46 protein-coding genes, 2 pseudogenes and 1 riboswitch are annotated in these 49,338 nt (G+C 40.1%); of the genes and pseudogenes, 32 read left to right on the top strand and 16 right to left on the bottom strand.

The window, feature by feature from the left end; translation table 11 throughout:
* Positions 1-133 precede the first annotated feature (133 nt).
* The 4 genes from WDC_RS02595 to WDC_RS02580 all read left to right on the top strand — a co-directional run bounded on the left by WDC_RS02595 (position 134) and on the right by WDC_RS02580 (position 6,640).
* Positions 134-1,663: an ABC transporter substrate-binding protein/permease gene (locus tag WDC_RS02595; RefSeq protein WP_044010257.1), complete on the top strand. Its 1,530-nt coding sequence runs from the start codon at positions 134-136 to the stop codon at positions 1,661-1,663.
* 480 nt (positions 1,664-2,143) lie between these two features.
* Positions 2,144-3,625: an ABC transporter substrate-binding protein/permease gene (locus WDC_RS02590; RefSeq protein ID WP_044010256.1), complete on the top strand. Its 1,482-nt coding sequence runs from the start codon at positions 2,144-2,146 to the stop codon at positions 3,623-3,625.
* 537 nt (positions 3,626-4,162) lie between these two features.
* On the top strand, positions 4,163-4,741 hold the full coding sequence (locus WDC_RS02585; protein ID WP_156126984.1) for a sugar O-acetyltransferase: 579 nt from the start codon (positions 4,163-4,165) through the stop codon (positions 4,739-4,741).
* 321 nt (positions 4,742-5,062) lie between these two features.
* Positions 5,063-6,640 (top strand): BCCT family transporter, encoded by a 1,578-nt coding sequence (locus tag WDC_RS02580; protein ID WP_044010255.1) that lies wholly within the window; start codon positions 5,063-5,065, stop codon positions 6,638-6,640.
* Positions 6,641-6,709: 69 nt separating this feature from the next.
* On the opposite strand, the gene WDC_RS02575 is transcribed toward WDC_RS02580, so the two are convergent.
* Positions 6,710-7,348, bottom strand: coding sequence for an NAD(P)H-hydrate epimerase (locus WDC_RS02575; protein WP_044010254.1), 639 nt, complete (start codon positions 7,346-7,348; stop codon positions 6,710-6,712).
* Between the two features lie 2 nt (positions 7,349-7,350).
* Positions 7,351-8,277, bottom strand: coding sequence for a linear amide C-N hydrolase (locus WDC_RS02570; RefSeq protein ID WP_044010253.1), 927 nt, complete (start codon positions 8,275-8,277; stop codon positions 7,351-7,353).
* Between the two features lie 201 nt (positions 8,278-8,478).
* Between WDC_RS02570 and WDC_RS02565 the strand changes: the two genes are divergently transcribed.
* A complete protein-coding gene (locus WDC_RS02565; protein ID WP_044010252.1) occupies positions 8,479-8,871 on the top strand; it encodes a DUF6508 domain-containing protein in 393 nt (130 codons plus the stop codon).
* A gap of 91 nt (positions 8,872-8,962) precedes the next feature.
* Here the strand turns inward: WDC_RS02565 and WDC_RS02560 are convergent, their stop codons facing one another.
* Positions 8,963-9,313 (bottom strand): winged helix-turn-helix transcriptional regulator, encoded by a 351-nt coding sequence (locus WDC_RS02560; protein WP_044010251.1) that lies wholly within the window; start codon positions 9,311-9,313, stop codon positions 8,963-8,965.
* Between the two features lie 108 nt (positions 9,314-9,421).
* Here WDC_RS02560 and WDC_RS02555 point away from each other — a divergent pair, with 108 nt between their 5' ends.
* The 5 genes from WDC_RS02555 to WDC_RS09710 all read left to right on the top strand — a co-directional run bounded on the left by WDC_RS02555 (position 9,422) and on the right by WDC_RS09710 (position 12,391).
* Positions 9,422-10,756: an FAD-dependent oxidoreductase gene (locus tag WDC_RS02555; protein ID WP_044010250.1), complete on the top strand. Its 1,335-nt coding sequence runs from the start codon at positions 9,422-9,424 to the stop codon at positions 10,754-10,756.
* 59 nt (positions 10,757-10,815) lie between these two features.
* On the top strand, positions 10,816-11,130 hold the full coding sequence (locus WDC_RS02550) for a DUF7671 family protein (RefSeq protein ID WP_044010249.1): 315 nt from the start codon (positions 10,816-10,818) through the stop codon (positions 11,128-11,130).
* Between the two features lie 66 nt (positions 11,131-11,196).
* Positions 11,197-11,523: a hypothetical protein gene (locus WDC_RS02545; protein ID WP_044010248.1), complete on the top strand. Its 327-nt coding sequence runs from the start codon at positions 11,197-11,199 to the stop codon at positions 11,521-11,523.
* Between the two features lies 1 nt (position 11,524).
* Positions 11,525-12,214 (top strand): NAD(P)H-dependent oxidoreductase, encoded by a 690-nt coding sequence (locus WDC_RS02540; RefSeq protein ID WP_044010247.1) that lies wholly within the window; start codon positions 11,525-11,527, stop codon positions 12,212-12,214.
* Positions 12,215-12,391, top strand: a complete 177-nt coding sequence (locus tag WDC_RS09710; RefSeq protein ID WP_191978632.1) for a hypothetical protein — start codon at positions 12,215-12,217, stop codon at positions 12,389-12,391.
* 33 nt (positions 12,392-12,424) lie between these two features.
* Here WDC_RS09710 and WDC_RS02535 read toward each other — a convergent pair whose 3' ends face one another.
* On the bottom strand, positions 12,425-12,784 hold the full coding sequence (locus WDC_RS02535; RefSeq protein ID WP_044010246.1) for a DUF488 domain-containing protein: 360 nt from the start codon (positions 12,782-12,784) through the stop codon (positions 12,425-12,427).
* An 88-nt stretch (positions 12,785-12,872) separates the two neighbouring features.
* On the opposite strand from WDC_RS02535, the gene WDC_RS02530 reads away from it, so the two are divergent.
* From WDC_RS02530 to WDC_RS02505, 6 genes are all read left to right on the top strand, one after another.
* Complete coding sequence (locus WDC_RS02530; protein WP_044010245.1) at positions 12,873-13,118, top strand: hypothetical protein; 246 nt, start codon at positions 12,873-12,875, stop codon at positions 13,116-13,118.
* Between the two features lie 39 nt (positions 13,119-13,157).
* The gene (locus tag WDC_RS02525; protein ID WP_044010244.1) at positions 13,158-14,351 is read left to right on the top strand and encodes an ATP-binding protein; all 1,194 of its coding nucleotides are present in this window, start codon (positions 13,158-13,160) and stop codon (positions 14,349-14,351) included.
* 11 nt (positions 14,352-14,362) lie between these two features.
* Positions 14,363-15,730 (top strand): vWA domain-containing protein, encoded by a 1,368-nt coding sequence (locus WDC_RS02520; protein WP_052497769.1) that lies wholly within the window; start codon positions 14,363-14,365, stop codon positions 15,728-15,730.
* Entirely contained in the window at positions 15,727-16,023 is a 297-nt protein-coding gene (locus tag WDC_RS02515) for a hypothetical protein (protein ID WP_044010243.1), read from the top strand. Before WDC_RS02520 ends, WDC_RS02515 begins: the two co-directional genes overlap by 4 nt.
* Positions 16,024-16,119: 96 nt before the next feature.
* Positions 16,120-17,430, top strand: coding sequence for an NCS2 family permease (locus tag WDC_RS02510; protein WP_044010242.1), 1,311 nt, complete (start codon positions 16,120-16,122; stop codon positions 17,428-17,430).
* A gap of 246 nt (positions 17,431-17,676) precedes the next feature.
* Positions 17,677-19,581, top strand: a complete 1,905-nt coding sequence (locus WDC_RS02505) for a M13 family metallopeptidase (RefSeq protein ID WP_044010241.1) — start codon at positions 17,677-17,679, stop codon at positions 19,579-19,581.
* 190 nt (positions 19,582-19,771) lie between these two features.
* Here the strand turns inward: WDC_RS02505 and WDC_RS02500 are convergent, their stop codons facing one another.
* Positions 19,772-20,485, bottom strand: a complete 714-nt coding sequence (locus tag WDC_RS02500; RefSeq protein ID WP_044010240.1) for a demethylmenaquinone methyltransferase — start codon at positions 20,483-20,485, stop codon at positions 19,772-19,774.
* A gap of 149 nt (positions 20,486-20,634) precedes the next feature.
* On the opposite strand from WDC_RS02500, the gene WDC_RS02495 reads away from it, so the two are divergent.
* Together WDC_RS02495 and WDC_RS02490 are read left to right on the top strand one after the other, a co-directional pair.
* A complete protein-coding gene (locus tag WDC_RS02495; protein WP_044010239.1) occupies positions 20,635-21,816 on the top strand; it encodes an MFS transporter in 1,182 nt (393 codons plus the stop codon).
* A gap of 186 nt (positions 21,817-22,002) precedes the next feature.
* On the top strand, positions 22,003-23,388 hold the full coding sequence (locus WDC_RS02490; protein WP_044010238.1) for a Na+/H+ antiporter NhaC family protein: 1,386 nt from the start codon (positions 22,003-22,005) through the stop codon (positions 23,386-23,388).
* A gap of 38 nt (positions 23,389-23,426) precedes the next feature.
* Here the strand turns inward: WDC_RS02490 and WDC_RS02485 are convergent, their stop codons facing one another.
* Positions 23,427-24,740, bottom strand: a complete 1,314-nt coding sequence (locus tag WDC_RS02485) for a nucleobase:cation symporter-2 family protein (protein ID WP_044010259.1) — start codon at positions 24,738-24,740, stop codon at positions 23,427-23,429.
* A 126-nt stretch (positions 24,741-24,866) separates the two neighbouring features.
* Positions 24,867-24,965: riboswitch (purine riboswitch) on the bottom strand.
* Positions 24,966-25,068: 103 nt separating this feature from the next.
* Between WDC_RS02485 and WDC_RS02480 the strand changes: the two genes are divergently transcribed.
* The gene (locus WDC_RS02480) at positions 25,069-25,578 is read left to right on the top strand and encodes an O-acetyl-ADP-ribose deacetylase (protein WP_044010237.1); all 510 of its coding nucleotides are present in this window, start codon (positions 25,069-25,071) and stop codon (positions 25,576-25,578) included.
* Between the two features lie 268 nt (positions 25,579-25,846).
* On the opposite strand, the gene WDC_RS02475 is transcribed toward WDC_RS02480, so the two are convergent.
* Positions 25,847-26,698 carry a PfkB family carbohydrate kinase gene (locus WDC_RS02475; protein WP_044010236.1) on the bottom strand — a complete coding sequence of 284 codons (852 nt, stop codon included), beginning with the start codon at positions 26,696-26,698 and terminating at the stop codon, positions 25,847-25,849.
* A gap of 26 nt (positions 26,699-26,724) precedes the next feature.
* A complete protein-coding gene (locus WDC_RS02470) occupies positions 26,725-27,216 on the bottom strand; it encodes an ECF transporter S component (protein WP_044010235.1) in 492 nt (163 codons plus the stop codon).
* 228 nt (positions 27,217-27,444) lie between these two features.
* Here WDC_RS02470 and WDC_RS02465 point away from each other — a divergent pair, with 228 nt between their 5' ends.
* Together WDC_RS02465 and WDC_RS02460 are read left to right on the top strand one after the other, a co-directional pair.
* Positions 27,445-27,645, top strand: a complete 201-nt coding sequence (locus WDC_RS02465; protein WP_044010234.1) for a CsbD family protein — start codon at positions 27,445-27,447, stop codon at positions 27,643-27,645.
* Between the two features lie 151 nt (positions 27,646-27,796).
* A pseudogene (locus WDC_RS02460) lies at positions 27,797-28,992 on the top strand (MFS transporter).
* Between the two features lie 10 nt (positions 28,993-29,002).
* Here WDC_RS02460 and pnuC read toward each other — a convergent pair.
* Both pnuC and WDC_RS02450 read right to left on the bottom strand, forming a co-directional pair.
* Positions 29,003-29,779 carry a nicotinamide riboside transporter PnuC gene (gene pnuC / locus WDC_RS02455; protein WP_044010233.1) on the bottom strand — a complete coding sequence of 259 codons (777 nt, stop codon included), beginning with the start codon at positions 29,777-29,779 and terminating at the stop codon, positions 29,003-29,005.
* Positions 29,780-30,125: 346 nt separating this feature from the next.
* Positions 30,126-30,944, bottom strand: a complete 819-nt coding sequence (locus tag WDC_RS02450; RefSeq protein ID WP_044010232.1) for an alpha/beta fold hydrolase — start codon at positions 30,942-30,944, stop codon at positions 30,126-30,128.
* A 108-nt stretch (positions 30,945-31,052) separates the two neighbouring features.
* On the opposite strand from WDC_RS02450, the gene WDC_RS02445 reads away from it, so the two are divergent.
* Entirely contained in the window at positions 31,053-32,447 is a 1,395-nt protein-coding gene (locus WDC_RS02445; RefSeq protein ID WP_044010231.1) for a flavocytochrome c, read from the top strand.
* On the opposite strand, the gene WDC_RS02440 is transcribed toward WDC_RS02445, so the two are convergent.
* The 4 genes from WDC_RS02440 to WDC_RS02425 form a co-directional block, all read right to left on the bottom strand.
* Complete coding sequence (locus tag WDC_RS02440; protein WP_044010230.1) at positions 32,448-33,671, bottom strand: MFS transporter; 1,224 nt, start codon at positions 33,669-33,671, stop codon at positions 32,448-32,450.
* 120 nt (positions 33,672-33,791) lie between these two features.
* Positions 33,792-34,475: a GTP pyrophosphokinase gene (locus tag WDC_RS02435; RefSeq protein WP_052497767.1), complete on the bottom strand. Its 684-nt coding sequence runs from the start codon at positions 34,473-34,475 to the stop codon at positions 33,792-33,794.
* Between the two features lie 98 nt (positions 34,476-34,573).
* The gene (greA, locus tag WDC_RS02430) at positions 34,574-35,041 is read right to left on the bottom strand and encodes a transcription elongation factor GreA (protein ID WP_044010229.1); all 468 of its coding nucleotides are present in this window, start codon (positions 35,039-35,041) and stop codon (positions 34,574-34,576) included.
* 75 nt (positions 35,042-35,116) lie between these two features.
* A complete protein-coding gene (locus tag WDC_RS02425; protein WP_044010228.1) occupies positions 35,117-36,397 on the bottom strand; it encodes a glycoside hydrolase family 28 protein in 1,281 nt (426 codons plus the stop codon).
* Between the two features lie 151 nt (positions 36,398-36,548).
* Here WDC_RS02425 and WDC_RS02420 point away from each other — a divergent pair, with 151 nt between their 5' ends.
* The 8 genes from WDC_RS02420 to WDC_RS02385 all read left to right on the top strand — a co-directional run bounded on the left by WDC_RS02420 (position 36,549) and on the right by WDC_RS02385 (position 46,388).
* Entirely contained in the window at positions 36,549-37,553 is a 1,005-nt protein-coding gene (locus WDC_RS02420; protein ID WP_044010227.1) for a LacI family DNA-binding transcriptional regulator, read from the top strand.
* A gap of 20 nt (positions 37,554-37,573) precedes the next feature.
* Entirely contained in the window at positions 37,574-38,431 is an 858-nt protein-coding gene (locus WDC_RS02415) for a sugar phosphate isomerase/epimerase family protein (protein WP_044010226.1), read from the top strand.
* A 288-nt stretch (positions 38,432-38,719) separates the two neighbouring features.
* Entirely contained in the window at positions 38,720-40,213 is a 1,494-nt protein-coding gene (locus WDC_RS02410; protein WP_225349609.1) for an MFS transporter, read from the top strand.
* 33 nt (positions 40,214-40,246) lie between these two features.
* Positions 40,247-41,371, top strand: coding sequence for a glycoside hydrolase family 88/105 protein (locus WDC_RS02405; RefSeq protein ID WP_044010224.1), 1,125 nt, complete (start codon positions 40,247-40,249; stop codon positions 41,369-41,371).
* Between the two features lie 57 nt (positions 41,372-41,428).
* Positions 41,429-42,988, top strand: coding sequence for a tagaturonate epimerase family protein (locus WDC_RS02400; protein WP_044010223.1), 1,560 nt, complete (start codon positions 41,429-41,431; stop codon positions 42,986-42,988).
* A gap of 166 nt (positions 42,989-43,154) precedes the next feature.
* Entirely contained in the window at positions 43,155-44,600 is a 1,446-nt protein-coding gene (uxaC, locus tag WDC_RS02395; RefSeq protein ID WP_044010222.1) for a glucuronate isomerase, read from the top strand.
* A 136-nt stretch (positions 44,601-44,736) separates the two neighbouring features.
* Positions 44,737-45,570, top strand: coding sequence for an aldo/keto reductase (locus WDC_RS02390; RefSeq protein WP_044010221.1), 834 nt, complete (start codon positions 44,737-44,739; stop codon positions 45,568-45,570).
* A gap of 62 nt (positions 45,571-45,632) precedes the next feature.
* The gene (locus WDC_RS02385) at positions 45,633-46,388 is read left to right on the top strand and encodes an IclR family transcriptional regulator (RefSeq protein ID WP_052497766.1); all 756 of its coding nucleotides are present in this window, start codon (positions 45,633-45,635) and stop codon (positions 46,386-46,388) included.
* Between the two features lie 115 nt (positions 46,389-46,503).
* Here WDC_RS02385 and WDC_RS02380 read toward each other — a convergent pair whose 3' ends face one another.
* Together WDC_RS02380 and WDC_RS02375 are read right to left on the bottom strand one after the other, a co-directional pair.
* The gene (locus WDC_RS02380) at positions 46,504-47,244 is read right to left on the bottom strand and encodes a sugar phosphate isomerase/epimerase family protein (RefSeq protein ID WP_044010219.1); all 741 of its coding nucleotides are present in this window, start codon (positions 47,242-47,244) and stop codon (positions 46,504-46,506) included.
* A 296-nt stretch (positions 47,245-47,540) separates the two neighbouring features.
* On the bottom strand, positions 47,541-47,816 hold the full coding sequence (locus WDC_RS02375) for a hypothetical protein (RefSeq protein ID WP_044010218.1): 276 nt from the start codon (positions 47,814-47,816) through the stop codon (positions 47,541-47,543).
* A 313-nt stretch (positions 47,817-48,129) separates the two neighbouring features.
* Between WDC_RS02375 and kduI the strand changes: the two genes are divergently transcribed.
* Both kduI and WDC_RS02365 read left to right on the top strand, forming a co-directional pair.
* Entirely contained in the window at positions 48,130-48,975 is an 846-nt protein-coding gene (gene kduI, locus WDC_RS02370) for a 5-dehydro-4-deoxy-D-glucuronate isomerase (RefSeq protein WP_044010217.1), read from the top strand.
* A 22-nt stretch (positions 48,976-48,997) separates the two neighbouring features.
* Positions 48,998-49,338, top strand: a pseudogene (locus tag WDC_RS02365) (SDR family NAD(P)-dependent oxidoreductase); the annotation flags it as partial.

Here is a 49,338-nt window from a genome sequence, read left to right as displayed (position 1 = left end):
AGCGACGAATAATGTTTTCGTCGCTTTTTTGCTGTTCCAAATAAAAAGTCATTCATTTACTCAGACTATGTAGCATAAATAAACATAATTGAGTATACTAGATCACGGTGAATTTAAAGTGGAGGCAGTAAAAATGATCAAGAAAATATGTAAGGGGCTAGTAATTGCGCTGGCCAGTATGATGTTAGTTTTACCAACATTTGTTAGCTCTGTGAATGCAGCAAACACTGACGAATCAAGCTCAGCTAACTCGTCCAGTTCGACGACTAGCAGCGTAACGGGACAGGATGATTCATTAACCAAGATTAAGCAAAAGGGACAAATTGTCTTGGGCACAAGTCCTGATTACCCACCATATGAATTTATGTCAAAGGGTAAAGTTGTCGGGATGGACATCGAAATTGCGCGCAAAATTGCTAAGGATATGGGCGTAAAGTTGGTCGTCAAGAAAATGTCATTTGATTCGTTGCTAGTGGCCCTCCAATCAGGCAAGGTCGACATGGTTATATCTGGGGTCAACCCGACGGCTAAGCGGGCTAAAAGCGTTGATTTTTCAAAAGCCTACTACAAAGCAGGTCAGTATATTTTAGTTAATAAGGCTGATAAGGGTGTCTACAAGGACCGGACTTCGTTTAGTGGTAAAACGTTGGGGGCCCAGACTGGTTCACTACCATTTAACCTAGCTAAACAACAAGTTAAAAATGCGAAAGTTAAGGGCATTGAAACTGTATCTGATTTGGTAATTGCATTGAAAACGCACAAAGTTGATGGGGTCGTATTAGATCAACCAACTGCGGAGGCGTATGCCAAAAATGATTCTAGCATCGTGGCTAAAAATGGTCATTTTAAGTTGGGTTCATCAGAAACTAGTGATGTGGTCGCGCTAGCCAAGGGATCAACTGCTTTGAAGACACAGGTTAACAAGTCAATCGACACGATTAAATCGCAAAATTTGGTAGAAAAACAGTACCTAAAAAAGGCCGGTTCATATATGACGGTCAATACAGCTAATACATCGATGTGGCATTATTGGAAATACTTCGCCTTAGGGGTTGAATATACAATCGGGATCAGTGCAGTTTCGGTGGTTGCTGGTTTTGTCCTAGGTATTTTATTAGCTTTCATGCGTTTGGCAAAGCTAAAGCCATTACGCTGGTTAGCCACTGCCTACGTGGAATTCGTCCGTGGTACGCCACTGATGGTCCAAATATTGTTCGTTTACTTTGGTTTAGGCGTCATCGTCAATATTCCAGCACTGATTTCTGGTATCATTGCAGTATCGCTGAATAGTGGTGCATACGTCTGTGAGGTGATTCGTGGTGGAATTATTTCAGTCAGCACGGGTCAAAAAGAAGCCGCTCGTAGTTTGGGAATGAACGCCCACGACACGATGTACAGTGTGGTACTACCACAAGCAATTCGCAATATTTGGCCAGCATTAGGGAACGAGTTTGTATCCCTAATCAAGGAAACTTCAATTGTGTCGATTATTGGAGTTTCGGATATGATTTATCAATTAAAAATTGTCCAAGCAGATACCTATCGCGGTGTGATTCCTATCATCATTACGATGGTACTATACTTCATTTTGACATTTGTAATTTCAAAGATCTTGCGCCATTACGAGATTAAAATGAATAAGAAGGTTGATACAATCGTATAGAGTGTGAGCGAGGCCGTTAAGATACCGTAGGCTAAGTCAACAGCGACCATTAATAAACTCGGTTTTTGGGTTTATTAATGGTCGCTGTTGACTTAGCCCTAGGTATTTGGCCGAGCGAACACGTTTCACCAATAAAAAAGGAAAAGAACGACCATCAATAAACTCGGTTTTTGAGTTTATTGATGGTCGCTATTGTCTTAGCCCTAGGTATCTGGCCGAGCGAACACGTTTCATCAATAAAAAAGGAAAAGAACGACCATCAATAAACTCGGTTTTCGAGTTTATTAATGGTCGCTGTTGTCTTAGTCCTAGGTATCTGGCCGAGCGAACACGTTTCATCAATAAAAAAAGGAGAAGGAAAAAATTAATCAACACATTTCCCACTAACATTATTTTTATCCAACCCACTAAATTATATTGTATAAAAAACCGTACGCGAGTATGCTATAAACATTGGAATTATTTAAGGGGGATTGGAAAATGAAACGAGTTTACCAGTTTTTGATTGCACTGGTTTTGCTGGTCAGTGTGGTTGGCGGATTAGGGAGTCTGACGGCACACGCTGCCACAACAGACGACTCACTGGCTAAAATTCAAGCTAAGAAAACGTTGGTGGTCGGCATGAGTCCTAATTATCCACCATACGAGTTTCAGGTTAACCGGCATGGCCACGAAGAAATTGTGGGAATGGATGTTGAGATTGGAAAGCAAATTGCTAAAGATTTGGGCGTCAAATTAGTGATCAAAAAAATGAGCTTTGATTCTTTATTAGTTGGGTTGGAAACAGGTAAAGTTGACATGGTGCTATCGGGCATGAGCCCCACAGCAGCACGTAAAAAGAGTGTTGATTTTTCGTCAATTTACTATACTGCCGGTCAAGATATTTTAATTAATAAAAGTGATCAAGGTGTGTATAAAAACAAAAATTCATTTAGCGGCAAAACGATTGGCGCAGAAACTGGTACGTTGCAGTATACCCAGGCGAAAAAGCAAATTAGCAACGTCAAAGTTAAAGGAATGGATAATGCCACGGACCTGATTATGGCGCTGAAAACGCACAAAGTTGATGGAGTGGCAAAGGACCAAGCTTCAGCGGAAGCATATGCCCAAAATGATTCTCAGTTAGTGGCTATTAACGGTCATTTCAAAACATCTTCAGTTGAAATGGGTAATGCAATTGCATTTCGTAAGGGCTCAACAACGCTTAAAAATGCCGTTAATCAATCATTAGCAAAAATCAAAAAACATAACTGGATTGAAAATAAATATCTGAAAACAGCTGGCTCTTATATGAAGGTCAATACAGTTAATAACTCAATGTGGCACTATTGGAAGTACTTTGCTCTGGGAGTTAAATATACGGTCGGCATTAGTTTTGTTTCTGTCATTATTGGTTTTCTGCTCGGTATTTTGCTGGCCTTCATGCGGTTATCGAAAGTTAAAGTATTGAAATGGTTGGCAACAGCTTATGTTGAGTTTGTTCGCGGGACGCCATTAATGGTCCAAATATTGTTTGTTTACTTTGGGTTAGGCGTGCTGGTTAATATTCCGGCGTTAATGTCAGGTATTATTGCCGTTTCGTTAAATAGTGGCGCCTATGTATGTGAAGTGATTCGTGGTGGGATTATTTCAGTTAGTACCGGACAAAAAGAGGCTGCGCGGAGTCTCGGTATGAGTGCACACGATACGATGTACAGTGTGGTATTACCACAAGCAATCCGCAACATCTGGCCAGCTTTAGGGAACGAATTTGTCTCCCTAATTAAGGAAACATCAATCGTATCAATTATTGGGGTTTCGGATATGATCTATCAACTAAAAATTGTCCAAGCAGATACCTATCGTGGTGTCATTCCAATCGCCATCACGATGGTATTATATTTCATTTTGACGTTCGCCATTTCCCGGGTATTGCGGCATTATGAGATTAAGATGAATCATAAAGTAGACACACTAGTGTGAGCGAGGCCGTTAAGATACCGTAGGCTAAGACAACAGCGACCATTGATGAACTCGAATTTTGAGTTTATTGATGGTCGCTGTTGTCTTAGCCCTAGGTATTTGGCCGAGCGAACACGTCTCAACAAAAAAATGGAAGAGTAACCATTGATGAACTCGAATTTTGAGTTTATTGATGGTCGCTGTTGTCTTAGCCTTAGGTATTTGGCCGAGCGAACACGGTTTAATAAGATAAAAGAGAATGAGTATTGAATCCTGGGTATACAATTTAATTATAAAATCGCCGGTGTCTAATCAAATTGCTTATCACAGAAATTTATTTTTAAAAACAAAATGAACGTTATTTTTTAATCGTTTCAGTTTCATAAAAGTGTCAAAAAAGCCCACAAACGGGCGTGTATACCAAAAAAATTAAATAAATTTCAATGTCTCGCTATTCGGTATGGTTATACGGCTAATTTCGATTTTGTAATTTAGAGAAAACGATTACATGGGCCGATGATTTTTAACAAATGGGCGGATAAGTGGTACCCTATTAATATCATGTTAACTGAACGAGAGAAAATGACAGCTGGACAACCGTATCAGCAGTTTGATGCTGAATTAGTTGCACGACGAACTAAAATTCGTCATGAATTAATTAAAATCAACCAGCTTGACAATAACGATCAGCGTAATCAGCAGGTGCAACAATTATTTGCTGATACTGGTTCTCACTTTTTTGTTGAAGGTGGGTTGGAGTTTGATTACGGTTTTAATGTCCATATTGGCGATCATTTTTACGCTAACTACAATTTAACCTTATTAGATACTTGTCCAATCACGATTGGTGAGCACTGTTATATTGGCCCGGACGTTGGCTTTTACACACCAATTCATCCTTTGTCTGCGCAAAAGCGAGATGCTGATATTGAGATGGGTGCACCGATTACAGTTGGTGATAGTGTCTGGATGGGTGGTCATGTCACGATTTTACCAGGTGTGACGCTTGGCAGTCGGATGGTGGTTGGTGCTGGTTCAGTTGTCACCAAATCATTTGGCGATGATGTTGTGATTGCCGGCAACCCGGCGCGCATTATCCACCATTTGGATAAAAATGGGGATGTGATTCGTCCGTAAAAAAATTCAATCAAACAAATGAGCGAATTCATTAGTATTTGTATAAGATCGCACGCTGTGCAGATATTTCTAGTGGAGATTACTAGATTTACTGTTGGCGTTTTTTTGTATCGTTTTTTAAGAAACGGTAAATAAATTGCCAGTGTTAAAAAATTGTGGAGATAAATTTTTCCACAAAATGAGGTGGCACTATTTATCACCCTGATGATTTTCATCTGGATGATTCGGTAGCTCACCGAAGATGGAAGATTTACGCATGTAAATCATTCCTAAATAATTAGGAGGAATATTATTTTACATCATCAGAATATTGATAAAAAGATGTTTGTACCAACTGCAGTTTTATTCGGCTTAGTTTCAATCGCATTACTAATTGGTGGTTCTAGTTTGAAGTCTGGCTTAAGCAGTTTGATGGATACAATTACTACCAAAATGGGTTGGGCATATCTATGGATTTACATCATTAACTTTGTCTTCTTTATGTATTTGGCATTCAGCCGCTTTGGTAAGATTAAGTTAGGTAAAGCCAAGGACAAGCCTGAATACAGTGGCTTCCAATGGGGCAGCATGGTCTTTGCGACCGCAATTGATGCCAGCATTTTAATGTTAAGCATGGTCGACCCACTCAGATATGTTCAGCATCCTATTTTTGGCGCTAAACCATATTCAAAGGCAGCATACAGTAATGCCCATATGTTAGGCCAGTTTAATTGGGGCCCGATGGCATGGATGATGTTTGCAGCCGCTGCGGTTGCAATTGCCTATGTGATGTACGTTAAAAATGTGCGCGTGATGCGGATTAGTGCTGCAATTACCGTTTTACATGGACCAGAACATTATAAGGCTGTGTTACGTCAAGTAATCGACTTTCTGGTGGTCTTCGGTATCATGGGTGGTATTGGATCTTCAGTTGGAATGGAAATTCCAGTTATTTCCCGAATTATTAATCAAATAACTGGTGTCCCAGACAGCATTTTATTGAAATTAGGAATGTTTATAATTTTATTCGCCATTTTCACAGTTACAATGTTACGTGGTATCAAGGGTGGAATTGATAAATTAAGTTCAGCACATATCTGGACTGCGATTGGTTTCCTACTCATCGTTTTATTAGTGGGACCAACAATTTATATTTTGAACTCTGAAAGTAATAGTTTAGGGCTAATGGTTTCTAAGTTTATCTCAATGAGTACCACGACTGCTTCCAACGGGCATGCTGGTGTGGCACAACAAGAAACTATTTTCTACTGGGGTTGGTGGTTGTCGTACATGCCAGTAATGGGATTGTTCATCGCCCGAATTTCTCGTGGTAGGACAATTCGTCAGGTTATTTTGGGAATGCTAGGCTATGGTGCGTTAGGCTGCATGAGCTTCTATGCAATTTTAGGTGGCTATTCACTATACTTGCAAAAGGCTGGGATTGTTAACTTAATTCACATCCTAAATACACAAGGCCAAGCATCCGTGATTGCAACTGTCATTTCGACGTTGCCATTTAAGATGATTATGTTAGTGATTTACTGTGTTTCATGTTTTATTTTCTTAGCAACGACGATTTCGTCTTCTGCATTTATTGTTTCGTCATTTACAAGTTTGAAATTAGCACCTGGTCAACAACCAAGTAAAGCAAACCGTTTGTTTTGGGTGTTTGTCTTCATGCTATTCTCATTCGGAATTGTCTTCGTGGGAGGCTTCAAGACGGTCCAAGCAATTAGTGCAATTGCCGGATTCCCGCTGATCTTTGTATGTATTCTCTTGATTATCTCAACGTGGCAAATGCTTCGTGGTGATGAGCTAGAGTTAGCAGCAAGTCATCGTCGAGTGGTTCACCAATTACGGCGACCAGCACGGCGTAGTAGTCGAGTAACATCGGCAACTAGAATTCATGAAACAAATTAATTAAAAACTAAAACAGAGTGCCTTGAATTTCAGGGCACTCTGTTTTTTTGCAATTATTTCAATATATTATTAATTATCGTCCACTGCATAAGTACCCATATCAGCAGCAACCTCTACTTGACCGGCGTATGTTGGACCAGCTGCAACAGTTAAACCAACTTTATTAAAAGCAAAGGTAACTGTGGCCGTGGCTTTGACGGCCACGTTCATCACTTCACCGGTATCCGTGTTGATTCCTGAAGGTACGTCAACAGCGACGATTTTTGCGTTAACTGCATTGATGGCATTAATTATTTGTTCTTGTGGTCCAGCGATAGGGCGATCGATGCCAATGCCAAAAATTGCGTCAACAATCAATGTTGCATCTGCAAGCGCCTCTGTGGCTGTCTGAAGATCGATATGATAATACTGGCAAATTTTTCTTTGTGCTGCATGTTCAGTAGATTCATGCTCAGAATTACCAACAGAAACGACCCTAACGGTGGCGCCAGCAATTTTTAATAGTCGCGCAACGCACAAACCATCGCCACCATTGTTGCCATAGCCAGCGACCACGATAACGTTTGTTAAATCAAAATTACCGGATAAGATAAAATCACGCACAGCCAGCGAGGCCCGTTCCATCAGGACCATTGATGGAATTTTGATTGTATTGATGGTATAACTATCAAAATGTTTCATTTGTTCAGCAGTAACTAAGTGCTTCATGACTATTCCTCCATTTCAAATGTATGTGCGGTCGAATAGTTTGCAGTGGCGTTGGTCAGGGTGGTGATGGTTAATTTACCAGTTGCGAGGTCTTTAAACCAATATGTCCGCGTGTTGACATCAATTATCCCTTCATAGTGGGTGTAATCGTGGCGGTCGTTTTCTTTTTTTATAGAAACGCTATCTAACAAATTGAACAGGTCGATTGTGGCTGCAGGAACATCGGCTGGTACATTTTGCCACCGAGCAAGGGCTGCCTTAATGAATCGATCAGTGGGAATTTTTCGTTGCGGCAAGGTCCCAGAGTGCTTTTTAATTGCTGCAACGGTTCTTGAATTAAATTCCATTCCAGGTAATCCTAAAAATCGATTTAGATTAGCAATATGCTTTGCCAATGGTGGTGTATTAGTCAAGACGTTAACAGGATTATTTTGTAACGCCAAATTAAATCCAGTGGGTTCAATAACGGCTGTTGTTCCAGTTTTATCTGTTATCAGCCAGTGAAATGGATAAATACCGTCGTGGTCATACCATTGTGTTTTAATCAATGCGATTTGTTCTAATTTGCTGGCAACTTCAGCGACCGATCCATTTTCGCTCAGTAGCCAGGTGGTGAAATCCTGAGGCGATAAATTGATCTTGCCAACTACCAATTGTTCATGATATGTTGCCTCAACGGGAAAATACAATTCCGCACAGCATAATCCAGCGGTGTTAATACCGTCGCCAATCAAATAATGACTATTGATGTGCCGCATGCCGCCTAAAATAGCGAAATGAGAGTTAAATTGGGTTGTTGCCGTAATTGGTTGCCAAGGATAGTGCTGTGGCAAAAAAGTAAGCCGCCACGGTGTCTTGGTGGGAAAATCCATTGTGCGACCGAATAATTCGTGGTGATTAAGGGTTTTGATCGTCAAACTAGTACACATGCAAGCACCTCGTTTCTAGTAATTGGTTCTTATGCGATCATAATAGCACGAATTCAGGGACAAAAATCGTTTGTGGTAACAATAACGTGTAAATTAGTGTTGCTTAATTTTTTTCTACTAAATTAAACCAATTTTTTGGACGACTTTGAATGACTTTTGACTGAAAATAACTTATGATAGTAGGTAAATGGGGGTGATCAAATGAACTTACAGGATTACGTACAATATTTTAAAGATATGCGGAACCAAGAAATTGCCTGGACAGCAACTGATCGCGAGGATGGGATCTTGCAAATGGGGTACCCAAAGTATGATCCCCTGATGTTGAAGTTTAGTCAGGAGTTCTTGGACAGTTCATATTGTGATCCTCGCTATCGAAAGACACTCAAACAAGCACATATTAAGTTGAAAACCAATCATATGACGGTGGGACAGGTAATGTTGACCCAGGATGTCAAGTTGATCGAAGCGATGCTAACACAGATTATTCGCTCAGAGCCATTTGATGAGGGAAGCTGGGCTAAGGCGCTGCAAGAGGGGTATTTTTACCGCTTGACGAATGCTTTGATTAGTTTAGAAGGGACCACCGTTTAAGTTAGGTTGCCATTATTTTGTTTAGCTATTAATTATAAAAACCGCAAAAGGCCCTACTGGTTATTCTTAGTAGTGGTTTTATTTTGCCATTTTAGGCCAATTTTCGCTGACAAATTAAGTGCTGCTTGCCCCAGGTTTTCATCGCCAGAACAATTGGCATTAATGATTCACCGGTAGTAGTTAATTGATAGGTTGATTCAACCATATTAGCAATTGTAACTTTTGAATTACTGATGAGGCCGTTGGTGATTAGCAGATTCAATTGTTGTTTTAGCACTTTTTTGCTGCATCCGCTTAGTGCTGTTTGTAATTCACCGAAGCGGTGCGGTTTTTGGTTAAGTATCATCAAAATGGAAGGCACCCATTTTTTTCCGATCAAACTGGTGGTGGCCTCGACCGGACAGCCAAAGGACGTATCATTTGCGAGATAAATTTCTTTCATGTTAACCTCCAGGTGGTAACTAAAAAGTACCTAATTTATTTTTAAGCTTAATCCAATTACAATGAAGCTGACATAGTCAATTATAGGCAAGAAGGAGCAAATTATAAAATGAAACATTTTGAAAATATTATCATTGGTTTCGGTAAAGCCGGTAAAACACTGGCTGGTAGCCTGGCACAACATGGTCACGAAGTGCTATTAATTGAAAAAGACGAGCAAATGTATGGTGGTACGTGTATTAATGTGGCCTGCCTGCCAACTAAGAATATGATTATTAATGCGCAGCGAGGCGTAAAATATGACCAGGCAATTGGGATCAAAAATCAATTGACGACTAAATTACGAAATAAAAATTATCATAAAGTTGCTGATTTGGACGCTGCCACAGTGTTGAATGCTGATGCTGAATTTTTGGATGATCAAACTATTCAAGTGACAGATGATTCAGGGAAAGAACAATTAACCGCAGATCGAATTTTTATTAACACAGGTGCGACACCCATTATTCCAGCCATTGAAGGCATTCATGCTAGTAAACATGTTTTTGCTTCACGTGAAATGTTAGACCAGCATCAGTTAAATCAAAAGTTGGTTATTTTAGGTAGTGGTCCAATTGGGCTGGAATTTGCTTCAATGTATGCCCAATTTGGTAGCCAAGTACACGTTTTAAGCAGTGGTGCCGGGATCCTGCCACAAAATGAACCCGAGGTGGCACAGATGGCATTAGCAGATATGCAGGCGGATGGAATTGATTTTACGTTTGGGGCAAAACTAGTTAAGGTCGCAGATGTGGATCAAGGAGTGGCACTGACATACTTAAAAGACGGCACCAAACAAACAATTATAGCTGATGCTTTATTGGTTGCCACTGGTCGTCGCGCTAATATTGACGATTTGCATTTGGATAGGACCACAATTCAACTTGGCGATCGCGGTGAAATTTTAGTCGATGATCAATTGAAAACGAACGTGGCCAATATTTGGGCGCTGGGGGATGTTAATGGTGGTCCGCAATTCACCTATGTTTCCCTCGATGATTTCCGAATTGTGAACAACCAATTGTTGGGTGACCAAACGCGCACTTTAGCTAACCGGCCGATTTATCCGCGCACGACGTTTTTGCATCCAGCCTTGTCGTCAATCGGATTAACTGAAAAACAAGCCCAAACACAGGGATTGAATTATCAAGTTGTGACCATGGCGACAGCTGGAGTGCCTAAGGCCAACGTGATTGGTAATCCACGTGGAATGTACAAGGCTGTGATTGACCACGACACCAAGGAGATTTTGGGGATGACAATTTATGCTGAAGAGGCGTATGAAACCATCAACTTAATTGCATTAGCGATGCAACAACATGTACCGGCAACCGTCTTACGAGACCAGATTTATTCTCATCCAACAATGACGGAAGCACTAAATGACGTGTTTGCGAGCCTTTAAAACGATATAATAGATTTGAATCGATTCGGATTCAAATCTATTTTTTTAGGGATTAAATAATGAAAAACAAATATGAAGTGCATCGTTTTGTCGGTCTACCGTTTGTAGCTGATAATTCTGGCAATTATCTGTTTAAACTAGATGACCAGGGAAATGCTAAACCACATTCGTGGCGCCCAGGTAAACATACCAAGGGTAAATTTACCCACGTTGGTCAATTATTTTTGAGCGAAAATAATCTGCTAGTGGCCATCATTAAAGTCGAACCATTGGCGTTTAAAGACCGTCATTTGGAGGTGCCACTCCAACGATTCACCAGCGAATATATCACCGACGAACTATTGCGGCAGGGACAGGTGATTATTAGTGAGTAATGAATTCGGCAAATCGGCTGATCAGTGGTATATTACTAGCAATATCAAGAAAAAAGGGGTGAGCAAATGATTGATGTGTTTACCATGCTTAAAATGATGAATGTGGATCATCGCCACGTGGCCAATTCTCAAATTGTGATCACGGATGAGGAAGGTAAGCCGGATGCATTGTTAACTGATTTGTTGCGTGATGTTGTCAGCAGTATCAATATTTTTATTGATATTCGCGATGTCTATTCAGTTGATGACCTCATTGACGCATTTTCGGCGCACACACCATTGCCCGACGATGTACTGGATGAATATAGCAAGATCCTCAAGCAAACCATTCTAGGGCTTAACTTCGCCACTAGAAAAAATCAGATTGAATTGATTTTTGGAGGGACAAATTAAGATGAAGACATTGGTTATTGTTGCCCATCCCAAGTTGGCGGAGTCAACAACTCAACAATTGTTAAAGCAAAGTATTGCTACATATGAAAATGTTACTTGGCATCCATTAACTGAATTGATTGATGTGGTACAGGAACGTCAGTTGTTGCGTCAGGCGGATCGAATTATTTTTCAGTTTCCACTATACTGGTATAGCGCACCGGCATTACTGAAACAGTGGCAAGATAAAGTGCTGACAACAAAATTTGCGACAGGCTCATCCTTTTCGTTGGCACACAAGGAATTGGGTTTAGTGGTATCGACTGGTTCGGCGAGCAAAACATTTCAACCGGGCGCAGCTGAACAGTTCACAATGGCTGAGATTTTACGACCATACGAGGCCCTGGCTAATAAGACACACATGAAATACCTCTCGCCACTCGTAATTTACCAGTTTCCATATCTAACCAAAATCGAACAACAGAGGCTCTACGCGACTTACCAGCAGTACGCTGCTAATAGTAAATTTGACCATTTTGCTGGGCAGGAGGAATGGATCAACAGTCAACTTAAGCGAAAAATTAATACCACAAAAAAAGCTGCCACTCAACAATCGTTACAGCAAATCCAGGCTGTATTACAGTCGAATGAAGATACACTGGCAGACTTAGCGATGACAGTTGAAATGATGAAACAAGATGAGGATGACTAAATGGACACACAAAAATGGGTGCAACAACAAGTGATGACACTGATTGAAAATAGCTTAGATTTTAAGGAACAGGCGTTTTATCAAGCACTGCAAGATACTTTAACTGAACAATTCAAACGAATCGACCAACTACAAGGTGAGATCGATGGCCGCAGCTGGAACACGGCCAACTGGTAGAGAATAGTAAGCTTTAGTTTCACGTGAAACAATCTATGATTGTGATTGTATGTATTCTTGCAGTACAACTGCCTGATTATGTTTTTCGTCTTTAGCACCAAATAATAAGATCACATTTTCAGTTTTTAAGTGTTCTTGAACTAATTGCAAAAAAGAAGGCAAGGTTACGTTCTGATTTAATTCGGTAAGATAGCGCTGTTTGAATTCAGGATATTTAGGGACTTCGTGGTTGAACCACTTTCGTAATTCAGTTGACGGGCCAATCTCTTTACACCATTGGTCTAATTGTGCGTTGATTTTGGAAATTCCGCGCGGCCACAAGCGGTCCACTAAGATACGGTAACCGTCTGTGTCGATAGGCTTAGTATAAATTCGTTCAATTTTAATCTGCATCAAGAATCACCTCAAATACATAATACCGCATTTTAGCGCGAACTAGTTGTTTTTTGAGACACCAATTACCATCAGCGGAGGTTTAATAATGATAACGGAAACGATCAAAATTTTTTATCCCAGTCCTAATACAGTAGCCTCGGTTACAAAATATGTAGCAGAATATTTAAAAAAATATTTGCCAGCAGGGCAACAGGTTGTAACTGAATCACTGCGTGAAAATGGCACAAATATTGAAGCAGTCTTTAGCATTTACGCACCAATGGAAGAAATTGACCTTATTATTAATGATTTAATGGACGGTGGCGATTTTAAAACAGAGATGATTAAGTAGTATTTTGGTTTCACGTGAAACAGATGAGGAGGTAGTTGGATGGCACTTACATATCAATCATTATTAACTGCAGTTCCGATTGTTATTCGGGCCGGCAATGTGCCCAATATTGTTGGCGAAGCAGGAATTGGCAAATCAGCTTTGGTTGGCCAAGTTGCTGCTAATATGGGTGCTAAACTGTTTACTACGGTTGTCAGCTTATCAGAGAAGGGTGACCTAGCCATTCCCGTGCCGCCATTGACAAAGGAATCATTTGTTCAAACCAAAAATTATGGTTCATTGGCAGATGTTCAGTTTGGTTATTCTCATACGCTGGTCAATATTATTGAGTATGCAGAACAACACGAGCACCAGCCCATTATCTGGTTTTTGGACGAATTTAATCGTGGTACGCAAGCCGTTCAAAGTGAATTAATGAATCTGGTGTTGCAACGAGAGATTAATTCATTGGTATTACCAAAGCAGGTGCATATCGTGATTGCGGAAAATCCAGATAGCACAATGGCAGGGTTTGAGGATACTAGTTATGGGGTTACCGCTGGTGATGATGCAATTAAAGATCGGACTGTTCGGTTAGTAATGCGTGTGAACGTTGCTGATTGGCTGAACTGGGCGCAACAAAAAATTAATGGGCAAGTCCAGATCCACCCACTAGTGACACAATACATTGCGAGCGAACCAGAAATGCTGCATCCACAGGAACGAGAAAATGATTTATATCCAACGCCACGGGCCTGGCAACGAGTATCTGCTAACCTATTTGAATTGGCCAAATTGCCGACTGAAACCAGTCGAGAAGTACAACTGAATTTGCTTCAGGGAGATTTAGGTGAAAATGTTGGCACTGCGTTTGATCAGTTTATCAAAGAGAAACAAGACGTTTTGACAGTTAAGACTGTTTTTGATATTGAAACAAATAACGATGATCAAAAAATTAGCAATGAATTCAGCCAATTGAATGAAGTTGCTAAAATGCAGTTATTGCGTAATTGTGTTGAACAGGCCGAGGAGTATTCATTTGCCGATGCGGCGATTGCAACCAGATTTTTGCAGCTGTTGCAGCTGACTAGTTTAGATGGGCAATATGCAATTGTTCAATCAATTGGTGGCATTGAAAATCAGGCTAAAATCCTAGAACCTATGTATGCAGCGATTCAGAGCGGTTCTGATGGTGGCTCTGTGTTGGCTTTATACCGATATTTAGGCAAAGTGGCAACCACAAACGTTGATTGAGGTAAAAGCAAATGAACGAAGCTAAATTTCAGACAACACGCGAACAAATTTTAACTGATGTAGCGCAAAATAAAATGTCACTAATAGACGTTCAGAACCAAGTTGATCAAATTTTAAGTGGTGCAGTGATTGAACTGCTGCAAACTAAACGATTATTTGGCGAGGTACTGATTCAAATTGCACGGCAGTATGATAATCGTCTGGATGGTGCCATGGGGTTTAAATGGCAACTAACCAAATTGAATTTAGTGATTAATCCACTCAAGCTGGTGGAGGTCGTCACATACTGGCATGAGCTGTTAGCATTGCTACAACATGAAGTGTTGCACGTCGTGTGGCAGCATCCGCTGCGTTATCAAACTAGTAAACATCAGACAAATATTACCTTAGCAACTGACGTGGCAGTCAATCAATATTTGGAAGAGGTGCCACGTGGTACTGTTACACTAGCCGATTTAGCTAAATTGTTGGATCAACGATTGCCAGCACTGGCCGATTCAAGTTCATACTTACAAATAATTCAAAAAAATAAAATTAAGGGTCAAACAGGACAACAAGCTCAAAGCAATCAGATTGATACAAGGCAACAATTTAATAGCGAAAAACGATCAAACGGTGAGCAAAAAGCCGGCAAGCTAGATACTCATGCTGGCTGGGATAGTGAGACTAAGGTAGAATCATTATCTCAGCAAACGGCTGAACTGAAACAAATTTTAGCTCAGGCTTGGTCACAAACACCGACCAGGGATCGTGGATTATTACCCGGGAAATTAAAACAACAGCTGGAACATATTGATCAACCGGCATCGTTTAATTGGAAACAGTTAATTAAACAAGCGGTCGGCAGTTTACCACAGGGCAAAAAGTCTTCTTATAGTCGTTTTAATCGCCGTCAACCACTCCGAATGGATTTGCCTGGTCAGGTGACAAATTTGGTAACTAAAATCGATATTTTTGTCGATAATTCTGGTTCGATGGGTGATAACGAAATTGCTTATTTACTGACGCAGATTAAAGAAATTGTGATGACGACGGAGACACTGACAACCGTTTATAGCTTTGATGCCGTAGTTCATGCGGCTGACGCGTACGAATTGCGCAATCAAAGTCAGATTCAGTTCAAGCGAATCGGTGGGGGCGGAACGAGTTTTCAAAGTATTTTTGCATATTTGCAAGCACAGCACGCAACTAATAATGATACTTTAGCAATCATTTTGACGGATGGTTGGGGTGAGACTAAAATTAATAGTTATCATTTTTCAAATGTGCTGTGGGTGCTAACGTCACCAGTTAGCCAGTTTTCAGTTGAGAATAGTTGTGGCAAAATCGCAACTGTGGCAAATAACGTCAATTATCAAAGAATGGTGGGAACAAAATGACAAACGAGCAACTATTAGTACCGGCAGACTTACAATCCGTTTTGAGTCATGATGAGTCATACCGGCGCGCCGTTAATTTACTGACTGAAAATTGGGATCCGGAACAAAATCATTTATTTAGTGATTTAGTGAAGAGCAGTGACGTGATATTTGCCCAGAAGCTGCAGACCGCAAATTTGATTAAGGGTAAATTTAGTCTTAGCGACTATCAACAGGTCCAATACTTTATCAGTAACCACGAGCAGTGGCTGACACAATCAGCTAAAAACGAATTATTGAAATCATTTGAATGAATTGTAAAAAGACTATTTACTTCTAAACACGAATATTATATGATAAATACTGTTGTTTTATTCGTATGTTCATTTAGAGGAATGGGGAATAATTAAGTGTCATCAATTACAAAGTATTTTCAATTAGACGAGTTACACACGACGTTTCGCCGCGAACTATTAGCTGGATTTACAACCTTCATTTCCATGGCCTACATTTTATTTGTTAATCCGAGTGTTTTAGGTGCTTCCGGAATGGATAAAGGTGCGGTTTTCACTGCGACTGCACTGGCAAGTGCACTAGGCTGTATTTTAATGGGTGTACTCGCTAAATATCCAATTGCGACGGCACCAGCTCTGGGAATTAATGCATTCTTTGCTTATTCCGTTGTTATTGGGATGAAAGTGCCATGGCAAACAGCTTTAGCGGGTGTCTTTGTCGCGTCATTAATTTTTATTTTGATCACAATTTTCAAACTGCGAGAATTAATTATCGATGCAATTCCGAGTGACCTAAAATACGCTATTTCCAGTGGAATTGGTCTATTTATCGCCTTTTTAGGTTTGAGTGACGGCGGATTAATCACGGCTAATAAATCAACGATTGTTGGTTTGGGTTCGTTTAGCGTTGGTACCACTTGGTTGACAATTTTTGGTCTCATCATTACGGCTATTTTTATGGTTAGAAAAGTTCCTGGTGGTATTTTTATTGGGATGGTGCTTACGTCTGTTTTAGGTCTGGTAACAGGCCTCATTCCGATGCCTAAACACCTAATTGCTGGCGCTCCAAGTTTGGCACCGACATTTGGTGTTGGTGTAATGCATATCGGTGATATCAATACCATTCAATTATGGGTGGTGGTATTAACGTTTTTGCTGGTCACTTTCTTTGATACAGCTGGAACATTAGTGGGATTGGCGCAACAAGCCGGATTTATGAAAGACAACAAAATGCCGCGAGTCGGTAAAGCGCTAATGTCGGATTCATCAGCGATGTTGGTTGGCTCTGTGCTGGGAACTTCACCAGTTGGTGCGTATGTTGAATCTTCTGCTGGAATTGCGGTTGGTGGGCGGTCCGGTCTAACCGCAGTTGTCACTGGCGTATTGTTCGTGTTTGGTATGTTTTTCTCGCCACTACTGTCTGTTGTTACTAATCAAGTAACTGCGCCCGCTTTAATTATTGTTGGTGTACTGATGTCCCAGTCATTGAAGTATATTTCCTGGGATAAGATGGAAGTTGCCATCCCTTCGTTCTTAATTGTGCTGGGGATGCCACTGACTTACAGTATTTCTGACGGAATCGCATTAGGGGTAATCGTATATCCAATTACAATGATTACTGCAAAACGAGGTAAAGAAGTTCATCCAATTATGTACTTACTGTTCTTTGTTTTCTTAGGATTTATGTGGATTCTGAATATTGAATAGGATTTTAACAATAATGAACTAACTCCAATAGTGGGTTGGTTCATTTCTTTAGTTAAAACGTGTTCACAGTCGCAGATATCTTCATACAACAAAAAAATTTGACTAGCGTAATTCAAACTCGAATGGCGCTAGTCAAATTTTTAGGTTACATGACGATAGCTATTCAAACTCTTTTTCGATAGATCAATATCCAACCGTAATGAAAACGGTTATAATTAATAGATGTAAAAATACTAGGAGGCTATTATGGCAATTAATGAGAAACTAATCAAAGATGATTTATACGAAGCCGTAAATGGTGATTGGATTAAACAAGCGACCATTCCGGATGACAAACCTGCAACTGGTGGGTTTAATGATTTAGTCGATGATATTGATAAACTTTTGATGGGTGATTTTGACCAAATGCTCAGCAACAAAGTAGCACCACAAACTGATATGATCAAGGAATTTGTTAAGTTGTATCAATTGGCCAATGATTTTGACCGTCGTAAGCAAGAAAAAATTGAACCATTGAAGCCATACCTAACCAAGATTAATCAACTGCACTCCTTTGCAGATTTTCAGGCAATTGCGGTGGACTGGCTGAAAGACGGAATGCCAGCGCCAATCATGTTTGATATTGATGCTGACATGAAAAATGCGCAAGTTAACGCACTATTTGCACAAGCACCTAAATTAATCTTGCCAGATAAGACGTATTACGAAGAATTAAATGAAAATGCACATATCCTAATTAAAACTTTTAGCGACATGATGGCAGAATTACTGAGCAAAGTTGGCTACTCACTTGAAGAAGGGGACCAGTTAATCGAACAAGCACTTTCGTTTGACCGTTCACTAGCACCATTTGTTAAGAGTGCAGAAGAATCAGCTGACTACAGTAAAATGTACAACCCTAAAACAGCTGCGGAGTTTAATACCTATAGTTCCACTCTGGATTTAGGTGCAATTGTAACTGGTCTAATCGGCACACAACCTGAAAAGATTATTGTTGCTGAGCCTAAATATTTTAGTTCATTGGATCAAATTATCAATGACAGTAAGTTTGATGAATTTAAGAGTTGGCTAATTGTTCAAACTGTTTATGGAATGAGTCGTTACTTAGATGAAAACTTTCGGGTTACCAGTGGGCAATATAGCCGTGCTTTATCAGGGAGCAAAGCACCGATGAAGCAAAAGAAATTTGCTTATTACCTGGCTTCCGGAACTTTCGACCAAGTCGTCGGTGATTATTATGGCCGTAAATACTTTGGTGAGACAGCCAAAAATGATGTGCACCAGATGGTTGAAAAAATGATTGGCGTTTACCAACATCGCCTAGCTAACAACACATGGTTAAGCAAGAAAACACGTGACAAGGCAATCTTGAAATTAAGCAAACTAGGAATTCAAGTGGGCTATCCAGATAAGATCGACCCGCTCTACCAAAAATTGCATGTTAACCCAGACGAATCGTTATTGACTAATGTGCTGGCTATTACACGGGTGGTTCGTGAAAACCTATTTGCTAAGTGGAATAAACCAGTGGATCGCAATCAATGGGAAATGAGTGCCGCTACCGTTAACGCCTATTACCATCCATTCCGCAATATTATTGTTTTTCCTGCGGCCATTTTACAAGCCCCGTTCTATAGCCTGAAGCAGAGCAGTAGTGAAAATTATGGCGGGATTGGTTCTGTGATTGCACATGAAATTTCACATGCTTTTGATAATAATGGTGCACTCTTTGATGAATATGGTAATTTGAATAATTGGTGGACCGCTGAAGATTCGGCTCATTTCAGATCGCTAGCACAAAAAATGGTGACTGAATTTGATGGGATCGAGTATGTCGGTCAAAAAGTGAATGGTAAATTAACAGTATCCGAAAACATTGCTGACGGCGGTGGGTTAAGTTGCGCACTTGAAGCTGCTAAGAGCGAAGGTGACGCGGATATGACGGCCTTCTTTATTAATTGGACGACCATCTGGCGCATGAAGGCGACAAGACAATATATGCAGTTATTATTGTCCATTGATGTCCATGCACCTGCTAAATTAAGAGCTAATGTCCAAGTCCAAAATTTGCCTGAATTTTATGAAACGTTTGGGATCAAACCGGGGGATGCGATGTACGTTGCACCGGATAAACGAGTTAATATTTGGTAGAGTGCAAACTAAGCTGTAAAAAATCGTACTACGTTGTCCAAAAGAACGACGCTGCTACAGCGGCAAGTTATAACCGACAATAGAATAGGACCCAATACACACTTATGGCGTATTGGGCCCTATTTGCAGCTGAGCGAAGACTTTACACTTGTGTCCTTATTAAAATATCGCAATTAATTTTCATCCATGTTTATTCTAACGATTTAAAGCCCGTGTGAATTGCTGCTGCTCCAAGCATAATTCTGCGATAAAAAACCTGTTTTAGTCCCACTTGCCAAAACATTGAAGCTAGTTGGTTGTAGTTGACAAAATTATGGGTAGAATCGGTCAGATAGGTGTATTCTTGCTTTTCGTTGACTAGTACTTTTCCTAGTAGCGGAACTAGGTGACCAAAATACAATTCCCATCCTTGTCGAATCACTGGCGCAGTTGGCTGGGAGGTTTCTAAGCAGATTAACTGGCCACCAGGCTTCAAGACCCGCACCATTTCTTGCAGTGTCTTGAGTGCATCGGCAACGTTGCGCAGCCCGAAACCAATTGTCACAATGTCAAATTGATCGTTTTCAAACGGCAATTTCATTGCATCACCTTGTAACAGAGTGATTTTAGAATTTAATTGTTGTGCAGCAATTTTATCTTGTGCGACAGCTAGCATGCTATTGCTAAAATCAAGGCCAGTAACATGACCGGTTTGATTGATTTGTTGAGCTAATGCAATTGTCCAGTCGCCAGTACCACAGCACACATCTAAAACATGACTATTTGGTCGTAATTTAAGCAGGTTAGTGGCGTGCTGGCGCCAGCTGTGGTGAGTACCGAGGCTGATAATTGAATTCATTTTATCGTAGCTGGGGGCAATTTTTTGAAAAATAGAATGAACCTGTGCCGATTTTTGTTTGCTCAATTTAATTAGCTCCTTCGATGATAGTTAGTGCACATTATACTCCATCAATTGCTTAAGTTGCGGTAATAGTTGCAATCTTGATTTGACTTTATCCCGCGGATACTGGACAATTGAGGTGATAGAGTAATACTAATAATAGGTGGGATATCATGCAAATAAGGTTGAAATGGCTTTGCATTTTGGCTTTTTTGAACAACGTTGGTTACAGCTGCGTTTGGCCGTTGACCACAATCTACATGCACAACAAGCTTCATGAATCACTAGTAACAGTCGGGATCGTGTTATTATTTTATTCACTGTCAAATGTTTTGGGGGCCTATTTGTCGGGTGTGTTATTTGATAAAATGAACACTTTCCATTTGAACGTGATTGGCCAAGTGATTACATTAGTGACAATCATTATGTTGATTTTCCTCAATGGTTGGCCAGCTTATCCAATTTTACTTTGTTTCTTTGGCTTTGGAACAGGCTGGATTTTAACCATCATCAACGCATTAGCCACAAAAATCAGAAAATATGACAGCGTGCAGGTCTTTAACATGTTGTATTTGGTTGAAAATGTGGGGTTAGTCGTTGGTGCAGCAATCACTGGGTTACTATATAATATCGGCATTTCTGTTTTATTTATGACGATTAGTGTATTGTATGTAATTAGTTCAGTGATTGTTTTAACGGTCTTCAAAAAAATTAATATCATTAACCAAAAGCGCACCAAGAGTGGCAAAGTTAAACATAAAAATATGAATCATGCGAATTATGTTCTTATTTTTTCCCTGTTATTTGGGTTGGTTATTATTTGGATTATGTACGAGCAATGGATGAGTAATCTTTCAATTTATATGCTACAGTTAGGCATTTCAACGGAAAAGTATAGTTTATTGTGGACTCTAAATGGTGTTTTAATTGTGGTTTTCCAACTGGCCGTTGGCTTTGTTGGTCGGTTTGTCAATACGCTGTATTTCCAAATCTGTTTTGGGACGTTTGCGCTGTCTGTCTCATTCATTATCTTGATGCACGCCACGCAGTACCAAAATTTCGTGAGTGCAATGATTGTGTTAACACTGGGCGAGGCACTGGTTGTCCCTGCAATCCCAGCAATTGTAAATCAGTTGTCGTCATATAGTGCAAAGGGTAAATATCAAGGATATGTCAATGCATTTTCATCGCTAGGCCGGGCGTTAGGACCGCTTGCCGGTGGTTTAATCATTGAAAGTATCAGTTATAGTGCACTTTTTGAAATTGGAACGGTGACCAACTTTGTCTTGTTCGTTGCTTATGTCATTTTGATTATGGTTAATCGAAAACGAGTCAATAAATTTATTGACGGGTAAAGACTAAGACTTAATAACTGTCGTCATTTACGTTTTTTACGTGAGTGGCGGCATTTTTTGTTTGGTAATTTAATTTAAGTGATCCTGATTAGAATCAGATTATATTTCAATTAACTTAATTGACTTTGACCCTCGGATCATCAACACTTGAGTAGGATGAATCAGGTTCGATGAAGAGGTGCAATAATGAAATTAAAAGCAACACAGCCAATGCGCTTATGGGAAAGTATTGGCATCATGGTGTTCATGTTTCTCGTGTTAGGAATTTTAATTATCAAATATCAAATGGCACCACAAATACCATTATTACTGGTGTTCACTGCACTACTGTTCTATGGCTATTTACGACACTTTAGTTGGGACGACATGTTTGCTGGAGTGGTCGAAGGAATTACGCCGGGAATTATTCCAATTATGATTTTTTTGCTGATTGGTTTGTTGGTGGCAACCTGGTTGGCGACGGGAACGATCGCTACCATCATGGTCATCGGTATTCAGATTCTGTCGGTCCGTTTCTTTTTGCCACTCGCTTTTATAATTTGTGGGTTAGTTGGCATGACCATTGGCAGCGCCTTTACTACTATTTCCACCATTGGAATTGCATTGCTTGGCATTGGTCATATTTTTGGGTTTTCTGCACCGTTAACTGCGGGTGCGATTGTTTCGGGCGCCTTTTTTGGTAATAATATGTCACCACTGTCGGATACATCTAATTTAACTACTAGTATTGCTGGTGTTAACCTCTATCAACATTTAAAAAATATGGCGTACACTGCAGTACCGGCGGCATTTATTACGATCTTGATTTATTTATTTGCTGGTGTACCAAGTGGTGCGACCAACCCTGATAAAATTATGACCATGAGTAAAGCATTGAGTAATAATTTTCAGGTAAGCGCCTGGCTACTGTTGCCAATGATGATGGTTCTGTTCCTTGCGTGGATTAAAGTACCGGCGATTCCCACTTTGCTGGCTGGCTCATTAACTGCAATGATCATCTTTATCATCGGTCATCCGCATTTTGGACTCGGCAAAATCGGGACGATGTTGATGAATGGGTACCACGCGCATTTTGGTGATGCAACCGATGTGATCATGTCTGGTGGCGGAATTAATGGTATGTTAAGTTCGATTTCATTAATCATCTGTGCCCTTGCGCTGGGTGGCTTATTGATCAAAATGGGCGTGGTTAACACGCTTATAAATAGTATTATGAGTTTAGTTAGCCGTCCTGGTAATTTAATTTTAATGACATCGCTTAGTGGTATTGGCGTAAATCTGTTAGTAGGTGAGCAGTATTTATCAATTATTTTACCTGGGTCTGCATTTAAGCAGGCATATCAAGAACCAAACATTGACCTGAAATATTTGTCGCGCACGTTAGCGACTGGCGGGGCCGATATCAACGCTCTGGTGCCATGGGGTGTTAGCGGTATTTTTATTGCAGGTACGTTAGGAGTTAATCCGTTTCAATATATTCCACTAGCATTTTATCCATACTTAAATCCATTAATTACAATCATTTTAGGCTACACGTTTGTTACTTGGAAATATCGGGGACGTGTGAAATAAAAAATCGTGAATTGCATAATTGCAACTCACGATTTTTGCTACTTATTTGCTGCTGAATGACGATTCAAAATTAAGTTCAAGACAACTGCAGTCACACTACCAACGACTACGCCATTACTTAACATAATTTGTAATTCCGTGGGCAGGTGTTGGAAAATTTGAGGATAAACTGTAACCCCTAACCCCAAGCCAATTGACATTGAGGCAACCAGTAGATTACTATTTTTGTTAAAGTCGACTTTTTTCAAAATTTGAATTCCTTGCAAACCGACCATACCGAACATAACGATCATGGCGCCGCCTAGCACTGCAGTTGGGATTACGGTTGCCAAAGCACCAACTTTTGGTAATAAACCTAAGAAAATTAAGAAAACAGCGGCGAAGTAAACCGGTTTGCGTGTTTTAACACCAGATAATTTCAAGACACCGACATTCTGTGAAAAAGTGGAGTACGGGAATGTGTTGAAAATGCCGCCTAACATCGCCGCAATTCCTTCAGCACGGTAACCGCGTTTTAAATCTTCATTATTTAATTTTTGGCCGGTGACTTCACTTAAGGCAAAGAAGACGCCGGTTGACTCGACCATGGTGGTTAATGAAATTAAAATCATGGTGATAATAGAGGATGCGTTGAAACTGGGAACGCCAAAGTAAAATAGTTGTGGTAAATGAAACCATGTAGCAGCTGAAACTGGTTGCAGTGAAACCAACCCGGCTGCACCTGCAAGCAAGGAACCTGCTAAAATACCAATTAAGATGGCAATTGAGCGAATAAATCCTTTGGCGAAGGCGTTAATTGCTAGGATAATAATAATGGTGATGAATCCAATTGCTAAGTTAGGCAAACTGCCAAAGGCTTTCGCCGTTGCATCACCGCCACCTAAATTTTGAAAGCCAACCGGGACTAATGTAAAACCAATGACGGTAATTAATGAACCAGTGACCACCGGTGGGAATAAATTCTGAATTTTGGCAAATAGTCCTGCGATTAAAAAGACGAATAATCCGGCGCAGATAATAGCGCCATACATATACGTAATGCCCAATGTGCCACCAATTGATTGCAGCGGTGCTACGGCTTGCACAGCACAACCTAAAACTACTGGTAGACCAATTCCAGTTAATGCGGTTTTACGTAGTTGGAGTAAAGTTGCAATACCACACATGAAGATATCAATTGAAACTAGATAAGTCATTTGGGCTGCTGTAAAGTGCAGGGCACCACCGATTAATAACGGTACTAGGACGTCACCAGAATACATTGCTAATAAGTGTTGTAATCCTAAAATGGCCGCTTTCCAGTTTGAAACCTCGGGCTCTGTTCGACTAGTTGTGGTTGAAAATGAATCCAGTGTGTTTGCAGCTTTCAAAAATGTTCCTCCTACTGCAACTGCTATAATATAGATACGGTGATGGCAAGGACGAGTTTTCAACTATGCAACTAAAAAAGCTCCTTTTGCATAGGCAAAAAGAGCTAGTGATTCACTCAGTTTGCTTATAGTCCAAAGTTTACGGCTTTGGGTAGAAACTCGCCGACCATATCACGGCATTATATAGGCAATTACGATTTATTTGTAGTTGCATGATACCATCACTATGAAAATCATACAACCCGTTTTCATCAAACTCTAATTAAAAGTCAATTCGGATTATAATGAAAGGTAAATGGAGGTAATCAGCATGGGGACAATTAAAATAATTCAAGGAGATATTACGAAAATTACCGTGGATGCCATTGTCAATGCCTCCAACACAACATTATTAGGTGGTGGCGGCGTCGATGGTGCTATTCATCGCGCTGCTGGACCGCAATTATTGGCAGAATGCCGGAAGCTTAACGGTTGCCCGACCGGCGAAGCCAAAATTACTGGCGGGTATAATTTGCCGGCCAAATATGTGATTCACACCCCAGGTCCAATTTGGCGTGGTGGGGACCACAGTGAGGTGCAATTATTGCAGAATTCGTATCGTAACAGTTTGCAATTGGCGGCTGAAAATAACTGCACCACAGTAGCATTTCCATCGATCAGCACGGGAGTTTACCATTTTCCACTGGACCAGGCAGCACAAATTGCGGTGACCACAATTAAAAGATTTTTGCAGCAGCCATCAAGCATTCAAACGGTGACGATGGTGTGCTTTGATAAGCTAACGTACAAGAGTGTGAGCGAGGCCGTTAAGATACCGTAGGCTAAGATAACAGCGACCATTGATAAACTCGACTTTTGAGTTTATTGATGGTCGCTGTTGTCTTAGCCCTAGGTATCTGGCCGAGAAAAAACAGTTTAAATTAGAAACTGAGTGCGACTAACTGCGCTTAAAAAGCTGGGAGTATAACAAAACTGGAGTAGCATGGTTCAAAGGACGAACCATACTGCTCCAATGATCGTTGTACGCAAGTTTGTATGATGCCACATTAAAATAAAAACGGCAAAGAAAAATTGTTTTTCTCTTGCCGTTAGCTAGTTAAGGCGCCAGTCCGTACATAATTTGCCAACGCCACCAATAGCTGCGATAAATCAATCCCAAAGCGTCGCTTCAGCGAAGATTTTTCAGTTGTCTGCAAGGCTAAAAAGGTGCCATTAGTAGCTAGCTTAATGGCTGCATTTAACGGTTCTTGCCGATTAAGAAACCCAGTTAATAGTGCGGCAAATACGTCACCACTACCATAAAAATGACCGGCCAAACTTTGATGGCCATAAAAATTAACGTCACCATTTTCTAACCAGGTACAACCCAATTGATTATCCACTGCCACCCCGGTAATAATTGCGTGACCGCCGGCCGGCATTTCATTTTCTAACGCCAGCAAGAGGCTTTTTTTATCAGCCTTTGTCGGGAAATCGCTGACGGTAATGCCAGTCAGTAATTGAGCCTCAGTAATATTGGGGACGGTAATGCGAGCATGTGATAGTAGTCGCTGCATCGTTTGTGGATAATTGCTAGGTAAACCTGGGTAGAGTAGTCGATGGTCGCCCATGACAGGATCCAACACGATCGTCGGTAGCATCTTATTTTCAACAAAGCCGGTTAGTTGGTCAACCAATTGTTCATTGCCGAGGTAACCGATTAGACCATCACCGAAGTGAATGCCCTCGTGGCGCCAATGTTGGACAGTTTGTTCAATCCACGGACTTAGGCCTTGCCGGATGGGCTGATGAAAGCCTTCTGTTTGAGTCGACAATAAGACCGTTGGCAACAATGAAATTCGAATTCCTAATGAGCTGAGAATGGGGATGGCAACTTTCATTGAAATGGTACCAACGGCGGATAAATCTTGTGCTATTAGGACTGGGGATGTCGATTGCATAACACTGCTCTCACTTTCTAATAGTGTTAACGATTGATGTATTTACGCAGGCGAATGGATAGTGGCCATGCAATTACTGCACCGACCAGCCCTTGTAATAGATTCATTGGCACACCCAGTAATCCAGGAGTTAATGAATATAAAATAGTGTCAGAAATAAAGTAGCCACCTACCATGACAATTATACCAATAAATAACGCGAAAAATTGCATTTTACGAGTTGCTTGATAGCCTAACCAGCCCGCAATTAAGCCTTCCAAACCGTGAACTACTAGCGAAAAAAGCATATATTGCGAGTAACCAGAAATTAAATCTAGCAAAAAGCCACTAAGTCCCCCCACAATTAAGCCGTCGCGACGACCAAAGAGGAGTGCGGCCATGAAAATACCAGCGTCACACAGGTTAACATTACCATGGGTCATTGGCACTGGAATAATGAAAAAACGCGAAATTACTACCGTGGCAGCAACAAACATTGCTGGAATAATGAGTTGTCTAACTGAACGATTAGTCTGCATATTACAGCCTCCCTTAAGATGGACAATATTCTTACTGAGTATCATCAAGTTTCATTATAGCCAATTTCCATGGCTGTGCATCATCTATTTGGTAAAAGTATTAAAATGATTAATTTTTGGCTGCTGAAAATAAGGCAAGTCACTGCATATTTCTTTACACACAATTATCATTCTGATAAGATTAAAGTTAAGGATACTGTTACTGATTTAATCAAAGGAGGGCGACAAATGTCATTAGGTAATAAAAGCGATCAGTTAAAAGGTAAGCTCAAGGAAACTGAAGGCAAACTCACCGGCGATAAAGCACGCGAGGCCCAAGGGAAAAGCGAAAAATTAGCAGGTAAGGCTAAAGAAAAAATCGATCAGGCCAAAGAATCTGCTGAAAAAAAGCTGAATGACAACAAGGATGAATTAGACCATAAAGCATAGTATTATAACTAGCAGTAACCCCATTATTATTAGTAATCACTCTAATAATAATGGGGTTGTTTTATGGCTAAAACTATATCAATTATCATTATCTTTGATTAGATAAAGTAGTAGGATAGTTATATAGTTAGTTTCTGGAGGAATTGAATTAATGAAAAAGTATCGATTACAGGCAATAGTGCTTGTATTAGTCGCGTTTATGCTTGGTTGTAATGAGTTTATTATGGTGGGAATCATTTCTGAGCACGTCAATTTAGTGTCAGTTTGGCTACTGTTGGTTATTTAGTGACCATTTTTGCGACGGTGTATGCCGTTAGTACACCGATTATTACAATTTATTCCAGTCGCTTTAACCGGTATAAAACTTTAATCGTTTTGATGGTTATTTTTTTAGTGGGGAATACATTTACGGGTTTAGCGCCCAATTACGTTAGTCTGGTAATTTCACGAATTATGACTGCTTGTGTTGCCGGGGTCATTATTTCGTTAGTGATGACGTTTGCGACAATGATTGCGCCGCGAGAAAAACGAACCGCACTAGTGTCGTGGATTTTTTCAGGTTTTAGTATTGCATCAGTGTTTGGAGTACCCATTGGCACGGCGATTAGTACAAGATTTGGTTGGCGTTATGCGTTTTTACTGGTCAGTGTTGTCAGTGTTATTACGCTGGTATTTTTGTGTGTTTTACTGCCCAAGGATAGTAAGGCAGTGCAAAGTTCGCTTGGCAATCAACTGTCGTTATTAAAGGATGCACGAATCTATTTAGGAATTGCCTTAGTGCTATTTGGTGCTGCAACGATGTACTCGTACTATACGTATATCCGACCATTGTTAACGACCGAATTAGGATTTAACCTAAATAATCTTAATTGGTTATTATTCTTGATTGGGATCATGAATATTATCAGTAATCAAATTTCTGGCGTACTTGCCGCGCTGGCTGGTTTAAAAGCCATGCCGCTGGTTTTTATTGCAGAAGTTGTATTATTAATACTATTGCCATTTAGCTTAGGGGTAAAGTTAGTGGGGCTCGTGCTCTTGCTCTTGCTTACTTTGACAACATCCCTGTTGAATTCACCAATTCAAATTCACTTTTTAAGTGTAGCTGAACGTGATTATCCGCAATCGTTACTGTTAGCGTCGTCGCTAAACTCAATTTTCTTTAATTTTGGTATTTCAATTGGTTCGGCGACAGCTTCGTCATTGGTTCATTCGGTGGGAGTTGCCAATATTAGTTTTGGCGGCGCCTTCTATGCCGTAATTGCATTGATTTTGGTGTTGTTGCTCAATCGATCAATTGCCAACCGGCAACAAGCAAACGGAAACGACAAAAAAATCTCCGATTAGGAGATTTTTTTTAATGTGCGGAAACAGTTGTTTTACTTTGTTGTAATTTCATTGAAGCAGCATAATCTTCTTCTTGTGACACCACACGGGCACGTTCTTTTTTGTTATACCAAGGGGAAATGGTGAATGCTAAGACATCATTAATTAAGTAGATTGAACTGTTAATAAACATTGCTAATGTGGCCGAACCTTGCCGGAACGAAACAAACCACAATACCATTTGTGCTAAGCCAGATGCGACCCACCAGAAATACTGATTGTTGAAACGTAGGAAGCAAATGACACCAGCAGTTAAACTGATTGAGAAACTGATGGCATCGATCCATGGACGAGGATCATCAGTTAAAATTTTAATTAAATAGCCAGAAATACCATACACAATGACTGTTGCAATGATCGCAATTGTCCAACTATTGGCAGTAAATTTACGAATCTTGGCAGCCATGTTGACGTTCCAATTAGCACTGATTAAGACAGGAATATCAAGTGTGAGTACGTAGGCCAACTGTTCAGCCATACTGAGATAGTTTTTTGCAGCGAAGCCGGTCACGATAAAACAGATAGCTGATAAAACACCAAGCCAGCCATTAACGGATTTAGCGGCATTAATGGCAAGCACGCAGAGTACTCCTAAAGTGGTACCAACGAAAGTTAGTACTGTTAAAGGTGTAATTGGTGAGCCCACTAATGTCATGACCTGGCAACCGAGGCTAAAGAAAAATAGGTAGTAATTTTGTTGTGGCCAACCTTTTAGCTGGTGTGATAAAAATTTAAAGTAATTAGTCAATGTGTTTCCCCTCTCAAATAAACATTAACCACAATATGTGGTGGTTAATATGTAATTGTATGAAATTAAACACAACATGTTGTGTATCTTTTTGTTCGCGACGTGTTTCAGTATAGCACTGTTTTTTAGTCTAGAAGCAATCATTTTAAAATTAATTGGCAGTAATCATTTGATTAATTAAACCGATAACCAATTTGGCGGTAACTAAAACGGCTTGCCAGATTAATAAAAAATCTCCGCAAAATTTTCAACCAATTTTTGCGGAGATTTTATAAAGTGATTATTCTAATTAGAGGACAAGTAAAGCTGTAATATCAAACTTTACTACGATTTATCAAGCAATAAATTACTTCCATTTAGCGACAGAATTTAGAAATTCATCCAAGGCAGCCTCAAATTGCTGGGGATCTTCATATTCCATTCCATGACCAACATCTTTTAAAATAACTGCGGATCCATTTTTCATCAGGTTAGCTGCTAAGGTAGCGTGTTCGCTAGGCCAAAATGGACTATGGTCTGCGGCCATAAATAGGGTCGGAATTGTAACGTTTTCTAAAATACCCCGCCAGTCTGCCCAAGCATGTGATAGTAACAGCGGTTTGGTCAGTTGTAATGTGTACTTTGAGTCGTCAGTTTGTGCTGCGACAGTTTTCATAATTTGTAGTAGCTCGGGAGTCGGTGTTTTATAAAATGGACTTGCCAATGGATTATCAAAGTATGTTCCCATATTAGCCATATTTAGGTCGTACATTCCGGCGTGCCAATCTTGAGCATTAACCATTTTTGGAGTTTGGTCAACATTGACAAAGGCTTTTAAGTTGGTATCCCCAAATAGTGCCAGGTAGGCCATCACGGTGGAACCGCCCATTGAATGACCAACCACGATTGGCTGAATTAAATTAAGATATGTAATTAGATCATGTAAATCTTGGCCTTGGCGAAAGATTGTTTTGTTATGTAGAGGTGAAATTGTATTGCCATTAAAGCGTCTTTCTAAACCGATGACGCGATATTTAGATTGATAATGACGAACTTGCGGTAACCATGTTTGAGCACTAGCTCGGTAGCCGGCAATAAAGATAATTGGTTGTCCTTCGCCAGTGTCAAAGTACTCAAGTTGAGCGCCGTCAGAAGTCTTAAATTGGTGCATTGGTAATAAATCCATAAAATCCCTTCTTTCATTAAATTAACCGAATTTTACAAGTGATAAAAGTAGTTGTCAATGTTATATTGGTTAGTGACAATCTAATACGAATAAGCGAGGAGATTAATGATGGCAGAGACCTTTCAATTTCAAGCAAATAAAATTTCAGAACTAGGTGATAACTACGATGTAATTATCATCGGTTCAGGTGCAGCTGGTCTAACCAGCGCCGTGCAGGCAGCTGAGTTAGGATTAAAACCAGTTATCTTAGAAAAAATGCCTAAAATAGGTGGGAATAGTACGCGAGCTTCTTCTGGAATGAACGCTGCAGAAACATTGCCTCAGTTGCAGCACCATATTGTCGATAGTATGGACGAGTTTTATGCTGACACTTTTGTTGGCGGTGGTCGGCAAAATGATCCACAATTATTGCGCTATTTTACCGATCACAGTGCGCTGGCGATTGAATGGCTAGCCCATCATGACATTAAGCTGGACGATGTTACTATTACCGGTGGAATGCAGATTAAACGAACCCACCGGCCGAGTTCAATGCAGCCAATTGGTGGCTTCTTAGTGACACAACTATTAAAACAGGTGGCACAACGTAAAATCCCACTATTTACTGGTGTTCAAGTCACTGAACTAATCAAAAAAGAACCCGCTCAAATTATGGGGGTTCAGGCGCAGATCGAAAATAAACGGCTCACAATTAATGCAAAGGCCGTTATATTGGCAACTGGCGGTTTTGGTGCTAATGCACAGTTGATCGCACAGTATCAACCTGATCTAAAAAAATATCCCACCACCAATCAGGCTGGAGCGACTGGGGATGGAATTCAGTTAGGAACTGCCATTGGGGCACAAACTGTTTCGATGGATCAAATTCAAGTTCACCCGACAGTTGCACAAGTTAACGACCACGCATATTTGATTGGTGAGGCTGTTCGTGGTGAAGGGGCCATTTTAATAAATCAAGCTGGCCGGCGATTTGTCAATGAGCTCGATACCCGCAAAAACGTGACCGCCGCCATTGAGAAATTGCATGAAGGTGGAGCTTACCTACTATTTAATCAAGCTATTCGTGATCGTGCGAAGGCAATAGAGTTTTATGCCAGCATTGGTTTGGTAGAAACCGGGGATGAAATTGACCAGTTAGCTACTAAAATTAAGATCGACCAAGCTGCTTTGAAGCAGACAGTTGCCGACTGGAACGGGGCTGTGAGCGAGCAGTTAGATTCACAATTTGGCCGGACAACGGGGATGGAACGTGCACTGACTAATGGACCATATTACGCGATTCATATTTCGCCAGCGGTGCACTACACGATGGGCGGCTTAAAAATTAATTCGCAGACACAGGTGCTCAACGAGCAAAATCAGGTGATTAAGGGGCTCTTTGCGGCCGGAGAAGTAGCTGGCGGATTACATGGGAATAATCGGATTGGTGGCAATTCAATTGCGGAGACGGTTATTTTTGGCCGTCAGGCGGGACAACAGGTATTTCGTTATTTGAACTCATAATTAATGTAATTCGTGTAACTTATCAGTTAAGGTTAATAAACGCCGATTGAAGATTAAATCTAATATGATTAGTAGAATTCCCGTTACAATCAAGATATACTTGATGGTAATTTGATCCGATAATGGGCCGTAAAATAGCATTGCAATGGGATAAATGCCGGTTGATAAAATTTGTAGAATTGAAAAGACGCGTCCCATTCGGTCAGCAGGGACGTTTTCTTGAATTAAGATATTCGATGAAGCCTGAATAATTGGCATGCAAATACCAGAGAAGAACATAAATAAGAGGTAGACCCAGAACGGTTCTGGGATGCCCATCACAGCAAAACTGATTCCCGAACCGATGAAGCCGATAGTAATTAGGTGGATTTTGTTAGGGAGCTTTTTGTGTGTTGTAATATATAAGCTGCCAAGTAATGCACCCATTGTCCAGAGAAGCTCATTTAGCGTTAACCGCCACACACCTGAACCAAATGTCCGTTTGACAAATAAAGTCGATAGTTGCGAAGATGGGGCAACTAAAATAAATGCGCCCATCGTAAACAGCATGAAGTTACGAAGATACTGATGCGAAAAGGTATATTTAATACCGTGCCAAATGCCGGGTAGTACTGCGCTACTTTTGATTGTTTGCTGCTGGGTAGATTGGACGTGTACTAGCACCATTAACACAATCCCAGTGGTGGCGGTAAAGAGGTCGACCACAAAAATGAAAATAATCCCTAGTTTGCCCAAAATGAGACCGCTCAAGATTGGCGAAATTAATAACAACGCAGAACTAATAAACTGGTTTAAGCCATTAATTCGCGATAATTCGATTTTGGGAGTGATTTCTGGCAATAGGGCGTTTCCGGCAGGCGTTTGCACGCCAGAGCCGAGTGAACGAATGGCGGCAATCAGAAGTAACAGCCATAGACTGCGGACTTCAAAAAAGTAAAGTAGCGCGGTGCCAAAGGTAAAGGCAGTGACAAAGGCACTTGATAAAATGATGAGTCGTTTTCGACTATATTGGTCGGCCCAAATTCCGGCCCATAATGAAATCAAGATTTGTGGTAGTGTGGTGGCCATGGTGGCCAACATGATCCAGGTTCCTGATGAAGTTTGGAGGGCAATGTACCATAAAATTGCAAAATAGACTGATGAAGAGCCAAATAAAAAGAAATTTTGAGCGGCTAAAAAATATCCCACACTCTTCTTCCAAGTTGGTTGTACGTTCGAATCCAAATTATGCGATCTCCTTTGCATTGATGTAACGATTTAGATGATTTAAATTATATACTAAAAAGCACTGGATTCCAGAGATTAATCTTATAGAATCCAGTGTTTTTTAAGGGTGGAGATCAGTTATGACAACGCCTGGTGAACTTCTTGCATGTGTTCTTCAATGGTGGCCAATTCGTCTGCGTATGATTTTAAATCTGGGCTGTATTTTGCGACTAACTGAGGATCCGTCTTCGTTTTGTAGCGTAGTTTGTGTTCCAAACTAGCCCACATATCCATGCCCTCAGTTCTAATTTGTACTTCAACCGGAGTGTTTTGGACACCATCAGATTGAAATACCGGTACCGAAACAACCAGATGAAGACTCCGATAACCACTTTCTTTGGGATTTTTGATGTAGTCTTTGCGCCTGAGTAAAGTGACGTCGCTTTGTTGGGTTAATGTTTTTTCAATGTAATAGACATCATTCAGATAGTTAGTCACAACTCGAATTCCCGCAATATCAAAAATATTTTGCTTGATATTAGTGATATTTACTGGCAGCCCCTTATTTTCTACCTTCCGCCTCAAACTTGAAACGTCTTTCATCCGGCTTTCCATGTGATGGATCGGATTGTGGGAGTACTTGAACTGGAATTCACTATCAAGATTATCCAGCTTAGTGCTAATTTCGTTTGAGCCTTCATAGCAGAGATGATAATAATCGGCAAATTCTTTCAGATCGTTAACATCCTGCTGGCCAGAAATACTAGGAAAATTTTCCAATAATTTATTTAGGTTAGGTAAATTGGGACGTGGTGAATTCAAATGGAAGCTCCTTGTAATGAAGTATTTTTTAATAAATTGATGAAATGTTATGCTCTATAATCCGGTGTGTCAAATTGTTTATCTGAAGATATCAATTTTTACATTTCAATCGCGATTATTTTAACCTGATACTCTCCAGTCGGCGCCAAAACTGTGGCAACTGTACCGGCTTTGTGACCTGCTAATGCTTGTCCCAGTGGGGAATCAAATGCTAATTTTTGTTTGGCCAAGTCGGCTTCCTGTTTACCCACCATTTGGTAGGTTGTTTGAGTGTGGTCATCCATAAACTCAATCGTTACCGTCTTGCCAATTTCCACTAGTTGATTATTGCTTGGCGCCACCACTTCGGCGTATTGCAGTTGTTTATTCAAAAAACGCAAGCGACTTTCCACATGACGTAGATCACGTTTGGCAGAGCTGTATTCAGCATTTTCAGATAAATCACCCAGTGCCCGAGCAGCTTGCAATGCTTTTATTTTTGCCGGCCGACTTAGTTTGAGTTGCTCAATTTCAGCTTCGATTTCTTGATAACCGGTCTGCGTCATTTTATTAAAATATGGTTCCATCAAAAAATCTCCCTTACTTAATCAGTCAATATTATAGCATTGACTAAGTGAGCGGAGATTTAATGTTATCTAAATTTATTTGACCTGCAAATTATCATTGGCGAGATTATGTTCAAATAATTCTGTGTTGGCGCCAGTGACAGTTGTATTAGAAATGGAAACATTGGCAGTATTTTCAATAAAAATACCGGATTGACTCAATTTAGGTGCATCTGCAATCATGGCAGGTTCGATTGGGCTGGCGTCTGGATCCATATAAACTTGCAAGGAGTTAATTGATAGATCTTCAACTGGCATTTCAGGCAAGCCGTACACAAACATTGCGGCGGACTTCACGTTTTTGGCAATAATATTACTGAACGTAAAGCGTTTATAAATTGGCGTCCGTGCATCAACTGGATACTTATCCTTGTCCCAAACATATTTTTCTTTGCCAGAAGGGCCACAGAAGTAATATGAATTGATGACAATCGGGCAGAGGGTGTCGGTCATGACAATGTTGGAAACAGCAATATCAGAGACGGTACCGCCACGGCCACGACGCGTTTTCAAGCGAATGCCACGGTCAGTCTGGAAGAAAACACAGTTATTGATGACAACATTTTCAACGTCGCCACTCATTTCACTGCCAATCACCACACCACCATGTCCGTGCTTCATATTGCAATTGGAGATGATGATGTTTTTGCATGGACTCTTTTTTGCCGTTGCTTCCGTACCGGCTTTAATGGCGATACAATCATCACCAACATCAAATAATGAGTTAACAATTCTGATATCAGAACATGATTCGGGGTCAAGCCCATCTGTATTAGGTGAATCAGCGGGGTTATAAACTGAAACACCATCAATGAGAATATTATCACTTTCCATTGGATGCAAGGTCCAGCTAGGAGAGTTATGGAAAGTTAAATTTTTAATGGTAATATTGCTGCTGTGTTCAATCGAAACCAAATATGGACGGGGATATTCAATTTTTTCGCTTTTGAATAATTTCCACCAAAAGGCACCGTTTCCTTCTACCATACCTTTACCTGTGAGAGTGACGTTTTGGATATCATTACCATACAAACAGGCACGATAGACATCACGTTTGGCGCCTTCCCACCGTGAGTTAACCACGGGGTAAGCAGCAACATCATTAATAAATGATAATGTCGCGCCAGCGTCGATTTGTAAAGTTAAATTGCTGCATAGCTTCAGCGAGCCGGTTAAATATTCGCCGGGAGATAAAATTAAGGTACCGCCACCCAACTGATCAATGTTAGCGATAACTTTATTTAAAGATTTAGAGTTATCTGTTTTTCCGTCGCCAATCACTTGGTAGTTGGTTGCTAAAAAAATATGATTATTCATTTGCTTTCCTCCTATGAAAACGTTAACATTACCTTTAAATTAACTAACTTTAGATTAAAAGTCAATGATATTTTAAAATAAGTTAGCAAAAATGGTGTAGTGAATGTATGATAGGAATTATAAAAATAAACAGAATGCGGAGGACATCAAATTGGTTACGATCAAGGACGTAGCAAGACTTGCCGGAGTATCCATGACAACCGTTTCACGAGCATTTAATGAAAAGGCGATTATTAAAGCTGAAACCAGAAAAAATATTCTAGCAATTGCGGATAAAATTGGTTATGTGCCTAATTTTAATGCGCGTGGTTTGGTAACGAAAAAGAAGTTTATTATTGGGGTCTTTTTTTCGAGTTTACATGACGGAACATCAACCAGTTTTTTTTCTGCGGCAATTGGCAGTTTATATGATGCATTGCCCGATAATTATTTGCTATCGATTAATGATATCAAGCGAGTTAATAGTTTTGAACAGCTGGTGCAGAATCGAGTTGATGGCGTGCTAGTGGTCAGTCAATCTGATGATGATGACGAGTTTATTTATCAGGTGAAGTCTAGTGGCATTCCACTCGTGGTGATTAATCGATACATCAGTGACCGCGAAATCTGCAACATTGCTAGCGATGATTTTGCTGGGCTCAAAGACGGTGTGGACTACATTGCTAGCAGGGGACATAAACGTATTGGTATGATCGAAGGGATCGCAGGCTTCACTTCTTCAGTGCAACGCCGCCAAGGATTTGATCAGAGTGTGATTTCTAATAATCTAACCCCGGTTGAAGCGGCGATCAAGATTGGTGATTATAGTTCCAAAACTGGTCAAGAAAAGATGGCTGAAATTCTTGCTTTACCTAAAGAACAACAACCAACATGCGTTGTTTGTGGTAATGATGATACAGCGATTGGGGCGTTGCGGGCCTGCTATTTAAATGGGGTGAAAGTACCCGATGACATTTCATTAATTGGATTTGATGACATTTTTTATTCAAGTGTTAGCATTCCATCCCTGACCACGATTAGAAAACCAATTGGCCAAATGGCTGGATTGGGAATTAAAGATTTAATTGCGATCATCAACGGTGAAAAAGTTGATATTGCCAACCGGGTTAAAATTCAACCACAATTGGTTGTACGAGAATCGGTTGCCAAATTATAGACAGACTGGAGATAATATTGATGAACCTAAGACTAGGATTGAGATCACATGACGTTAGTGAACACAGTTTGACTCATTTGTTAGCAGTACTAAAACAATATGGACTGACTAATGTCCAATTTGCGCCGTTTAAGTTTTTACCGGGTGATTTTGTTAATCAAACTAACATGTTGACGCCGGGCTTGATGACCGCAATCCAAGATAAATTTGTGGCTGCCAATGCCCATATTTCTGTGTTAGGCTGTTACGTCAATATTGTCGATAATGATGTTGAACAACGGCAGCGCAATGTGAATAGTTTTAAGGATAGTTTGGCATTAGCACGCTACGTTGGCGGTCCAATAGTGGCCACTGAAACGGGCAGCCTCAGTGACAACGGGTACACCGAAGCTAATTTTACCGAAACGGCCTATCAACGGGTCCTGGCTTCGGTCAAACAAATGGCGTACTACGCTGAAAAATATGGGGCCATCATGGCAATTGAGGCTGGTATTAATCATCCGATCTATAATAATCAAATTCAAAAACGATTGCTGGATGAAGTGGACAGTCCCAATGTTAAAATTATTTATGATTTAACTAATATTCTGACGCCGGAGAATTTAAATGATCAAGGTGCTATTTTAGCTGAGGCTGAGAAATTATTTAAAGACGATATCTTTGAGTTTCATATTAAGGATTTTGTGTTTGACCATGGTGAAAAAAAGACAGTGCCATTCGGCGAAGGCGTGCTCGATGCTGAGCGATATATTAAGTTTATTAGTAAACTGAAACCGTATAGTGATTGTATTTTGGAGGGACTGAAGGAAGATCGGTTGGAACAATCACTTAACTTTATTAATCAAATTGATGATGGCAGTAACTATCAAATCCATTAATTGACCAATCGACAAGCGTGCAACAAAATGTTGTGCGTTTTTTTATGTTTACATTAACATTATTAAAAAAATGAAAATTGTGAAATCGGCTACAAAAATCATACAAAACAGGCTAGCATCGAGACAAAGACCTAATTTAAAAATAGTAAAATTGTGAAAAAAGTTCTAAAAAATATTGAAAACGCTAACATTTTATGATAGTGTGTACTTATTGATGATGTTAGCGCTAACATTTAAACTTTTCAAACTACTTGTAATTGAGTAGCTATAAATTAGGAGATGATTTTTTTGGACGCGAAACCACGTAAAATTACGCTGTTGACACGAATTGCTTATGGTAGTGGTAATCTATTAGGATCTGGTGCGCTTGCTATTTCCGGATCATGGCTATTATTCTTCTTCACAACTTTTTGTGGATTGCCAGTTTTTCAAGCTTCATTGATTTTCTCAATTGCTACGTACTTAGACGTTATTATCAATCCAATTATGGGATTTGTGACTGATAACTTTAACAATAATCGTTTAGGTCGGAAATTTGGTCGTCGTTTCTTCATTATGATTGGTATTCCTTTGATGCTCCTATATCCAGCAATGTGGATCACAGGAATTAATTTCTTCTACTATCTATTTACTTATGAAGCATTCGAAATCACATATACTTTGGTTATGATTCCTTATGAAACATTGGCCGTTGAAATGACGGATGACTTCAACGAACGAACATATATTACAGGTTACAAAGCGATGTTTGGTAAGGTGGCCAACTTTATTGCTGCTGCATTACCAGGTGTTTTCTTTACATTACTTGGCAAGAATTCACCATATTCATTCTTAGCAACCGGTGTTACTTACATGGTCGTTATGATGTTGGCACTAACATTACTTTACTTTAACTCGTGGGAAAAACCAGTTTCTGAAGTTAAGAGTGAACACGTTGCTGGTTTATGGCAGAACATTAAAAAATTGTTTGTTGATATTTTCTCAACATTACGTAACAGAACTTTCAGATGGCATTTAGGAATGTATCTATTCGGGTTCGGTGCTGAATGGTTGATGACCGCTACGTTTACGTACTTTATCGTCTTTGCACTACAACGTCCCGCAACCTTCGTTTCTGAATTAAACAGTTTAAGCAGTATTTTGCAACTTGTTTCAACTGCCGTATTCATGATTATCTGTGCTAAAAAAGGATTCTCAAAACCATTTGCTGGTGCATTAGGTGTCGTTATCATGTCAGTGATTGCTTATGGTTTGGTTTATGTCCTTCATGCTCCAGACCAAACAATGTTAATCGTTGCTATCACCGTCGTCTTTGGTCTTAGTACCGGTGGTGTTTACTACATCCCTTGGACTACTTATACATTTATGGCTGACATTGATGAAGTTATTACCAACCGTCGTCGTGAAGGTATTTACTCCGGTGCGATGACTATGGCCGGTAAACTAATCCGTGCCACAATCGTCTTTATCTTAGGAATTGTTTTGACATGGCTCGGTTTCAAGGAAGGCGCTACAGTTCAATCAGCACCTGCCGTTGATGCGATCGTTGGTGTCTTGGTATTTGGTGTCTGTGGCTTGGCTATCTTAGGTATGTTATCAGCATTCATGATGAAGTTGGATCACAAAACACATAAAATTGTTTTGGATGAATTGGACCGAATTCATGGTGGCGGTAGCATGGATGATGTTACTCCCGAAACTAAGAAAACCCTTGAACAATTAACTGGCTTTAAGTATGAAAATTGCTTCGGTCACAATAACGTGGGCTATCAGGGTAAATAATCGTTTTGTCTTTGAATTGGAGTGTTAATAAATATGTATACGAAATATGGAGATGTTAATACTGATTGGGCCGATTTGGGCGCCCAAACAATGGTGAAACGTGAACCGGATATGAATCCTAAGCACAAGTGGGAATACGAAGATGGCTTGATGCTTAACGGGATGTACTCGATTTACCAAGTAACCAAAAAACGAGAATATCTGCACTACATTAAACACAATATTGATCTATTTGTTGATGGGCAAGGGAACATCGCTAACTATAATTATGATGAATTCAACTTAGACCATGTTAATAATGGAAAGTCATTGTTGGACCTATATGAAGAAACAAAGGATCAACGTTATAAGATCGCGGCAGATAAACTGTACGACCAATTGTTAAACCAACCAAAAACTAAGGATGGTGTCTTTTGGCATAAAAACATCTATCCTAATCAAGTTTGGTTAGATGGGTTGTACATGGGTTCAGTTTTCTATGCTCGTTATCAGCATACGTTTGGCATTATCGATCACCTAGAAGATGCTGTCCATCAGTTTTTGGGTGCCTATGATGTCACCGTGGATGAGAAGACTGGCTTATGTTATCACGCCTATGATGAAAGTCGTGAAATGTACTGGGCCGATCAAGAAACGGGGCATTCACGTCATTTCTGGTTGCGTTCACTGGGTTGGTTTATCATGTCGATGGTGGATGTGCAAGAATATTTACCAGACTCAATTGACGGTAAACAGCAGATTAATAAGAATTTAAATTCATTATTAGACGCAGTTCAAAAAGTAGCCGATCCAGCAACTAATTTATGGTACCAGATCCCCGATGAGGGCGACCGTCCGATGAACTATTTAGAGTCTTCAGGTAGCTTAATGATCTTGACTGCAATCGCAAAGGCGATTAGGATGGGTTACGTTAACAAAGATAAGTGGACACCAATTTTGAACAAAGGCTATAAGAACGCTATTGAACAGTTCATCTCGGTCACTAACGCAGGTTATGTTAACGTTAACAAAATTGCGCATGTTGGTGGTCTTGGTGGCGATAGCCATCGTGATGGTAGCTTTGCTTATTATATTAGTGAACCAATCGTTGTTAACGACCATAAAGGCGTGGGTCCATTCTTGTTGCTTAGTGCAGAAATGGCCATGAGAAAGAAGTGACCGATTTATTTTTTAAGCTTTTCCAAGTTCCACAAAAAAATTAAGAGGTGTTATATTTTGAAGTTAGAAGAATTGATAGAAGCAGCACAAAACATTATTGCAAACCCAAGTAATTTCGCGGGTGACGATCAGGGAATCTACGCACCATCGATTCAAGTTGATCGAACTAATGTGTACTTTATCTTACATGAAGATGGTAAAAAGTGTTTAGTGGCATACGAAGACACGAATACAATTGGCGATTTTGATCCGATCGATAGCTTAGATGCTGAAAATGGTAAAACACTAGTTGTGACAGAATTGACGAAAGTTAACAACGATGCAATTAGTCGTCGTTTTCCATGGGTTAAACCCATTTCTCGTCATGGTTACAAGTACACATTTGGCCTTGGAGATCGGTTAGGCTCAGCTTCCAATGCTCATTTGCGCCTATTCAAAGGCCGCGGCATTTTCCCTATCTTGGCACAACAATCAATTCGTGAATTACTTTTGACTGACCGGACTGAATTAGATGTTGTTCAATCAGCATCATGGGCTGTCTTTGAAGAAGGGTACACAGATGGTTGGGGCGCTGATGGCGACCACGTTAAGGAACCTTATGAAGTTGAATATGCTGTTGAAAGTGGCTGCACCATGATTACTTTGGATGCTACCAAGAAGATTCATAATGAGATTGCGGACTTATCTGATGAAGAGTTGGATGCTAAATTCAACGCGTTAGACGACGAGTATGTTAACCGCTTCAACAGTGCTTATCTGGATAAGACATTCAAACTTGGCGAGAATGCTGAAGTTCACTTTAGTAAAAAAGATGTTGAACAATCAGTTTTGATTTTCTTTGATGCCGTTGAATATGCTACTTATATTTACCATCGTTTCATCAAACCATTTAACTTGGACTTTGAAATTTCAATGGATGAAACCATCGTACCAACCACTCCTGGTAACCACTACTTCTTCGCTAATGAGTTGAAGAACAATGGCATTACACCAGAAACTTTAGCTCCTAAGTTCTATGGTGAATTTCAGAAGGCCATTGACTACATTGGTGATCTAGGTCGTTTCGAGAAAGAATACGTGGTTCATGAAGCAATCGCTGAAAACTTTGGCTATCGTTTAAGTATTCACTCTGGTTCAGATAAACTTTCTGTTTACCCAATCATTGGTCGTCTTTCAAAGAAAAACGGCTGGCATGTTAAGACAGCTGGTACTAACTGGCTAGAAGCATTGCGAGTTATTGCTAAGGAAGATCCAAAATTGATGCAGGAAATTTACAAATACTCATTTGATAACTTGGCTGATGTTAAACCATTCTACGTCTTCCATGCAGACCAAAGTAACTCACCAAAACCTGAAACAATCAATGATAGCAATGTTATGTCATTGTTGACAGATGATAACCCCCGTCAGATTCTGCATACGATGTATGGCAATGTGTTGAACTATCAAGAAAGCTTTAAGTATGTTTATCGGGACCGCTTCTTTAACCTCCTAAAGAAGTATCAAGATGAATATGATGACTTCTTGAATCGTCACATTGCAGAACATATTGATTTGTTACAGGGCAAGGCTGCTACTAAAGAAGAAGTTAAGGCCAAATATGAACGTAAAAACTAGGCTGTGGTGAAAAAGATAAGTCAGCTTAATTTTGACATATGTTAACGTCACCATATCTTAGCGTACGACTAACTTTACTTTGATCGCCAAGAAAGCGGTCGGGGTAAAGTTAGTTTCGCTTAATCGACTAATTGAAATAACAATCTTGCTAAGGAGCGTGCAATTCATGGCATTACTTGATGATAACTTTTTACTACGAAACGAAATGGCAAAGAAATTATTTAATGATCACGCCAAAAAAATGCCGATCATTGATTTTCACTGTCATTTAAGTCCAGAAGAAATTTATGAAAACAAAAACTATCCTAATATCACCCGTATTTGGATTAACGAAGACCATTATGGTGACCACTACAAGTGGCGTTTGATGCGGGCTAACGGCGTGCCAGAAGAATTAATCACCGGGGATGGCGATGAATACCAGAAGTTTCTAGCCTGGGCGGGCACGATTGAAAAATCTGCTGGCAACCCATTATACGAATGGACGCACTTGGAATTACGCCGTTTCTTTGGTATTAACGATACCTTTACACGACAAACGGCACCTGCCATCTGGGAAAAGGCTAATAAATTGCTCCAAACAGATGCATTTAAGCCCCGTAATTTGATTAAAAATTCAAATGTTAAGGCGGTCTGCACCACGGACGATCCAGCCTCTGATTTGAAGTATCACAAGTTGTTGAAGGCCGAAGAAAAGGAAAGTGGTTTCCGTACTTTGCCCGCAATGCGTCCGGATAAACTGATTCAGTTAGATAAGCCAGGTTATGGTGAATATCTACAAACACTGAGTGAAGTTTCCGGCGTTAATGTGACCGACTTTGCTAGCATGTTAAAGGCTGTGCACCAGCGATTTGAATACTTTAATGAAATGGGCGGTCGATTATCAGACCATTCATTATTAACCTATCATTTTGCTGAAGCGTCTGAGGATGAACTAAATGCGATCATGCAAAAGGCGATTCGTGATGACGAGCTAACAGCGGTTGAAATTGACAAATATTTGACTGGTCTGCTGGAAAATTTGATGAAATTTAACAAGGAACTTGACTGGACAATGCAGTTTCACGTTAATTCAGTGCGGGATCTCAACCGGCCAATGTATCAGCAACTAGGCGTAGATACTGGTTATGATGCGGTTGGTACACAACCAGACATTGCGTTACACTTGCAAAAACTATATACCAAAATGCGTGACACTAACGATGTACCAAAATCGATCTTTTATTCATTGAATCCAAATGATTGGATGGAACTAGCAACGATGATGGGAGCCTTCCAGGAAGGCGGCGTTCAACGGATGCAACTCGGTGCTGGTTGGTGGTTTAATGACACTGCTGAAGGGATGCATGAACAATTGCGGATCTTCGCCCAGGAGAGTCTATTACCAAACTTTGTCGGGATGCTAACTGATTCACGCAGTTTTCTATCATATCCGCGTCACGAGTATTTCCGGCGTGTGTTATGCAATTTCTATGGTGAGTTAGCTGAAGCTGGTCGTGTTCCAGATGATGAAGATTATTTGGGCCAAATTGTTGAAGATATTTCGTACAATAATGCTTATAATTTTTTCGGCTTCTTTAAGGATGCTACGCCGGACGAACTATTTGAATAATTGAATTTACTTTAATTCAGGCTGAACTATGAATAAAGTGGTCTCTGTTGTGGTGACAAAGACCGCTTTATTTGCGTTATGGTTTATAATAGCAATGGTTTGAGCAGTTTACTTTAACGTAAAGGAATGAGAACACATGGATCAACAAATAAAATTAAATGATGGTAATCAGATCCCGGCAATTGGATTTGGTACCGCTCAACTTCGTGGTAATGGTGGGCAGCAGGCAATTACTGCCGCCATTAATAATGGGTATCATTTTTTGGATTCAGCTTTTAATTATGACAACGAAGGTGCCGTGGGAGCAGCTGTCAGGCAATCATCCGTGCCACGAGAACAAATTACAGTGATGTCTAAGTTGCCGGGGCGCTATCATGCATATCAAGATGCACTAAATGCAATTGAAGAATCGTTGTTTCGCATGCAGCTCGACTATTTTGATTTATATTTAATTCATTGGCCTAACCCACAACAGGACCAATATGTATCGGCGTGGCAGGCGTTAATTGAAGCACAAAAACGGGGCGATATTAAGTCAATTGGTGTGTCTAACTTTTTGCCAGAGCATACTATGAGATTAATCAAAGAAACTGATGTGATACCAGCTGTTAATGAAATTCAAGTTTATCCGTACTTTAATAATCAAGCAGGAATTGAATTTGATCAACAACATGCGATTCAAACGATCGGTTGGAGTCCATTAGGCCGTAGTGGCAACATTTACAAGGACCCTGCTTTACTCCAAATTGCCGCCGATGAAAATAAGTCGGTAGCACAAGTTGTTTTACGATGGGAATTGCAACAAGGAGTTATCCCGATTCCACGCTCTCATAGCGCTCACCACCAACTTGAGAATCGAGCTATTTTTGATTTTAAACTGAATCAACAACAGATGGCTAAAATTAGTTCATTATCTCAAATTGATGGTCGCAGTGCAGATCAAAATCCAGCGACCCACGAACAACATTAAATTGGTCTAAATGTTAACTGTGGTAGAATAGATTATTAATTCGTGTTCGTAGGAGGACAATCGTGGAAGGTAAACTATATGGCAGTGTCTTAGTTAAAGCTGCGCAAATTCTTGACGTCCTGGGGGACGGCAAGAGTAAAACGATTCATGAAGTTTCGGCTGCTACGGGGATCAATCCGCCCACTGTTTCAAAAATACTGACGACCCTCGTTTATATTGGTTACGCATCCAAGGCAAGCGAGAGTAAAGAGTATTTTCTGGGCACTAAATTCATCCAATTTAGTAACGTAAAGACGGATATCACTTCGTTAATTGAAATTACGCAGCCATTTTTGGAATTGTTGCAAAGCAAAATCGATGAAACCGTCCATTTTGCGGTGCCCCGTGAAAATGAAGTGGTCTATGTCAATAAAATTGAGCCTAAAAATCAAAATATTTACATGACTTCCAAAATTGGTTTAACCCGGCCATTTTATAGCTCAGGAATTGGTAAGGCCGTTTTGAGTACGTACGATGATGACCGGGTGGCACGCTATTTGGCAACCGCGAAGATGACACCTTTTACAGAGCATACGATTACTGAGCCACAGCAGTTAATGGCTGAAATCAAAAAGATTCGTAAACAAGGCTTCGCAATTGATGATGAAGAACAAGAAAAAGATATGTATTGTGTTGCCACGTACCTGAAACAAGCGTCCATCACAGTTGGTGCACTAAGCGTCAGCTTACCTAAATTTAGAATGACACCGGCTTATCGCGATAAAATTATTAAAGAATTATTGGCGGTGAAGCAAAAAATTGAGGTAGAGCTTAACTAATTTAACGTAAATTATAAATTGGTCTACCCATTTTGATGAGTAATGTGCAAAAAAATAGTGCCCTGGAAAATAATCTGTTAGATTAATTTCTGGGCACTATTTTTATTGATTATGGTTAGTATTTAACTAACAAATCAATGCCATGTTGAATTTCAGCACTAGTAGCTGGATATTCCAAAGCAACTGGGACATTGGTTGGTAAGTGCTTAAGGGTACTTTGCCAGTCAATGACACCCTGGTCTAACGCAACAACACCAGTTTTACCGTTGTCTTGGGTGACGTTTTTAACGTGGATGTAACGGACAAATTGATTGATGCTGGTAGCAACGCTTTGTTCGTCTTCAGCAACAAAACGCCAGTTGCCTAAGTCAAACACAAATTGGATATCTAGATTGTTTTCCTTAGCCGCGTTTAAGAAGTTGAGGATATTTTTGCTAGCACCGTTTTGGCTAGTTTGATCATTTTCAACGTTGAATTGAATGCCTGTGCTCAACACTTTAGCTAGGCCAGCTTTGATGTCGGCAGTGAAGCCGGTGAAGTTACCGATATTCATTTTCAATTCGCTGACACCCATCGTCTTAGCTTCGTCAAAATAGGCTGATAATTCTGGGTTAAGGGAGCCATCATCCGTGAAGATTTTTTCAGGGACACTGTAAAATACTTTTAGCCCTAATTTTTGGTTGATTTGTTTAATTTCGTTGGTTTCGGCAGCGATATCTTTAAAATATTCGCGGCGTACTTCCACTGTCTTAATGTCAAAATCGGCCACTTTTTGTAACATGTCAGGTTGTGACAACCCTGCATTGTGTTCATTATCAAATACTAACGTGTTCAAAACAATTTTACTGATGTCCATAATGAGCCCTCCAAAAGTTTGTTAGTAAAAACACATAAAGAGTAATAGTTTACATAGGGGAAGTCAAGAATTAAAGTAACGGAGAAAGACGGTTAGATGCTGAACATTAATGTAGTAAAATCAATGTCCCCAGGTGCTAGAAACATTGATTTTATTGGGATACGCGCAATAGTCTGTCTTTTGTCGCGTAATTAAACAATAAAAGTTAGTAACAAAAGGTGTCCGGATCAAAAAAACACGAGCGTGCCTAAGGCACAATCGTATTTCACCAAGTTAAAAATTAAAGTATAAAAAATTTATTTTGCACTCGGTCCGAATGTATTTTTTTGTGAGATTAATTCTAAGAATTTACCCATCGATAATTCACTAATGTCTTTGTCCGAATCATTTAAAAAGTTACTTGCTTCAGACTGGTTGAATTGCTCAATCAAGACATACGCTGACAAATATGCAAATAGCTGGTCTTTGGATGCGGACTGCATGTCTGCTTTAGCAACTTCGGGTTTAGCAACTGAATCCATAAAGTGATATGCAAATTTTTCGGGATCAATCCGAATAGTTTTTGAACTCATAGTAGTTACCTCCAATTATTTGGTGCTTAACCTAATGCTACAACTAATTTGCAAATGATCAATTTTGCTGGTTCGTTCACAAGTCATAGGGATAAATTTGCCAAATCTTTTAAAAGACAAAAAATAATTAACTAGTTTTAAAATGAGTAATAACCTTATCAACCCGCACATGACAGCGGTTTACGAAAGCGCTTTATAAAATTAGTTGAAAGTAAGTGCAAGAATACACTTGCATTTTTTGGCAGTAAGCTATATTATTTTGCTGTAAACAGGAAATACAAATTTCCTAATAAGAAATATGGAGGCTTTTGTAATGTCATTCAAAATGGTAACAAAGTATGCTCATAGCCCTAAGGATATTGAGCATTACAGCACGGATCAAATGCGCGAAGAGTTCTTGATGGAAAAGATTTTCAGTTCTGATGATATTCTCTTAACTTACACATACAATGATCGCATGATCTTTGGTGGAGTTACACCAGTTACTAAGTCACTTGAAATTGAACTTGGTAAAGAATTAGGGGTTGAATTCTTCCTACAACGTCGTGAATTAGGATTTATCAACATTGGTGGTAAAGGAACAGTTACAATCGATGGCGACAAACAATCAATCGAACCTCACGATGGTTACTACATCAGCATGGGAACAAAGCACGTTGTGTTTGAATCAGACGATGCTAAGAACCCAGCTAAGTTCTATGTAGTTTCAACACCAGCTCACAAAGCATATCCAAGCAAAAAGTTGTCATACAAAGATGCAATTGCAATGCCAATGGGCGACCAAGCACACATGAACAAGCGGACAATTCACAAGTACATCGATGCTTCAATCATGGACACATGTCAATTACAAATGGGCTACACAGTATTGGAACCAGGTAACTCATGGAACACAATGCCAGCTCATACACATGCTCGCCGGATGGAAACATACCTTTACACTGAATTTGGTTCAGAGGATACACGTGTTTCTCACTTTATGGGTACTCCAGACAACACAAAGCATATCTGGCTCGAACCAGACCAAGCTGTTGTTAACCCAAGTTTCTCCGTACACTGTGGTGTCGGAACAACTAACTACTCATTCATCTGGGCAATGTGTGGTGAAAACCAAACCTATGATGACATGGATGCCGTTGACATGCACGAATTACGTTAATATCCAGTAAAAATAGGAGAAAATAAAATATATGGCACAATCTAAAGAAGAAATTGAACAAATCACAGGAGAGTTGGACCAATTCAAGATGGATTGGTACAGCCTTGATGGTAAAGTTGCCATCATCACTGGTGGTAACACAGGCTTAGGCCAAGGCTACGCAGTTGCGATGGCTGAAGCTGGTGCTGATGTTTTCATTCCAACATTTGGTAAGTAAGGTTGGGATGACACCCGTGCATTAATCGAAAAACGCGATCGTAAAGTTGAATTTATGGACGTTGATTTGACTAAGCCAGGTATCGCTGACGAAGTTGTTGCTAAGGCAATGGAATTATTCGGTCACATTGATATTTTAATCAATAA

The organism is Paucilactobacillus wasatchensis (assembly GCF_000876205.1).
Lineage (GTDB): Bacteria > Bacillota > Bacilli > Lactobacillales > Lactobacillaceae > Paucilactobacillus > Paucilactobacillus wasatchensis.
Note: the sequence above shows the minus strand (reverse complement) of the source record. Positions and strands in the feature narration are given on the sequence as shown.

Bases quoted from the DNA above. Each gene is read 5' to 3' on its own strand.
- WDC_RS02595 (WP_044010257.1), top strand. From the start codon at position 134: ATGATCAAGAAAATATGTAAGGGGCTAGTAATTGCGCTGGCCAGTATG.
- WDC_RS02590 (WP_044010256.1), top strand. From the start codon at position 2,144: ATGAAACGAGTTTACCAGTTTTTGATTGCACTGGTTTTGCTGGTCAGT.
- WDC_RS02580 (WP_044010255.1), top strand. From the start codon at position 5,063: ATGTTTGTACCAACTGCAGTTTTATTCGGCTTAGTTTCAATCGCATTA.
- WDC_RS02575 (WP_044010254.1), bottom strand. From the start codon at position 7,348: ATGAAGCACTTAGTTACTGCTGAACAAATGAAACATTTTGATAGTTAT.
- WDC_RS02570 (WP_044010253.1), bottom strand. From the start codon at position 8,277: ATGTGTACTAGTTTGACGATCAAAACCCTTAATCACCACGAATTATTC.
- WDC_RS02565 (WP_044010252.1), top strand. From the start codon at position 8,479: ATGAACTTACAGGATTACGTACAATATTTTAAAGATATGCGGAACCAA.
- WDC_RS02560 (WP_044010251.1), bottom strand. From the start codon at position 9,313: ATGAAAGAAATTTATCTCGCAAATGATACGTCCTTTGGCTGTCCGGTC.
- WDC_RS02555 (WP_044010250.1), top strand. From the start codon at position 9,422: ATGAAACATTTTGAAAATATTATCATTGGTTTCGGTAAAGCCGGTAAA.
- WDC_RS02550 (WP_044010249.1), top strand. From the start codon at position 10,816: ATGAAAAACAAATATGAAGTGCATCGTTTTGTCGGTCTACCGTTTGTA.
- WDC_RS02545 (WP_044010248.1), top strand. From the start codon at position 11,197: ATGATTGATGTGTTTACCATGCTTAAAATGATGAATGTGGATCATCGC.
- WDC_RS02540 (WP_044010247.1), top strand. From the start codon at position 11,525: ATGAAGACATTGGTTATTGTTGCCCATCCCAAGTTGGCGGAGTCAACA.
- WDC_RS09710 (WP_191978632.1), top strand. From the start codon at position 12,215: ATGGACACACAAAAATGGGTGCAACAACAAGTGATGACACTGATTGAA.
- WDC_RS02535 (WP_044010246.1), bottom strand. From the start codon at position 12,784: ATGCAGATTAAAATTGAACGAATTTATACTAAGCCTATCGACACAGAC.
- WDC_RS02530 (WP_044010245.1), top strand. From the start codon at position 12,873: ATGATAACGGAAACGATCAAAATTTTTTATCCCAGTCCTAATACAGTA.
- WDC_RS02525 (WP_044010244.1), top strand. From the start codon at position 13,158: ATGGCACTTACATATCAATCATTATTAACTGCAGTTCCGATTGTTATT.
- WDC_RS02520 (WP_052497769.1), top strand. From the start codon at position 14,363: ATGAACGAAGCTAAATTTCAGACAACACGCGAACAAATTTTAACTGAT.
- WDC_RS02515 (WP_044010243.1), top strand. From the start codon at position 15,727: ATGACAAACGAGCAACTATTAGTACCGGCAGACTTACAATCCGTTTTG.
- WDC_RS02505 (WP_044010241.1), top strand. From the start codon at position 17,677: ATGGCAATTAATGAGAAACTAATCAAAGATGATTTATACGAAGCCGTA.
- WDC_RS02495 (WP_044010239.1), top strand. From the start codon at position 20,635: ATGCAAATAAGGTTGAAATGGCTTTGCATTTTGGCTTTTTTGAACAAC.
- WDC_RS02490 (WP_044010238.1), top strand. From the start codon at position 22,003: ATGAAATTAAAAGCAACACAGCCAATGCGCTTATGGGAAAGTATTGGC.
- WDC_RS02480 (WP_044010237.1), top strand. From the start codon at position 25,069: ATGGGGACAATTAAAATAATTCAAGGAGATATTACGAAAATTACCGTG.
- WDC_RS02475 (WP_044010236.1), bottom strand. From the start codon at position 26,698: ATGCAATCGACATCCCCAGTCCTAATAGCACAAGATTTATCCGCCGTT.
- WDC_RS02470 (WP_044010235.1), bottom strand. From the start codon at position 27,216: ATGCAGACTAATCGTTCAGTTAGACAACTCATTATTCCAGCAATGTTT.
- WDC_RS02465 (WP_044010234.1), top strand. From the start codon at position 27,445: ATGTCATTAGGTAATAAAAGCGATCAGTTAAAAGGTAAGCTCAAGGAA.
- WDC_RS02450 (WP_044010232.1), bottom strand. From the start codon at position 30,944: ATGGATTTATTACCAATGCACCAATTTAAGACTTCTGACGGCGCTCAA.
- WDC_RS02445 (WP_044010231.1), top strand. From the start codon at position 31,053: ATGGCAGAGACCTTTCAATTTCAAGCAAATAAAATTTCAGAACTAGGT.
- greA (WP_044010229.1), bottom strand. From the start codon at position 35,041: ATGGAACCATATTTTAATAAAATGACGCAGACCGGTTATCAAGAAATC.
- WDC_RS02425 (WP_044010228.1), bottom strand. From the start codon at position 36,397: ATGAATAATCATATTTTTTTAGCAACCAACTACCAAGTGATTGGCGAC.
- WDC_RS02415 (WP_044010226.1), top strand. From the start codon at position 37,574: ATGAACCTAAGACTAGGATTGAGATCACATGACGTTAGTGAACACAGT.
- WDC_RS02405 (WP_044010224.1), top strand. From the start codon at position 40,247: ATGTATACGAAATATGGAGATGTTAATACTGATTGGGCCGATTTGGGC.
- uxaC (WP_044010222.1), top strand. From the start codon at position 43,155: ATGGCATTACTTGATGATAACTTTTTACTACGAAACGAAATGGCAAAG.
- WDC_RS02390 (WP_044010221.1), top strand. From the start codon at position 44,737: ATGGATCAACAAATAAAATTAAATGATGGTAATCAGATCCCGGCAATT.
- WDC_RS02380 (WP_044010219.1), bottom strand. From the start codon at position 47,244: ATGGACATCAGTAAAATTGTTTTGAACACGTTAGTATTTGATAATGAA.
- WDC_RS02375 (WP_044010218.1), bottom strand. From the start codon at position 47,816: ATGAGTTCAAAAACTATTCGGATTGATCCCGAAAAATTTGCATATCAC.
- kduI (WP_044010217.1), top strand. From the start codon at position 48,130: ATGTCATTCAAAATGGTAACAAAGTATGCTCATAGCCCTAAGGATATT.